The 57,671-nt window shown below is 45.1% G+C and carries 50 protein-coding genes (1 of these 50 running past the window's edge); 10 read left to right on the top strand and 40 right to left on the bottom strand.

The genetic code is table 11. The features are described 5' to 3' along the window. The 5 genes from AC1U9U_RS00250 to argC all read right to left on the bottom strand — a co-directional run. Window positions 1-656 carry the 5' end (the start) of a helix-turn-helix domain-containing protein gene (locus tag AC1U9U_RS00250; protein ID WP_479958534.1) on the bottom strand. It extends 1,171 nt beyond the left edge of the window, so only the first 656 of its 1,827 coding nucleotides appear in the window; it begins with the start codon at window positions 654-656; its stop codon lies beyond the left edge, outside the window. Window positions 657-1,517: 861 nt separating this feature from the next. Continuing rightward, window positions 1,518-2,717: an acetylornithine transaminase gene (locus AC1U9U_RS00245; RefSeq protein WP_479958533.1), complete on the bottom strand. Its 1,200-nt coding sequence runs from the start codon at window positions 2,715-2,717 to the stop codon at window positions 1,518-1,520. 210 nt (window positions 2,718-2,927) lie between these two features. Beyond that, on the bottom strand, window positions 2,928-3,824 hold the full coding sequence (gene argB / locus AC1U9U_RS00240; protein ID WP_479958532.1) for an acetylglutamate kinase: 897 nt from the start codon (window positions 3,822-3,824) through the stop codon (window positions 2,928-2,930). Between the two features lie 169 nt (window positions 3,825-3,993). Next, complete coding sequence (gene argJ, locus AC1U9U_RS00235) at window positions 3,994-5,262, bottom strand: bifunctional glutamate N-acetyltransferase/amino-acid acetyltransferase ArgJ (protein ID WP_479958531.1); 1,269 nt, start codon at window positions 5,260-5,262, stop codon at window positions 3,994-3,996. 50 nt (window positions 5,263-5,312) lie between these two features. Then, window positions 5,313-6,338: an N-acetyl-gamma-glutamyl-phosphate reductase gene (gene argC, locus AC1U9U_RS00230; protein WP_479958530.1), complete on the bottom strand. Its 1,026-nt coding sequence runs from the start codon at window positions 6,336-6,338 to the stop codon at window positions 5,313-5,315. A gap of 278 nt (window positions 6,339-6,616) precedes the next feature. On the opposite strand from argC, the gene AC1U9U_RS00225 reads away from it, so the two are divergent. Together AC1U9U_RS00225 and AC1U9U_RS00220 are read left to right on the top strand one after the other, a co-directional pair. Further along, window positions 6,617-7,378, top strand: coding sequence for a threonine/serine exporter family protein (locus AC1U9U_RS00225; RefSeq protein ID WP_479958529.1), 762 nt, complete (start codon window positions 6,617-6,619; stop codon window positions 7,376-7,378). Window positions 7,379-7,511: 133 nt separating this feature from the next. Beyond that, window positions 7,512-7,970, top strand: coding sequence for a threonine/serine exporter family protein (locus tag AC1U9U_RS00220; RefSeq protein ID WP_479958528.1), 459 nt, complete (start codon window positions 7,512-7,514; stop codon window positions 7,968-7,970). A 6-nt stretch (window positions 7,971-7,976) separates the two neighbouring features. On the opposite strand, the gene AC1U9U_RS00215 is transcribed toward AC1U9U_RS00220, so the two are convergent. From AC1U9U_RS00215 to AC1U9U_RS00170, 10 genes are all read right to left on the bottom strand, one after another. Continuing rightward, the gene (locus AC1U9U_RS00215) at window positions 7,977-11,471 is read right to left on the bottom strand and encodes an AAA family ATPase (RefSeq protein ID WP_479958527.1); all 3,495 of its coding nucleotides are present in this window, start codon (window positions 11,469-11,471) and stop codon (window positions 7,977-7,979) included. Next, window positions 11,458-12,681 (bottom strand): exonuclease SbcCD subunit D, encoded by a 1,224-nt coding sequence (locus AC1U9U_RS00210; protein ID WP_479958526.1) that lies wholly within the window; start codon window positions 12,679-12,681, stop codon window positions 11,458-11,460. Before AC1U9U_RS00210 ends, AC1U9U_RS00215 begins: the two co-directional genes overlap by 14 nt. 249 nt (window positions 12,682-12,930) lie before the next feature. Then, window positions 12,931-14,130, bottom strand: coding sequence for a M20 family metallopeptidase (locus tag AC1U9U_RS00205; protein ID WP_479958525.1), 1,200 nt, complete (start codon window positions 14,128-14,130; stop codon window positions 12,931-12,933). Between the two features lie 68 nt (window positions 14,131-14,198). Continuing rightward, window positions 14,199-14,666, bottom strand: coding sequence for a hypothetical protein (locus tag AC1U9U_RS00200; RefSeq protein WP_479958524.1), 468 nt, complete (start codon window positions 14,664-14,666; stop codon window positions 14,199-14,201). Then, window positions 14,650-15,198 carry an RNA polymerase sigma factor gene (locus AC1U9U_RS00195; RefSeq protein WP_479958523.1) on the bottom strand — a complete coding sequence of 183 codons (549 nt, stop codon included), beginning with the start codon at window positions 15,196-15,198 and terminating at the stop codon, window positions 14,650-14,652. The genes AC1U9U_RS00200 and AC1U9U_RS00195 overlap by 17 nt, the downstream gene beginning before the upstream one ends. Before the next feature lie 201 nt (window positions 15,199-15,399). Beyond that, window positions 15,400-16,302: an arginase gene (rocF, locus tag AC1U9U_RS00190; protein WP_479958522.1), complete on the bottom strand. Its 903-nt coding sequence runs from the start codon at window positions 16,300-16,302 to the stop codon at window positions 15,400-15,402. Window positions 16,303-16,546: 244 nt separating this feature from the next. Further along, a complete protein-coding gene (locus AC1U9U_RS00185) occupies window positions 16,547-18,634 on the bottom strand; it encodes a cell wall-binding repeat-containing protein (protein WP_479958521.1) in 2,088 nt (695 codons plus the stop codon). Between the two features lie 200 nt (window positions 18,635-18,834). Then, window positions 18,835-19,365 carry an ABC transporter substrate-binding protein gene (locus tag AC1U9U_RS00180; RefSeq protein ID WP_479958520.1) on the bottom strand — a complete coding sequence of 177 codons (531 nt, stop codon included), beginning with the start codon at window positions 19,363-19,365 and terminating at the stop codon, window positions 18,835-18,837. Continuing rightward, entirely contained in the window at window positions 19,362-19,949 is a 588-nt protein-coding gene (locus AC1U9U_RS00175) for a sigma-70 family RNA polymerase sigma factor (RefSeq protein WP_479958519.1), read from the bottom strand. The genes AC1U9U_RS00180 and AC1U9U_RS00175 overlap by 4 nt, the downstream gene beginning before the upstream one ends. 114 nt (window positions 19,950-20,063) lie before the next feature. Further along, window positions 20,064-20,741 (bottom strand): N-acetylmuramoyl-L-alanine amidase, encoded by a 678-nt coding sequence (locus AC1U9U_RS00170; RefSeq protein ID WP_479958596.1) that lies wholly within the window; start codon window positions 20,739-20,741, stop codon window positions 20,064-20,066. 466 nt (window positions 20,742-21,207) lie between these two features. Here AC1U9U_RS00170 and AC1U9U_RS00165 point away from each other — a divergent pair, with 466 nt between their 5' ends. Both AC1U9U_RS00165 and AC1U9U_RS00160 read left to right on the top strand, forming a co-directional pair. Continuing rightward, window positions 21,208-22,737: an SLC13 family permease gene (locus AC1U9U_RS00165; protein WP_479958518.1), complete on the top strand. Its 1,530-nt coding sequence runs from the start codon at window positions 21,208-21,210 to the stop codon at window positions 22,735-22,737. A 283-nt stretch (window positions 22,738-23,020) separates the two neighbouring features. After that, entirely contained in the window at window positions 23,021-23,602 is a 582-nt protein-coding gene (locus AC1U9U_RS00160) for a 50S ribosomal protein L25 (protein ID WP_479958517.1), read from the top strand. Window positions 23,603-23,742: 140 nt separating this feature from the next. On the opposite strand, the gene sdhB is transcribed toward AC1U9U_RS00160, so the two are convergent. The 6 genes from sdhB to hydE all read right to left on the bottom strand — a co-directional run bounded on the left by sdhB (window position 23,743) and on the right by hydE (window position 31,038). After that, a complete protein-coding gene (sdhB, locus tag AC1U9U_RS00155; protein ID WP_479958516.1) occupies window positions 23,743-24,495 on the bottom strand; it encodes a succinate dehydrogenase iron-sulfur subunit in 753 nt (250 codons plus the stop codon). 12 nt (window positions 24,496-24,507) lie between these two features. Continuing rightward, window positions 24,508-26,244: a succinate dehydrogenase flavoprotein subunit gene (gene sdhA / locus AC1U9U_RS00150; protein ID WP_479958515.1), complete on the bottom strand. Its 1,737-nt coding sequence runs from the start codon at window positions 26,242-26,244 to the stop codon at window positions 24,508-24,510. Between the two features lie 48 nt (window positions 26,245-26,292). Continuing rightward, a complete protein-coding gene (locus tag AC1U9U_RS00145) occupies window positions 26,293-26,913 on the bottom strand; it encodes a succinate dehydrogenase cytochrome b558 subunit (protein WP_479958514.1) in 621 nt (206 codons plus the stop codon). A gap of 374 nt (window positions 26,914-27,287) precedes the next feature. Then, window positions 27,288-28,610 (bottom strand): [FeFe] hydrogenase H-cluster maturation GTPase HydF, encoded by a 1,323-nt coding sequence (gene hydF / locus AC1U9U_RS00140; protein ID WP_479958595.1) that lies wholly within the window; start codon window positions 28,608-28,610, stop codon window positions 27,288-27,290. Window positions 28,611-28,612: 2 nt separating this feature from the next. Then, window positions 28,613-30,007, bottom strand: coding sequence for a [FeFe] hydrogenase H-cluster radical SAM maturase HydG (gene hydG, locus AC1U9U_RS00135; protein ID WP_479958513.1), 1,395 nt, complete (start codon window positions 30,005-30,007; stop codon window positions 28,613-28,615). Continuing rightward, a complete protein-coding gene (gene hydE, locus AC1U9U_RS00130; protein ID WP_479958594.1) occupies window positions 29,995-31,038 on the bottom strand; it encodes a [FeFe] hydrogenase H-cluster radical SAM maturase HydE in 1,044 nt (347 codons plus the stop codon). The genes hydG and hydE overlap by 13 nt, the downstream gene beginning before the upstream one ends. A 326-nt stretch (window positions 31,039-31,364) precedes the next feature. Here hydE and AC1U9U_RS00125 point away from each other — a divergent pair, with 326 nt between their 5' ends. Beyond that, window positions 31,365-31,973 (top strand): hypothetical protein, encoded by a 609-nt coding sequence (locus tag AC1U9U_RS00125; RefSeq protein ID WP_479958512.1) that lies wholly within the window; start codon window positions 31,365-31,367, stop codon window positions 31,971-31,973. An 80-nt stretch (window positions 31,974-32,053) separates the two neighbouring features. On the opposite strand, the gene AC1U9U_RS00120 is transcribed toward AC1U9U_RS00125, so the two are convergent. The 5 genes from AC1U9U_RS00120 to AC1U9U_RS00100 form a co-directional block, all read right to left on the bottom strand. Continuing rightward, a complete protein-coding gene (locus AC1U9U_RS00120; RefSeq protein WP_479958603.1) occupies window positions 32,054-32,191 on the bottom strand; it encodes a hypothetical protein in 138 nt (45 codons plus the stop codon). Window positions 32,192-32,347: 156 nt separating this feature from the next. Then, the gene (rpsI, locus tag AC1U9U_RS00115; protein ID WP_479958511.1) at window positions 32,348-32,743 is read right to left on the bottom strand and encodes a 30S ribosomal protein S9; all 396 of its coding nucleotides are present in this window, start codon (window positions 32,741-32,743) and stop codon (window positions 32,348-32,350) included. Between the two features lie 23 nt (window positions 32,744-32,766). Further along, window positions 32,767-33,198 carry a 50S ribosomal protein L13 gene (gene rplM, locus AC1U9U_RS00110; RefSeq protein WP_479958510.1) on the bottom strand — a complete coding sequence of 144 codons (432 nt, stop codon included), beginning with the start codon at window positions 33,196-33,198 and terminating at the stop codon, window positions 32,767-32,769. A gap of 248 nt (window positions 33,199-33,446) precedes the next feature. Then, the gene (gene recQ / locus AC1U9U_RS00105; protein WP_479958509.1) at window positions 33,447-35,360 is read right to left on the bottom strand and encodes a DNA helicase RecQ; all 1,914 of its coding nucleotides are present in this window, start codon (window positions 35,358-35,360) and stop codon (window positions 33,447-33,449) included. 276 nt (window positions 35,361-35,636) lie between these two features. After that, window positions 35,637-35,843 (bottom strand): hypothetical protein, encoded by a 207-nt coding sequence (locus AC1U9U_RS00100; RefSeq protein WP_479958508.1) that lies wholly within the window; start codon window positions 35,841-35,843, stop codon window positions 35,637-35,639. A gap of 465 nt (window positions 35,844-36,308) precedes the next feature. On the opposite strand from AC1U9U_RS00100, the gene AC1U9U_RS00095 reads away from it, so the two are divergent. Further along, on the top strand, window positions 36,309-37,196 hold the full coding sequence (locus tag AC1U9U_RS00095; RefSeq protein WP_479958507.1) for an AraC family transcriptional regulator: 888 nt from the start codon (window positions 36,309-36,311) through the stop codon (window positions 37,194-37,196). Between the two features lie 223 nt (window positions 37,197-37,419). Further along, window positions 37,420-38,163: a peroxide stress protein YaaA gene (yaaA, locus tag AC1U9U_RS00090; protein ID WP_479958506.1), complete on the top strand. Its 744-nt coding sequence runs from the start codon at window positions 37,420-37,422 to the stop codon at window positions 38,161-38,163. A gap of 169 nt (window positions 38,164-38,332) precedes the next feature. Here the strand turns inward: yaaA and AC1U9U_RS00085 are convergent, their stop codons facing one another. The 4 genes from AC1U9U_RS00085 to AC1U9U_RS00070 all read right to left on the bottom strand — a co-directional run bounded on the left by AC1U9U_RS00085 (window position 38,333) and on the right by AC1U9U_RS00070 (window position 41,256). Next, entirely contained in the window at window positions 38,333-38,524 is a 192-nt protein-coding gene (locus AC1U9U_RS00085) for a DUF4177 domain-containing protein (RefSeq protein ID WP_479958505.1), read from the bottom strand. A 973-nt stretch (window positions 38,525-39,497) separates the two neighbouring features. After that, on the bottom strand, window positions 39,498-40,595 hold the full coding sequence (locus AC1U9U_RS00080; protein ID WP_479958504.1) for a sulfite oxidase: 1,098 nt from the start codon (window positions 40,593-40,595) through the stop codon (window positions 39,498-39,500). Continuing rightward, window positions 40,547-40,903: an SPFH domain-containing protein gene (locus AC1U9U_RS00075; protein WP_479958503.1), complete on the bottom strand. Its 357-nt coding sequence runs from the start codon at window positions 40,901-40,903 to the stop codon at window positions 40,547-40,549. Before AC1U9U_RS00075 ends, AC1U9U_RS00080 begins: the two co-directional genes overlap by 49 nt. 236 nt (window positions 40,904-41,139) lie before the next feature. Continuing rightward, window positions 41,140-41,256 carry a Fic family protein gene (locus AC1U9U_RS00070; protein WP_479958502.1) on the bottom strand — a complete coding sequence of 39 codons (117 nt, stop codon included), beginning with the start codon at window positions 41,254-41,256 and terminating at the stop codon, window positions 41,140-41,142. A gap of 58 nt (window positions 41,257-41,314) precedes the next feature. On the opposite strand from AC1U9U_RS00070, the gene AC1U9U_RS00065 reads away from it, so the two are divergent. Beyond that, complete coding sequence (locus tag AC1U9U_RS00065) at window positions 41,315-42,043, top strand: ATP-binding protein (RefSeq protein ID WP_479958501.1); 729 nt, start codon at window positions 41,315-41,317, stop codon at window positions 42,041-42,043. Between the two features lie 162 nt (window positions 42,044-42,205). Here AC1U9U_RS00065 and AC1U9U_RS00060 read toward each other — a convergent pair whose 3' ends face one another. The 7 genes from AC1U9U_RS00060 to AC1U9U_RS00030 form a co-directional block, all read right to left on the bottom strand. Then, complete coding sequence (locus AC1U9U_RS00060; RefSeq protein ID WP_479958500.1) at window positions 42,206-43,906, bottom strand: SWIM zinc finger family protein; 1,701 nt, start codon at window positions 43,904-43,906, stop codon at window positions 42,206-42,208. 188 nt (window positions 43,907-44,094) lie between these two features. Next, complete coding sequence (locus AC1U9U_RS00055) at window positions 44,095-44,841, bottom strand: AAA family ATPase (RefSeq protein ID WP_479958499.1); 747 nt, start codon at window positions 44,839-44,841, stop codon at window positions 44,095-44,097. Between the two features lie 215 nt (window positions 44,842-45,056). Then, window positions 45,057-45,677, bottom strand: a complete 621-nt coding sequence (locus tag AC1U9U_RS00050) for a hypothetical protein (protein WP_479958498.1) — start codon at window positions 45,675-45,677, stop codon at window positions 45,057-45,059. A gap of 37 nt (window positions 45,678-45,714) precedes the next feature. Next, window positions 45,715-45,957: a hypothetical protein gene (locus AC1U9U_RS00045; protein WP_479958497.1), complete on the bottom strand. Its 243-nt coding sequence runs from the start codon at window positions 45,955-45,957 to the stop codon at window positions 45,715-45,717. A 27-nt stretch (window positions 45,958-45,984) separates the two neighbouring features. Next, the gene (locus AC1U9U_RS00040; protein ID WP_479958496.1) at window positions 45,985-46,152 is read right to left on the bottom strand and encodes a hypothetical protein; all 168 of its coding nucleotides are present in this window, start codon (window positions 46,150-46,152) and stop codon (window positions 45,985-45,987) included. 586 nt (window positions 46,153-46,738) lie between these two features. Beyond that, on the bottom strand, window positions 46,739-47,710 hold the full coding sequence (locus AC1U9U_RS00035; RefSeq protein WP_479958495.1) for an NERD domain-containing protein: 972 nt from the start codon (window positions 47,708-47,710) through the stop codon (window positions 46,739-46,741). A gap of 584 nt (window positions 47,711-48,294) precedes the next feature. After that, entirely contained in the window at window positions 48,295-48,591 is a 297-nt protein-coding gene (locus AC1U9U_RS00030; protein WP_479958593.1) for a DUF488 domain-containing protein, read from the bottom strand. 691 nt (window positions 48,592-49,282) lie between these two features. On the opposite strand from AC1U9U_RS00030, the gene AC1U9U_RS00025 reads away from it, so the two are divergent. Beyond that, window positions 49,283-50,581: a restriction endonuclease subunit S gene (locus tag AC1U9U_RS00025; protein WP_479958494.1), complete on the top strand. Its 1,299-nt coding sequence runs from the start codon at window positions 49,283-49,285 to the stop codon at window positions 50,579-50,581. Window positions 50,582-51,186: 605 nt separating this feature from the next. Then, window positions 51,187-51,996 carry a tyrosine-type recombinase/integrase gene (locus AC1U9U_RS00020; RefSeq protein WP_479958493.1) on the top strand — a complete coding sequence of 270 codons (810 nt, stop codon included), beginning with the start codon at window positions 51,187-51,189 and terminating at the stop codon, window positions 51,994-51,996. 40 nt (window positions 51,997-52,036) lie between these two features. Here the strand turns inward: AC1U9U_RS00020 and AC1U9U_RS00015 are convergent, their stop codons facing one another. The 3 genes from AC1U9U_RS00015 to AC1U9U_RS00005 all read right to left on the bottom strand — a co-directional run. After that, window positions 52,037-53,464: a restriction endonuclease subunit S gene (locus AC1U9U_RS00015; RefSeq protein WP_479958492.1), complete on the bottom strand. Its 1,428-nt coding sequence runs from the start codon at window positions 53,462-53,464 to the stop codon at window positions 52,037-52,039. Continuing rightward, window positions 53,461-54,990 (bottom strand): class I SAM-dependent DNA methyltransferase, encoded by a 1,530-nt coding sequence (locus tag AC1U9U_RS00010; RefSeq protein ID WP_479958491.1) that lies wholly within the window; start codon window positions 54,988-54,990, stop codon window positions 53,461-53,463. Before AC1U9U_RS00010 ends, AC1U9U_RS00015 begins: the two co-directional genes overlap by 4 nt. 19 nt (window positions 54,991-55,009) lie before the next feature. Beyond that, a partial coding sequence (locus tag AC1U9U_RS00005; protein WP_479958490.1) for a type I restriction endonuclease subunit R occupies window positions 55,010-57,671 on the bottom strand: 2,662 nt, incomplete at its 5' end.

Genomic DNA, 57,671 nt, shown 5'->3' with positions numbered 1-57,671 from the left:
AGGCCTAAAAACTCTTCAAAAACCGTCAAACAACATTGGGAATTACCGAAGTATTTTTTCTGAAAGGAACGCATAAATAATTCCACAAAGTTCCGGGCGTAAATATCGAACATTTGGTTGAAGCGTTCCGGAGCAGCATAACAAAGGGTTTTGGAATAAATTTTTGCCCAGGTGCGTTCCGGCATGCGAGCTTGAGTTCCAGTGCTAATTTCCCGGGACATAGCTTCCAAGGTCCAAGTAAGGGAGTTATTCCAATACCATTTCACGGCATCTTCCCAACCATTTTCACGATCCAGATAATCAATCATGAAATTACGCAAGTGTTGGTCAACATATTGGTTGACATCTGGGCTAAAAGAAAGATTGCGAATGTTCCCTCTTTCATCATTGCAGTAAATAAAATAGTATTTTTGCAGCAACAAATTATGATCGAATTCTTGGGGATGATTTTTAATCTTCTCCAAGCAAGAATTAAGAAGGGTTGGCTTTAGTTGGGCGACGATTTTATCAGTGATGCTGGAAAAACGCAAGCCTGCAGTCCAACTCTTTAAGTTATGAGAATTCAGGGCATATTGGGCTTTATCGAACCATTCCGGATTAAAACGGGTCTGACTTTGCTCATAGTAATTACTACTAGTATTTGTGAACTCTTTCATAATCTTCCCCCCTATGTAACCAGTTGTTTGTCAAATGTAGAAGGAAACTTTCCTAAGACGAATTGGCAAGCTCTCAGGAAAGTTTCTTACTTATTTAATAATCAAGATAAGAGGAATTAAATGCATAACCTGTAACAATAATAACAAACAACTATGAGGATTGAAAAGGGGTAGAACCTAATTATTTGGCAGTTGATACAATTACAAATTTAATTGCATTATGGCCTTAATAATTACCATGTTGTGGCAAGCTTTATAGACAAAGCATATTATAAACTATCTTAAAGTAAAGGAGGACATTCGAATGGCATTTGGAGCTGGCTATGAACGTCGTGAAGAAAGATTTGAAGGTATTGCAATTGTAGTTGTAATCATTCTTCTGCTCATCGCTATGGGCATCGTGTTCTAAGCTTAACTAAATTAAAGAATTGAAAGGAGGTAAGGTTATGTACGGAATGGGATACGGAATGGGCGGCTGCGGCGGCGGATTTGGTAGCTTTGTCGGAGTAGGGATCATTGCTATTGCGATTCTTATCCTAATTGCACTTGGAGTAATCTTCTAAAACAATAAAAGAAAGGCCGGGCGAATTGCCTGGCCTTTCTTTTATTGTCATAAGCGGCTAGTTTATATTTCAACTAGCCGCTTTAAGCGAAAAGGAGGAAATCAATAATACGATTGGGATTAAGGCAGACAGCTTGGATAGGGACCTGATATAATCTATGCATGTCACAAGGACAAGGTGATATTTTCCATAAAGAAAGGTATAAATAAGCGAACCAGGTTACAGCCCGATTCCCTAAGGAAATGATTGAAAAAACTCGCAAATTGCGGGTCTTATATGATGGGATGTTTTTGATCCCTCACCAAAGTTTGCTAAAGATCTGATCTAATATAGTAATGGCTTGATCCATCTCTTCATGGGATACATTTAGTGGCGGCAAAAACCTTAAAGCCTTCCCTCCAGCAAAGTTGATGAGTAATCCCTTGCCACGAGCAGCTTCCACAATCTCCGGCCCTAAGCGATCAAGAGGCCAGCCTAGAATAAAACCCTGGCCACGGATTTCTTCCCTAGTATGGTATTTGTCAGCAAGTTTTTGCAGTTCATTTTTAAAGTACCCTGCCCGTTTCCGGACCTCCGCCAAATATCCTTCTTCAGTGAGAACATTCATCACCGCGCAGCCCACGGCTGTAGACAAAGGATTCCCACCAAAAGTAGAAGCGTGATCTCCGGGTTTAAAGGTAGAAGCCACCTTGTCTGTGGCCAGCATGGCTCCGATGGGTACTCCGCCTCCCAGGGCCTTGGCCAGGGTCATGATATCGGGAGTGACACCGGTCCACTCATGAGCAAAGAGCTTGCCCGTTCTTCCTAATCCCACCTGGACTTCGTCGAAGATCAAGAGGGCACCATATTGATCACAAAGCTTGCGGACTTTTTGAATATACTCCTCATCGACGGGAAGTATTCCGCCTTCCCCTTGAATGGGCTCCAGCATTACAGCGGCTACTTTTTCACTCATTTTCTCATCCAATTGAGCTATATCATTGATGGGCAGATATGAGAAGCCTTCCGGTAAGGGAGCATAACCTTGTTGATATTTGGTTTGTCCTGTTGCGGTTAAGGTAGCTAAAGTCCGACCGTGGAAGGAATTGACCAGAGTCAGAATTTCATATTTATCCTCGCCGTAATGCTCTTTGGCGTACTTCCGGGCTAATTTAAGAGCAGCCTCATTAGCTTCCGCTCCACTGTTGCAGAAGAATACCTTATCCGCGAAAGAACTCTCTACTAATTTTTCCGCCAGAGCAATTTGGTTTGGAATCCAATAAAGATTGGAGGTATGCAAAATCTCGACCGCTTGCTTTTGAATGGCTTCTACAACGGCCGGGTGGCCATGCCCCAGGGAATTGACTGCTAACCCGGTCACAAAATCCAGATACTTATTTCCTTCTGCGTCCCAGACGTAGGTGCCTTTGCCTTTAACAATTGCCATAGGCAAACGGCCATAAGTATTCATTACCACATCCTGGCCCCGCTGAATCAGGTCTTGGGGTGTTTCGCTCAATTTTATCTCCTCCTTCGTATGGTTTTTCTTCAACTAAGTGAATAAAGGGGACAGGTCCCTTTATTCATTATAAAGGTTATTTATTTCGGGTCAGGATACTTCGCCATGCTCAGTTTGACAAAGACTAAGCGTACAAATATGACTAAGACAATCGCAACAAAAAGTGGCATCCCAGGCAAGTGCGAAGGATCTATGCTGCTTATATAAGGCTTAAGGCAAAAACATGGTGCCGATTCCGCCGTCGGTGAATAATTCTAAGAGTATGGCATGGGGGATGCGACCATCGAGAATATGGACGCTTCCCACTCCACCCTGTAGGGCCTCTTGGGCACATTCGACTTTGGGAATCATACCGCCGCTAATCACACCACCGTCAATGAGCTTGGGGATCTCCTCTTTTTTAATTACGGAGATTAGGGAGTCTTTGTCCTCAACATCTCGTAAAACACCCGGCACATCTGTCAGTAAAAGAAATTTATCTGCCTTCAGGGCCTTGGCGATTTCTCCGGCAGCAGTATCGGCATTGATATTGTAAGATTCCCCATCCTCTCCACCGGCCACCGGCGAGATCACCGGGATATAGCCTTGTTCAATCAAAGAAGTAATAATCCCCGGCCGGACTTGTTCAATCTCCCCTACAAAGCCTAAATCCACATCTTCCATTTCCCCAAGAGAGTTGGCGAGTTGCATGGGTTTTTTGACAGCTTGGAGCAGTTGGGCATCTTTTCCGGAAAGTCCCACAGCCTTGCCACCGAAGCGGTTCAGTAAGGAAACGATTTCCGTGTTTAGTTTCCCTACCAACACCATAGCGGCAATTTCCATAGTCTCCTTATCCGTAACCCTCAGCCCCCGGATAAAGTGGCTCTCTTTTCCCACCTTATTCAACATAGAATTGATCTCCGGTCCTCCCCCATGGACTACCACCGGGCGAATCCCCACTGAGTGCAGGAGCAAAAGGTCCAACATCACTTTCTCTTTAAGATCTTGCTCCAACATGGCGTGACCGCCATACTTTATAACTACCGTCTTGCCGGCGAATTTTTGTATATAAGGCAGGGCCTCAATGAGCACCCGGGCTTTATCTAACCCTTGATCTAAAGGAGTCATCTCCCTATCCCCCTTCTGGTGTCTTGATCTATTCTGACTTTCATGCCGGCGAAACGTCCGCCGCAACGTAGGTTCACATGCAGGGTGCCCAATAGGTTTCGGATGCGGCAGTGGAGCGGCCGAGTGAGTGGCACCGGCGCTTTGGCGTGTAGTGGCATTGCAGCCTCGCTTAAGTCCGATAATCTCCGTTAATAGTTACATATTCATGGGTAAGGTCGCAGCCCCAGGCTGTTGCTTGGGCATTCCCTTCCCCGAGAATAATTTGAATGATAATATCTTTTTTAGCCAAAACTTGTTTAGCTTCTTCCTCGGAAAAATTAACCCCTTGACCCCCTTTGGCGACGAGGACATGGCCGAGATAGATATCCACTTGATTGGGATCAAACTCTGCCCCGGAGTACCCTGCTGCAGCAAGGATTCTTCCCCAATTGGCATCCTCCCCATAGATGGCCGTCTTAACGAGGCTGGAACCACAAATACTTTTGGCAATCTTACGGGCGTCTGCAACTGTTTGCGCCCCTTGAACTTCTACTTCTAAAAATTTAGTAGCTCCTTCTCCATCCCGAGCGATATCTTGTGCTAACCCTTTGCACAGGGCGAAAAACATTTTACGAAACTCCGCCCATTCCTGTGGGTTTAAAGTTACTCCGGATTGACCATTGGCTAAAGCTAAAACCATATCATTGGTGCTTGTATCCCCATCCACCGTTACCATATTAAAGCTATCTTCCACGGCTTCGCTTAAAAGTGCTTGAAGGTCGGCGGCCGGAATGCGGGCATCGGTGGTGATAAAGCCCAGCATAGTGCCCATATTGGGGTGAATCATGCCTGACCCTTTAGCCATAGCTCCCAGGCGAATCACACCATACTCTGTAGGCATTTCAAAGGCCGCCTCTTTGACCATCGTGTCGGTGGTCATAATGGCCATGGCTGCTTGATGGGAATTTTGCAGAGCCTGTTCAGGGGAGGTTTCCTTTAAGACCTCTAATGCCGCCAGCTCTATTCCCTGACTTACCCGGTTCACGGGCAGTTCTACACCGATTACCCCGGTAGAAGCCACCAAAACATCTTCAGGGTTAATCCCCAGCATTTGCGCAGTTTTTTCGGCCATTGTCCAAGCGGCCTCATCACCCGGTTTGCCTACACAGGCATTGGCATTGCCGCTGTTGGCCACCATGGCTCGAGCAACCCCGTTTTCCAGATGCTTTTTCGTCAGGACCAAAGGATGGGCCTTCACCTTATTCCGAGTAAAGACCCCGGCAGCCTGAGCCGGCACCTCGGAATACACCAAAGCAACGTCATACTTGTCCGGGTATTTCACTTGGGCTTTAACCCCTGTCGCCCGAAACCCTTGAGGAGCGGCAATTCCTCCCGGTATTATGTACCATTTGGGTTGGTGCTTGGGTTTACCTTCTCTATTTCGAGTTAATTCATCCATCTGAATTCGCTCCCTTATATAATTAATTTGCACATAAGAAAGACTATTTCTTAGGGCCAAAGCCCTCTCATCTCCAGTCCCAGGTTCTCCGGCAACCCACAGATCAGATTCATATTCTGAATTGCTTGCCCTGAGGCTCCTTTGATCAAGTTATCAATGGCCGAGACTAGGATAGCTCTCCCTGTCCGGGGATCTACTTTCAACTGTAGGAATACATGATTACTCCCAGAGGCAAACTTCGTTTGGGGCCATGTTCCTTCCGGAAGTACATGGACGAACTCTTCTCCTTCATACCGCGCCAACCAGCAGGCTTTAAGATCTGCTTCTGTGACACCGGGAGTAACCTGAGCATAGATTGTCGCCAGGATTCCCCGAATCATGGGCACAAGATGAGGAGTAAAGTTAACAAAGAGTTCTGCTCCGGCAGCTTCCCCTAATTGCTGCTCAATCTCCGGAGTATGGCGATGGGTCGCTACTCCGTAAGCTTTAAAGTTCTCGTTTACTTCACTGAAATGGGTTCCAAGGCCGGCGCCCCGGCCTGCTCCGGAAACCCCGGATTTTGCATCGATAATCAGCCCATCCTTTTGCAATAGCCCCCTGCGGAGTAGTGGCACCAAGGCCAAAAGTGTGGCAGTAGGGTAACAGCCGGGATTAGCCACCAAGGTTTTGCCAACTATCTGCTGACGATAAAGCTCAGGTATGCCGTAGACTGCCTCCGCCAGTAGCTCCTTGGCTGGATGCCCAACCTTATACCATTCTTCATAAATAGCCGCATCCTTTAGGCGAAAGTCCGCACCTAAGTCGATGACTTTGATGCCTCGATTTAGCCATTGTGCTGTCCTACCCGCCGTCAGGCCATGAGGTAACGCGCAAAACAAAACATCTAGATCCGGCACATGTTCATCCTGTAATTCCCCAGTTCCTAAACCGGAAAACTGAGGAAACATTTCCTCATAAACTGCTCCACTATTACTGGAAGAACCTAAATAAGTCAGCTCTATTTCTGGGTGTCTTCGCAGTAAGCGCACCAGCTCTTGACCTGTATATCCTGTTGCACCGATAATTCCAACTTTCACACCCATTACCTCCTTGGATATTTTTTATAATTATACGCGTTAGTGCATAAACATTCAATACCTTTTTAAAATTTTCCTCCCCTAATTTACTTAATTGTAATTAATGAAAAACCTAAGGATAGTCGGGTTTTAGCTCGCTTAAGTTTTGTAGATACCTCTATATCTATGCTATCATTATTAGCAGCTACTTTGAAAAAGATCCTTTGCATATGTTAAGGTGACAAGGCGTTGTGGTCTTTGTCATAAATCTACCTTGTAGAATCATAGGGGGAAAAATCGTGAACGCACCCATTGGAGTAATAACGGAGGTCTGCCTCTTAGCCGGTAAAATCATGCTACAAAGCGGCGCAGAGATTTATCGGATTGAAGATACCATGAACCGCATTGCTAAGGCCTGTAATATTTCGGAGGCACACAGCTATGTCACACCCACGGGAATCTTTTTATCCCTTCAAGGCCAAGCACAAGATCAGGAGCAGACCAAGTTTTTAAGAATCTACGAGCGTCAAATCGACTTGAACAAAATCGTCAGTGTTAACGATATCTCCCGTAAACTGAGTGATGGAGAGCTTACTATTGAGCAAGCCCACACTACCCTCTTACAGATTGAAAAGTCAAAATTTCTGTATCCTTTTTGGCTTCAGCTCTTAGCGGCGGCTTTAGCCAGTGGGTTCTTCAGCCTAATGTTCGGTGGAACCATCATTGACTTTTTGCCGGCGTTGGCGGCCGGAGGATTGGGGTTCTTTCTCTATGCCGAAGCCACTCACCGCATTGCCGTAAAATTTTTCGCCGAAATCCTTGCCGCCTTTATCATCGGTGCTATTGCTTACTTTTTCTATTATCTTGGCATAGATATTCAGATTGACAAGGTTATCATCGGCTCGGTGATGCCCTTAGTACCTGGTGTGCTCATCACCAATGCCATTCGGGATCTGATGGCCGGTGATTTAGTTTCCGGACTGGCCCGAGGGACCGAAGCCTTTCTGACGGCTTTTGCTATTGGTGCCGGAGTAGCGGTAATCCTCGCCGTACTTATGTAGCCAAAGATCCTTCAGACATTCTTCCTTCAGGATGACAACAAACTTTCATTCATACTAAGCGCCTGCCAAGTATCTTGACCCGAAAAATTGAAACAGAGAACCTGTCCCTCTGTTTCAAGAAAGGAGTTTCTATATGAATTTGACCGCCCTTTATTCCAGCTTTTTAGCCACGATGGCTTTCGGGGTGTTGTTTAATGTGCCCCGCAAAACTCTGTTGAGCGGCGGCCTCGTGGGAATGATCGGCTGGACTATCTATGTGGTACTTACGGTGGAAATGAAGGTCAATCTAGTCCCGTCCACCTTATTAGCTGCCTTCAGCGTAGCCACTATCAGTCAATTTCTGGCGCGCAGACAAAAAATGCCGGTGACCGTCTTTAGCATCTCCGGAATCATTCCCCTGGTTCCTGGAGGCATGGCTTATAATACGATTCGGCATTTCATTGAAAATAACTATACGGAAGGAGCCCGTTTAGGCTCTATCACGCTCCTGCTGGCCGGTTCCATCGCCTTTGGGCTGATTTTCTCAGGAGTGATTACGGAAACTTTCAGTCGGCGCAAGGTATTGCAAAAATCAGGTCTGACCGGGAGGTAAGGTCGCTTAACTCACTTCTATTCTTACCTTACTGCCACCCATCCCGGATTCCGCCGGCTTGACAAGGAGCTTGACGGGAACGCGGTTTTTAATAGATTCCACGTGGCTGATGATGCCCACCGATAAGCGATCATTGTGGAGTTTTTCCAAAGAATCCATGACCACTTCCAAAAGGTTATCATCCAAAGTTCCAAAACCTTCATCTAGGAAAAACAATTCCAAGGGTGCTGTTCCCTTCAACTGAATTTGCGCAGATAAAGCTAAGGCTAGGGATAGGGAGGCCAGGAAGGTTTCTCCTCCGGATAGGGTGCTGGCATCCCGCTGGGCCCCGCCGTTTTTATAATCACGAATCAGGAACTTACCGTTTTCATCCACTTCCAGCCCGTAATTGCCGCTGGTAATTTCCTTCAAACGCTTACCCGCTTCAATGGAGACATATTTCAGTTGATGGGCGGCGACAAATTCAACGAAGCGTTTTCCTCTGAATAATTTTTCCAGCTCCCGCAAAAGGCCCAGTTGACGTTCCAGTTCAGCTTGTTCCTTAAGGAGGGCTTTTTTCTTGAGCAAATCTTCCGCCAAGGTCTTAACATTGGCCTCCAACTTGATCTTGCTTTCGACCAATTCTTTAAAGAGGGTAGTTGTTTCTTCCTTAATCTTTTGAATTTGGGTCCATTGCTCATCGGTCAAGCTGTTTTCCCCAAGTTTCTTTTTCAGGTTGCCGATAGCACCGAGGAGCTGAGTTAAGGAATCCCGGTAGTTCTTAATCTTCCCTTTAAGTTTCTCAATCTCGCCTTTATCCAGGAGATGGCTTTTTGCTTCTTCAATGTCGTTAAGCCGCTCCTCTAACAAAGCCTTAGCCAGAGACTCTTGATCCTTTTGACTTCTTTCCCGAAGACTAACCAGGGCAGTTTGGGCTGATTGCAAACCAGCATGACAATCGATGTACTGCTGTTCCACATCAGTTTTGGCTTTTTCCATTTGGGCATAATTCTCTTCGATTTGGGCGATACCTTTAAGAAGTTCCTTTCGATAACCCTCTAAGTCCTCCACCAGGCCAACCTTGACTTTGATAAAACTAAGCTTTTCTTGAATAGCATTCTCTTTCTCCTTTAAGGTGACAGTGTATTCCTTCGCGGATTCCTTCAAGGCCGACAATTCGGTGCCTAACTGTTCCTTTTTATCCAGGTATTTCTTTAAGGTTTCTCTTAAGCCTTTTAATTCACTTTCCAGCTTGGCCTTCTCTTTTTCTTTGCTGGTTATCTCATTATATTCCAGCTTGAAATCCAGGACACCCAGACCGGCTTGCAGTAGATTCAGTTCCTGTTCATACGCTTCATATTTAGCCTGCGTTTCCTTAAGCGAGTTCTCACGGTTCGCCAATAAAGTAAGGTTTTCTTTACCAATGGTATTTTGCTCATTCAGCTTCATCGCCAGCTGGTTTTGCGCTTGGCTCAACTCCTTAATTTCCTTTTCCCATTGGGTTTTCTGAGCAGTAAAGAGTGATATCCCTTCCCTTAAAGTCTCGAATTCTTTCCGGAGAGCTTCGGGGTCGTAAGTCTTATACCCATCTCCCAGGGCAGTTATTTTTTCTTGATAATCCTTAAGATTATTTTCGTGGGTCTTAATATTTTCTTGAGTCTTGATTATGTCCTGAACCAAGGCCTGAACTTGGGCCTTTTTCTCCTCCAAAAGGGCTTGAAGCTGCTCAAGATTGACCGTATCAAGGACTTCGACATCTTCAAGGCGGTGCTCCTTGGCGCCACAAACGGGACAAGCTTCGCCTTCTCTGAGAGCGACCCGTAAAGCATGGGCTAAATTTTCCCGTTCAAACTTATTTAGTTCCTTCTCCAGCTCCGTAATTTCCTGCTCTGTTTGAGTTTTTTGCAGTTGAGCAGCCTCCAGCTTTGGCAATCGGTCTTGGATACCTGCTTGGCTCTTCTGAATAAGGGCATCGTAGTCCTGATGCTTAGCCCATTGCTCCTTGACTTGGTTTAACCTTTCCTGAAGGGCAAGGAGGGTTTCCTGATCGCCCGGGCAAGCTTCCAGTAAAGTCTGATACTCGCCGGTACCGGCTTGCAGCTGCTTTTCCTTGGCCTCCAGCTCTTTAGAGTACGCCAAGCCTTTGGCTTGCGCTTCATTTATCTTCTCTTTGATAGCTTGGATCTCATGGGATAGGCTAACTACTTGCTGCTGGGTCGCTTCGGAACGACTAAGGATGAGTAAGGATTCACTGATCTTCTTCTTAAACTCGGGGTCAATGGCTAAACCTTCACTCTTTTCCTCTATACTCCGGATATCATTATTAACTTTGGCAATATACGCTTCGCCCTTTTGGATCCGATTCTGTGTATTCTCCAGATCCTTTTCGGCTTGAAGGAGCTTCTCTTTAATTTTTTCCTTTTCCAGGGTTAAAACAGTGCATTTCTTCTTTTCCTCAATGGCCTCTTGAGCATTCTGTTCCTTTAGTCTAAGGCCAGGCAGCACCTGATCCTTTTGCAAACGGGCCTGCTCCCATCTTGCTTGGGCTTCTTCTTTTCTTAATGCCAATGCCTGGAGATCCTTTTCCAGTACAGCAACCTGTCCCTGGGTTGTGACGTTTTTTCTTAAAGTATCTTCGTATTGATCCAGATATGGCTTAACCCTTAGGGAGCGTTCACCTAGGTCAACTTTACTTTCGTATTCCTTAATTTCAGCTTCCCCTTTTTCCAGGTGAGCTTTTTGAGCCTCCTGTTGGCTTAATTCCTTTTGCAGGTCCCATACTACTTTTCCGGCGTTAAAATTTTCTTCGGCTCTTTTCAGTTCTTTTTCAGATTGAGCCAACTTTTCGCTGAGGGAGGATAATTCCTTGTTCTTCTCCTCTACAATCTCCTCACTACAATCCTGAAAGGAGTTGAGCCGCCCCACCAGGATATTGGCTTGCTCCTGCTCTTTTTTAATTCTGGAACCTAATCGGGAGGTCAACTCATCCCCGTACTTTTGCAGGTTAAAGAGCCGCTCCAGCATTTCCCGCCGGTCTTTTCCCTCTAATCTTAAAAACTCGCTGAATTTACCCTGAGGCAGGACAACGGTCCGGGTGAAGTCCTCAAGCTTCAAACCGATGATTTCTTCACACCGTTTCGTGACTTCTCGGACTTGCTCCTCTAAAACCAACTCATGAGCATCAGTCAACTGTAAGATCTTAGCCGAATGAGTGCGGACATTGCCCGTCTTTTTATCTCTGCGGAATTCCCTATCCACGCGATATCTTTTAGTTTCTTTCTCTGAGATCAGAAACTCGTAGCTAACATGTAATGCTTCGCAGTTGGTGTTCAAATAATTGGTACTGCCCCGGGCCACCGCTCCATAAAGAGCAAGGGTAATGCCATCAAGGATAGTGGATTTACCGCTGCCGGTAGGGCCGAAAATACCGAATAAGCCTTTGCTGGTAAGCCTGGCAAAATCTATCTCTTGGGTTTCGATGAAGCTATTTAATCCTTTGAGTTTAAGCTTAACAGGTCTCATCGGCTTCTTCCCCCTCCCGAATAATGGACGATAATAAGTCGATAATCTCTTGCTGAGGCTCCATGGACTTTTCTTTGAGATAAAACTCTTTAAAAATATCCTCGATTTTCTTATCGGCAAAGCTGTCAAGGAAGCTATCCTCGTTTACAGTAGCGGTAATCACCGGCAAGATCTCCAGAATGTCTTTTTTGGTATTTTTCATGAGCTTGATTTCATCTTCCCGTATGTAGCGGTCAGTTTGAACCTCCAAGTAAACCCAACAATCCCTGTCTTTGTTCTCTTCGCATTGCTCCAGAGCCGCCTCGATGCTTTCGCATTTCCAGACTTCAATGGGCTTGTACACCTTAAAGCCTACCTCTTCAATAGCCAACTCCTGCTGAGGCTTAAGATCAACGATGAAACATTTTTTAGCAAAATTGACTTCCTTCTTATTGTAATGGATAGGTGAACCGGCATAGCGAGCTCTTTTCTCCGTGCCCTGCACAATTTGGGGCTTATGAATATGGCCTAGAGCGATGTATTGGGCTTTGGCGGGAAAACAGCTGCCGTCGACAATAAAGCTTCCCCCCAACTGGATACTGCGCTCTGAGCCGGATTCTTCACTTCCCGCAGCAAACAAATGGGAAACCACAAGATTGATGGTATCGTCACGAAATTTTTCACTTAAGCTATCGAAGAGGAGTTTGATTTTATCCCCATAGATTTTTAAGCGTTCCTCTTCCTCATCCATGGCATCATACAAGACTTCATTCAATCTCTTTTCACTGGGATAGGGAACGGTGAGGATTACAGCTTTTTCTCCGTTCATTTCAATTTCCACAAAACCTTCCCCCGCTGCGATAACCTGATGCTTACCATACTCCCCTTCGGGAACAATGGTTTTAGGGGTACCGACCATAATAATTCCATGGTCCCGAGCCAAGGGACCCGCAGCTACCAAACGTTCCGGGTTATCATGATTGCCGGCAATTACTAAGGTTATCCGCTCGCCATTAGCGGATAATTTTTTTAAGGTATCATAAAACAGCTTCTCGGCTTTGGCCGGAGGGTTCGGACTATCATAGACATCACCGGCAATGATAATAAGATCCACCTCATGTTCATTAACGATTTGGATAAAGTCCTCTAAAAAAGCTTCTTGTTCCTCCATGCGGCTATAGCCCTCTAAATTCTTACCCAAATGCCAATCCGAGGTATGCAAAATTCTCATGTTCTCCCTCATCCTTTCTCTATGGTAAATAAATATTTATCACGCAATTGCGTGCTGCTTCGCAGTTCGCACCTATAGACTAATTATAACTTAAGGTGAGGACAAAGACTTGTTTAAAATGCTTCCAGTCGCCCTATGTACCCGCAGATACTTTTGCGCACGAAAAAGATCCTTCGCATATGCTCAGGATTACAGGGCATAAACAAAATGCCGCTACTTATTTTTCCAAGTAACGGCAGGCTAATAAAATTAAACCCCTGCAGATTTTTGTCGAACCTTGAGGGGGGTAGACCCCCGAAATTCCCGCTTTATCCGACTTAAAAGCTGCGGATTATTTAAAACATCCCAACCGGTCAGGGCCAAGGATTGAATTGCTAATAGGAGTAAACGCTCTCCAGGGGATGAAATGCAGGCAAGGGTAAAGTCACGGGTATGGGGAATATTAAAGCCCCCTCCCAGGGTTAAATACGGGTGTATGGCGGGAACAACCCTACTGACATTGCCCATATCTACAGAACCCATAGCAGTTTGAGGGGGAGAAATATTGCGCACACCCAATTCCAGCAGATTCTCCTCAAAAGCCCCGGCTAGGGTGCGATTGGTTCGCATCTCATCGTAAGAATGCTCAAATTTGCCCCAATTAACTTTTGCGGAAAAGGCCGCCGCCGCCTCTTTTGCACAGCGAACAACCTGCCTGCGAAAATTATCCAGATCCTTTCGCCGGCGTGCCCGCAGGTAAAACTGAGCTACAGTGCGTTCCGGTACCACATTCGGCGAAGTCCCGCCCTCTTTGATGATCCCGTTGATATACACATCCGGGGGCAATATTTTCTTTAGCTCATTGATACGGTTAAAAAAATCGATTAATACATCCAGGGCATTGACCCCATAATGAGAGGCTGCCACCGCATGGGCGGGCTTACCTAAAAAAACAAACTCCAAAGCATCTAGGGCTAAGGAGGAAATCTCCGCTACATTCTGACTTCCCGGGTGAAACATCAGGGCAGCATCTACTTTTTCAAAGATACCCTTATCTACTAGGACGACTTTACCGCCGCTGGTTTCCTCAGCGGGACTGCCTACCACCCAGACCTCACCGGGAAGTTCCAGGCTCTTACTTAAGGTGATTGCCGCTCCCGCACCGGCGGCTCCAATTAAATTATGTCCACAAGCATGGCCGATCCCGGGCAAGGCATCGTATTCCGCCAAAAAGGCTATACAGGGGCCGGGCTTATAGCCTTTAAACCGGGCAATAAAGGCTGTTTCCAAAGCGGCGGCCGGCTGCTCGATCGCAAACCCATGTTTTTTCAACAGTTGGGTTAAGGTTTCAACCGCAAAAAACTCCTGATACCCCAGTTCCGGATTATTACCTATTTTATGTGCTGCCTCCCATGCCTCCCTCCAGATGACCTGAGCCTGATCTCTAAAGAACATCTTTACGGCATCCATTGAAACATCTCCATCTCTTTGCAAGCATAGATTATCTACTGCGTGGATAAATCAATCAGCAGATGGCATTAAAACTCCTTCTGATGTAAGTTTCCTTTATCTCGTATACCCTCAAAGAGAACCCAAACAAACAAAATTCCCACAATTGCCAAACCGTATTGACCCCAAAAGAATTGATAACCCACTCTAATATGCTTGAGAATTTCCCATTTATCTGAGAGCCAGCCCCACCTTCCCAAGACCCATTCTAAGGTCGGTATATGGGCTGTAAGCCAAACTATGCTATTGAATAGCCCCGTCTTTAGCCAAGGTCCCATAAACCAATTGAGCAGGAAGAAGCTTAGGGACAGGACCATAACGGCAGCAAGGAAAATAAAGCCCCATTTCCGCCGCTGAGCTAGTAAACGTTTTTCCTCAAAATCAATAGGGCTAGCAAGAATCTGCTCCATGATGACTGCATTCATTTTTTGCAAAGGCTCCTGAGCAATGGGTTTATCACGAAATAACTCTTTAAGCATTTCATCCATTTCCTTCATGGATCTTCCTCCTTTCCATGAGCTGACGGAGCCTTTCTTTGCCCCGATGAAGATGAGTCTTAACTGAGCTAACGGGAATATTTAAAACGGTGCTGATTTCCTCATAACTTAACTCCTGTTGGTAACGAAGATACAGGGCTTGTCGGTAATGCTCGGGTAATTCTTGAAGGATAGCTTGAAGTTCCAGTTCCCGCTCCTTATTAAGCCAAGTCTCCTCCGGTCCCGGCTGATGATCGGCAACGCTTTCATCGATAGTTAAAGGAACTTCCTTCTTTTTCTTACGAATTAAGTCTATGGCTTTATTCCGAGCGATAGCATAGAGCCAGGACCGAAAAGTATAGGCGGCGGAATAGCGCCAGAGATTCTTATAGGCCGCTAAAAAAGCCTCTTGGGCACAGTCAAAAACTTCATCCTCCGTGCCAAGAATTCCACGTAAAAAATGAATTAAAGGTTCCTGATAGCGCTGTACGAGCAAAGAATATTGCTCATGCTTTCCCATCAGAACTTGCTGAATTAATTCAGCATCTTCCATAATGACAAGCCGCTCCTATCTCTTTGATAGCTATTCGGATAGCACAATTTTCACGGCGCATAAGGGCGACCAAGACTTCCGCCTGCGCAGAGGCTTAGCGCAAGCCAAGTCTTCTTTACATCTCTCATTATGTTCTACGTGTTTTACATCAAAAAAGTTTCACTCCTCTTTTATTTTAAAACTTCTTGCGCGATTATGCTACTAATAAATCCTTTGACCAAAGGCCGACCCAATTAATCCTACGGCCAGTTCCGCAGTTTTATTCTGAATATCTAAAATTGGGTTGACTTCGACCACATCCATACTTAAGAGGCATTGACACTCGGCAACCATCTCCAAAGCCAAATGGGCCTCCCGATAAGTCATGCCGCCTTGGACCGGGGTGCCCACTCCAGGAGCCTCAGTCGGATCCAGCACATCCAGATCAAAGCTGATATGGACGCCCTCTGTTCCCTGATTGGCGATCTCCAGGCCTTTTCTTACTACCACTTCCATCCCCAGCCGATCAATATCACTCATGGTAAACACTGTGATCTGGGATTTCCGAATCGCTTCCCGTTCTTCATCATCAAAATCCCGGGCCCCGATAATCACCGTGTTTTCCTCCTTAATTTTTCGCTCCGAGCCACCGATCCCGATCAACTCCTTAGCACCTATGCCGTTAGCAATGGCTAGGGGCATGCCATGGATATTGCCGCTGGAGGTGGTATCCACGGAGTTATAATCCCCATGAGTATCGAACCAGATTACCCCGAACCGCTTACCGCTGGCCGCACACCCGGCCAAGGAACCGATTCCGAGGCTATGGTCCCCTCCGATTACCAGGGGAATAACTCCATCCTTAATGGCCTGGGCCACCAAGGGATAGAGTTTTTGATTAACTCCGGAGATCTCCGGCAGATATTTCAGCATGGGATCTTTAATTTCCCGAGTCTCCGCGATAGGAACATCAATATTACCTACATCCTCCACTTCCCAGCCCAGTTTCTTCAAGCGTCCATGAAGGCCCGCATAGCGAATGGCACTAGGGCCCATATCCACCCCGCGCCGATCTGCTCCTAAGTCGATAGGTACTCCGATAATACGTACGGTTCTTTTGTCCACCGGCAACCCCTTCTTTCGTTTTTAAATTCTCATTCTTTTACTGTTCTTCTTTTTAATTACCTTCTTTTTTCCATCTCCTCAAAATGCTCTTAACTCTCCTATTAAGCTTTTCAAAGAGGAGGGATTTATATACAAAAAAAGCAGCAAGAGCCTTCATCCTCTTACTGCAAAACTAAAGATATACTACAATAACCTCTTTCTGAATCCCTGTTTACATGGGTAACGCTTGTATTTCCAAAGAGTCTTAAGGCACCTCTTTATTCGCTGGGTCCGACCCATCAGCCTTGATCCTGAAGGTTTCGCTAACCCCTGATCTATTGTAGTTATAGCAGTTGTAATAAACATATCCATCAATATAACTAAGATTCATACTCATGCCGAGCTTGGAGGCATCACCGACCTCACTTAAGCCTCCTCCTGCACTGATCTTAGTTAATCCAGTTCCATCGGTTTTGATCTTATAAATTCCATTCGATCCAGTAAAGTAAAGATATGTCCCGGAAAGGTTAAGCCAAGTTCCGGAATACCCATCGTCATAGATAACAATTCTTTCCTCAAAATCATCCGGAATGTCGTTAGGTTTTATTTTATAAATTTGTGTATAATTAGTAAACAAATTATCCACGCAATAAAGCCAGTCTTTTGTCCCAAAGGCCAAATACATGGCTGCATCGATGACTTTAGATTTGTCTTTGCCGTCGAGGGTAATTCGCCAACCGGCATTACCATGTTCAAAAAATATATAACCATCGGCAATATTGATAATTCGGCCACCTTCATAGCCAGTTGGTCCAAAATCAAACAGTTTGACCTTTTGTGTCCCATCGGTCCTTACTTTATATATTCCAGGATCGGTGATTGCGTCAAGATTACTGTATTTGGCTGTATGATAGTAAATCCATCCATCAATGACATGAATATTAGAAGCGTTATCGTTGCTAATTTTGGTGTTTTGCGTACCATCGGTTCTCATTTTATAGATACTTCCGGAATATACGGTTATGGTTTCGGGCTTCGTGCTGTAATCGTTTTCCTTTAGAATTTGAACAGGGCTAGATTTACGATAATATATCCAGTCCCCTACCACATTAATATATGGATTAGGGGAAATGTCAGCCCCCGTTTCACCAAGTTTAACCTTATTCGTACCATCTTTTCGCATTCTATAAATTGCACCATTATTCCCTTCGCCTGTCTTTTGATAGAAATAGATATAATCCCCCTGTTCCGCTGCAAGGCCACCGGAAGCTAAATTTCCTGAAGCGTTCCCAATTTGATTAGTAACACCATAATCTAGAATCGATTTCACCCGCTGGAGGGCATAAGGGGTTAATGCTCCTTCGCCACCCAAAGCCCAGATTTGATCTATCTTTTCGTTGTAGAGTGATTGAGTTGAAATCCCCACTCCATACTCACTAGCTAATATGAGTGGAGAACCTGTTTTAGCAGCTAAAGCAGCCCCCGCAAGAGCATCTGGAAAATCCTTTCCAGTGGCTACGAAGATCTTCCTAAAATCGACGGTGTCATAGAATGCATTTAAAATCGATATATTTGTTTCATATCTATTAGATCCCCAAAGCCTTAGGGGATTAGGTAATTGTTGCAGAACATTATTACTGATTACTCCCGTTCCACCAATAACAAAGGCTTTTTCGATATTATGCTCTACGAGATACTCCTTTAACCCCTCTGGAAACGAGGTCTTCTTAGATAATATAATAGGCATACCTTGTTTAGCGGCGATCGGCGCAATGGCGAGTGCGTCTGGAAAGTTACTGCCTGTGGCTATAGCAATCTCATTACCTATATCAAAATTCTCCATGAGAAAAGTTGCAAGGTTTAATGAAGTTTCATAACGGTCATGCCCCCCAATACGCTTTACAACATACCCAAGGCCTTTAAGAGCGTTTTCCACTTTGACGGAAATCGCACCCTCTTCACCAACCAGATAGACGTTCTTCGCCTTTAGCCGTTGTAATTCCGTTTGGAGTGTCGTGCTTAGATCTTTACTGGATGTAAGCAATAGAGGAGCATCCAATTGCTTCGCCAAGGGAGCAGCACTAAGGGCATCAGGAAAATCCTCACCAGTTGTCAAAACCACATTCTCAGAGGTCCCCCAACCTTTTTGGGAAACGGCAAGTGCCGTACCATATCGATCCGCCCCAGAAATCCTAGGAAGCGTGGTGGCGGCATGTACATGTGACGGAAATATGAGACTCATTGTAGATAAGAAAAAGACACATAGCAAGGTAAGAGACGTTAAATACCTACTCGCTATAGCTTTTACTGGATATAAATCGTAAATTCTCCACAACTTAGCATAAACACTCAAGATTAATCCTCCTAAATTATATAAAAGTAAACAGATACTTTTTTAAACCACCTCTTTTATTCGTTTTTAAAAACTTGTTCCCTCTTAACTGTTTCTGGAAACCTTGTCATAATAAAGTCAAAAAGCAAAAACAGCCTGGCATTCTTTGAAAGAATGACAAGCTATTAATTCCTCTTGGCATTGCGTTAGATCGGAGGAGTTTAGGGAATAAGTTTCTCTAAAATCTCTTCGACACCCATCCCTTGAGTTAATTTAAAGCTACCAGCGCGGAAACGGCTGGCGAGGTTTCTTTCTTTAACAAGGTCAAGGAACTCCTCTTTCGAGGAAATCCAGCCTTCTGCCAAGAGTAGATCAGCAATTCTGTCGGCAGTTGATCCGTTGGGGATTGTGAAGACACCTTGGTTTTTCTCTGTTTCTTGAGTCCCCTTGTCTTTTTGATCAGTACTTACGCCTTGATTTCCTTTAGCACCCAAATTATTATCATTGGTTTGTCCACCCGGATTTTCATTATTGGTAATATTTCTATCCTGGTTACTTTCTTGGTTGCTTTTGGGATCGTTTTTGGGGTTTGGTCCTTTATTAGTTTCTTGATTAGCTCCTTGATCGGCCCCCTGATTGACCGCCGGGCCCCCGGCGATATTGATGCTCACCGGTGGGACCACCATAGCGATCAGAGCACTTAAGATGAGCCCAGAACCCAATCCTAATAAATAGGAGCGGGATATTTTCATAATCCCAGCCCCTTTCCTTGAGGGGCCGTTCTCAAGACCATATTAACGGCGTCCCGACTGATTGCCAGGTGACCGGCAATTTCCGCCACGGACCAACCTTGATTAGATAGTTCCAATACCCATTGATATTTTTCCGGGAGAGCTTGGGTAGGAGCTTCCTCAGGAGTGGGGAGCCCATTATACAAATTGTATGGGGATGAAGGCTCACACTTGCGAGAGTAAACATGGGGTTGTATCGGAATCTGTGCTTGAGAAATTGAATTAGATTGTGCCGGGGCCTGATCAAAATTGTGCATTGTGGACGAAGTTAATTGACTTAGATTGATCTTCTGGGCGTTGACCTCGGAGCGGAGATCGGCTTGAACATTTTCGTTACGAATCAGTCTCAGTTCATGATCTCCTAACTGGGCTTTTACTTCCCGCAAGCCTCTTTGAACCTGGCTGACTTCCTTTTTTACTCCGGCCAAACCTTGAAGAATAGTCAATATTTCCTGACTTGATTTTCCAGAGGAATTACCTATTTTCATTGCCCAAATGAGACAGGCCAAACCTAATATAAACAACAGGATGGGTAGTAGATTCATACCGCGATTCCCTCCTAAATACTTCTCCGCTACATTGAGCTTGAAGAGCATGAAGTAATTTATTCGGGATAATAACCCGCATTTCCTTCTTTTTAGAGAAAACCCGGCTTCTGCTTAATTTATCTCAATGGTTGGAACGACTTCGCTTTTTGCGGTAATTCCCTCTTTTTGTAACCTCCGGCAGTACTCGGACAATCCCTGATAAATGGCCACACTCAACTGATGTTGGTAATCCGTCTCATTGAGCCTCTGCTCCTCCCGGAGATTGGAAAGGAAGCCTACTTCCACTGTCACCGCGGCCTGTTCGGCTTTTTTTAATATGAAGAGGTCCTGATTGGATTTGGCTATCCGTTTGGTTCCGGCCAGCTTATTCAACTCCACTTGAATAGCCTCAGCCAGCATCTTTCCTTCCGGGGAATCCCCATGATAAAAAACCTGTGGTCCCGTTAAGGATTTATTGGGGGAACTATTCACATGAATGCTTAGATAGACATCTGCTTGTGAATCTTTGGCCAACTGGATTCGTTGAGCCAGATCCTCTCTTTTTCTCTTGGCCAAGCCTTCAGAAGTGCCCAAGTCCACATCCATTTCCCGAACCATGACGGGTTTGCCCCCAGCCTGATGGATAAGAAGTTGCAGACGTTTGGAAATATTCAAGGTAATGTCTTTTTCCAGACTGATCTTACCTACCGCCCCGGGGTCAACACCACCATGTCCGGCATCAATTAAGATTACCTGATTGCCAATAGTCCAGCTCCAACTTTTTTCTCCCTGTTGATTAGTCTTCCACATCAGGTTACCGGTAAAAAAAATAAACGCGAGCACAAAAACCCCAATTCCAAACTTGACTAAGCTTCTATGTTTCTTTATGCTACGTTTTTTTAACCACTTTTGCTTAATCTTCATGAATTTCCCCTCCTCACTTCACTAGGCTGGATACGACATCCCTTCAAAAATTTATGGGCGAGATGCTTGGCATTATTCCTCCCTGGAAAGGCCTCCCGAAAATTTTGAATATGAGTAAAGGCTATTCAGTTTCCGAGATTGTTCTAAAATATATTAAGATTTTTTAAATTTTATATATTCAAAATTTTCTTATAAAAGGTATAATAGACATATCCCGATTTTTTTCGAGACTACAGTCGGGACTATAGATAGAAGGGAAAGGAGGGCAGTATTATTTCGGATCGGGTAGAGGGAGAAAAACCTATATAAATGCCCAAGTAGAAAGAGGGCAAAATCGAGGGGAGGACAATCTATGTCTACAGAATTAAACCAACAGCCGTCCACAACGATCTCTGAAGCAGAAGAGAAATTTGAACGAGCGCGCAAGACTATTGGCTTTTTTCTCGCTCCAGCACTTTTCATTTTAATTTATTTTATGCCAATGCCGGGACTTACCCCAGAAGCTCATAAGCTTGCTGCAATTTTCGCCTTTACCATCACCTGTTGGGTTACCGAAGCGATTCCCATTCCCATTGCGGCCATTCTGGGTCCGGTTCTAACTGTTATTTTTGGTGTTACCACTGCCGCAAAGGTTTTTACGGCTTATTCTAATCCAACCATCATGCTGTTTCTGGGTGGTTTTATCCTAGCTGAAGCAATGGCCGTTCAAGGTCTGGATCGCCGTTTCGCCATCGGTATTCTGTCCATGAACACAGTCAAAGGGAACGCCTACCGAATTCTCTTTGCCTTCGGTGCCATTATTACCTTCCTTTCTATGTGGCTATCCAATACCGCCACCGCCGCTATGATGTACCCCATTGGTTTAGGGGTATTGGCAGCTATCATGAATCTTAAATCAGAAGCTGCAGGCAAGACCAAGTTCGGTACCGGTATGATGCTTATGGTTGCCTATACTGCCAGTATCGGAGGAATCGGTACACCCATCGGCAGCCCGCCGAACTTAATCACCCTCGCCAATATCGAGAATATTCTTGGGGTGAAAATTCCCTTTGTTTCCTGGATGATCATGACCGTTCCCATTATGCTCATAATGTTCATCTTCCTTTACTTCTATATTTCCAAGGTTTATCCCCCGCCGCAAAAGGATGCTTCATCAAGTTCCGCCTATATCGAGGAACAAAGGAGAACTCTTGGTTCTTGGACCCGTGGCCAAATCAATGCCTTAATCGCCTTCCTGGTAGCAGTTAGTCTATGGGTTTTCCCCGGAATTGTTGCGATTTTCCAAGGTACCAGCGGTCCCCTTTACAAGTCCTTCTCAGCCGTAATGCCCGAGTCCGTTGTTGCCCTCCTGGCAGCCTGTCTCCTCTTTGTTCTGCCTACTAACTGGCAAAAACGGGAGTTTACTTTAACAGTTAAGCAAGCCATGAACATTGACTGGGGAACCCTTCTTCTCTTCGGTGGTGGTATTGCTCTCGGGGATCTCATGTTTTCGACCGGTCTTGCCGAAGTAATCGGTAATGGATTGGTTGGCCTAACCGGAGCAAGCACACTGATCACTATTACTGCTTTAGCAATCTTTATCTCCATGCTCTTAACTGAAACCACCTCTAATACAGCTGCCGCCACCATGATCGTGCCTATTGTTATTGCCATCGCCACGCAAGCAGGTGTAAACCCCATTCCACCGGCTCTCGGTGCCGGCTTAGCCGCCTCCATGGCCTTTATGCTTCCTGTATCAACACCACCGAATGCCATCGTCTACGGCTCAGGTTTAGTTCCTATCACCAAGATGATCAGGACCGGTTTCTGGTTAGATTTCTTTGCTTACTTCGTCATCCTCGCCGGTGTTCTTACCCTGCCTAAACTGGTAGGATTAATGTAAAACTTAAAAGTAAAATTCTGCCCCTAACTATACCCTAAAATTGTGAGCTGGTGTTAAAACTACCGAATAAGTAGTAATAGCACCAGCTCATTGTCTTAGAGGAATAAGCAGGAAAGACAACTTCCCACGTCCTTTGAAGCCGTAAGTTGCTTTGTCCTTGGATTATGAAAGCCTTTGGACTTTGACTTTCTGGTTTAAAGGAGATAAAGTAAATATTGTTATGACTAACAAATATTGTTATGTTATATGTTGACGGCGTACCAAAGAATGGAGGGTAAAACAGATGAACGAAACTGCACTTCAAGCCATTGAAAGGAAAGAAAAACCTAAGAAAGCTAGGAATAACGGTTTTGTGCCTGGAGTACTCTACGGTAAAGGTATGGACTCCATCAGTGTGAAGTTTGATGAAAGAAAGCTGCAAAAAGTACTTCAGGGACGTTCCGAGAAGGCCAAAATCTCTGTGATATTAGGGGATGAGACCAAGCAATGCTTCGTCCAAGAGATTCAAAGGGACCCAAGGTTAGGAAAGCCTATTCATATTGCCATGCAAGTGGTTCGTGAAGACCAAGTTGTAAAAATGAAAGTTCCGCTTATCTTTGAGGGAAGTGAACAGCTCAATGAAAAGAGACTCATTCTCCAGCCCTATTTTTCTGAAATCGAGCTTTCCGGCCCCGGTATAGATATCCCTGAGTGTATCCTTGTCGATGTTGGAGATATGGCTTTAGGGGATAAGATCACGGTGGCAGATCTTAAGGTTATGCCTTCCGTAGAAATACTGGATGATCCTAAGAAAATTATTGCCGCTATTACCGCATCAAGGGTTAATCTGCCGATAAGCGATGAGGCTGATGCCATTGAAGCCTAAATACTAAAAAGTAATAGGGTCCGTACCGATATAACGATTCATTAGTAGTGGCGCTATGTCAGGCGTACACGCACAAAGAAACGCGGCTGTCTAATTCAGCCGCGTTCTTTATTCCTTCGATAAAACTATATCAATTCCTGCTAGCTATTTAACCACCGTTTGAGCGCAAATTTGTTGACCTCTTTATTCATATCGGCGAGGCTGGTGGTCAGCGGGATTTCCTTGGGGCAGGCCCGCACACAGTTCTGGGCATTGCCGCAGTCGGTGATGCCACCGTCACCCATTAAGGCGGATAAACGGATATGCTTATGCATCTCCCCAGAGGGATGAGTGTTAAAGAGACGGGCTTGGGAAATGGCTGCCGGCCCAATGAATTTGGAGCGGGAGTTAACCTGAGGACAGGACTCCATGCAGCAACCACAGGTCATACACTTGGAAAGCTCATAGGCCCATTGTCTTTTTACCTCAGCCATCCGAGGCCCAGGACCCAGATCATAGGTGCCGTCAATATCGATCCAAGCGTGAACCTTCTTCAAATTCTCAAACATAATAGTCCGATCGACCATTAAATCCCGGATAAGGGGGAACTTTGTTAATGGCTCGAGGACGATAGGCTGTTCTAATTGATCCACTAGAGCCGAGCAGGCTTGCCTGGCTTGGCCATTAATATTCATTGTACAAGCCCCGCAGACTTCCTCAAGACAGTTACACTCCCAGACCACTGGGTTAGTTTTTTGTCCCTGAGCATTGACAGGGTTCTTCTGAATCTCCATGAGGCAAGAGATGATGTTCATCTTAGGACTGTAAGGAACTTCAAACTCTTCCCAAAACATTTGTTGACCGGGTGCATTTTGACGACGTATTTTAAGTTTAACGACCTTTTGCCCTGACATAAACTCCACCTCCTATTTCTCTACATCATAACGCCGTGGTCTTGGCGGAATAAGCGACACATCTACCGGTTCATAGCTAAGCTCCGGACCGGTCTTGGTATAGGTAGCGATGGTGGTTTTCAGCCAGTTGGCATCATCCCGCTCCGGATAGTCGGGCTTATAATGGGCTCCACGGCTTTCGTTACGGTTCAGGGCTCCAAGGGTAATCACCCGGGCCAGCTCTAACATATTCCAAAGTTGACGAATAAATACGGCAGTCTGATTGCTCCAATTTACATTATCGATAAGCTTGATGTTCTCCCAGCGTTTCAGCAATTCTTGGATTTTACGGTCAGTCTCTGCTAGTTTGTCGTTGTAACGTATGACTGTGACATTTTGAGTCATGATATTGCCAAGTTCCTCATGAATACGATAAGGATTTTCTTCACCTTTCATATTAAGGATCTGTTTCCAAATCTCTTCCTGAAGTTTTTGTTCCCGGGCAAAAGCCTCCTCTTCCCCGGTCGGTGTCTTAAGTTTATTTTTCTTAATATATTCCACAGACTTAGGACCGGCAATCATTCCGCCGAAGATCGCTGAGAGCAAGGAATTAGCCCCCAGTCGATTGGCTCCGTGATATTGATATTCACATTCTCCAGCGGCAAAGAGACCTGGGATATTGGTCATTTGGTCAAAATCTACCCACAGTCCGCCCATGGAGTAATGGACTGCCGGGAAGATCCGCATGGGAACCTTCTTAGGGTCATCCCCAACAAATTTTTCGTAGATCTCCAGGATTCCACCCAGTTTGACCTGGAGCTCATGGGGATCTTTATGGGAAAGATCTAAATAGACCATGTTTTCTCCGTTAACCCCTAAACCTAAGTCAAAGACTACATGGTAGATAGCCCTTGTAGCAATATCCCGGGGAACAAGGTTACCATAAGCCGGATACATCTCCTCTAGGAAGTACCAAGGCTTACCATCCTTATAAGTCCAAACACGTCCACCCTCACCCCGAGCGGACTCGGACATCAGCCGCAGTTTATCCTCTCCCGGAATGGCTGTGGGGTGGATTTGAATAAATTCCCCATTAGCATATTTGACGCCCTGCTGGTAAAGGGCTGAGGCGACAGAGCCTGTATTAATGGTGGAATTGGTGCTTTTGCCAAAGATCATACCGCAGCCCCCAACGGCCACGATCACTGCATCGGCGGCAAAGCTGTGAATGCTCATATCTTTAAGGTCTTGGGCCACAATACCCTTACACACCCCGTCATCAATGACGGCGGACAGCATCTCCCAGCCCTCATATTTTTTAACCAAACCCTCCACTTCAAAGCGGCGAACTTGTTCATCCAAAGCATATAAAAGCTGTTGCCCGGTAGTTGCTCCGGCAAAAGCCGTCCGATGATGTTTGGTTCCGCCAAAGCGCCGAAAATCCAATAACCCTTCCGGGGTCCGGTTAAACATTACACCCATGCGGTCCATAAGATGAATGATTCCCGGGGCCGCATCACACATAGCTTTAACCGGTGGTTGGTTAGCTAGGAAGTCCCCTCCATAGACCGAATCATCAAAATGCTCCCAGGGTGAGTCTCCTTCCCCTTTGGTATTAACCGCTCCATTGATTCCACCTTGGGCACATACGGAATGGGAGCGTTTCACCGGTACTAAAGAGAATAAATCTACCGGCGTCCCTTCTTCTGCGATCTTACTGGTAGCCATGAGACCGGCTAGTCCACCGCCTACCACAATTACCTTACTCATCCTCTTCACCTCTTAATCTTTTTTATAGACTATGAACTATGGTTATTCTTACATAAAGGCGGCAAGATCTAAGAGCCCAACAAAAGTCATCACAACAAAAATGGCCGCACATACATAGGTCCATTTTTGTTGAGCCTTAGGGCCAATTGTAAGACCCCAGGTTATAGCAAAAGCCCAAAGGCCGTTGGTAAAGTGGAAGATAGCAAGAATAATTCCGAGAGCATAAAAAATAAGTCCCAAGGGATTCGCGATAGCACTCTGCATTCCAGCAAAGCTCGCTTCCCCGAAGCGGAGTGCAAATACATGGGCCGCAACGAAGACTACAGTATAGATTCCGGAAATACGTTGGATGATATAGAACCAGTTACGGGCGTATTTATAGCGCAGCACGTTGCTTTGGCCGGTATAAACCACCCAAGTGCCATAAATCGCATGAAGGATAATTGGAACAAAAATAATAATCATTTCGATCATGAAAATTCCCGGGATACTTTGCATAGTCCCAATTACCTTATCATATTGAGCGGGGCCAAAACGGGCCGCGAGGTTCAAACACATGTGGAATGTTAGGAAGATACCAATTGGTAATAATCCTAAGAGAGAATGAATACGGCGAATCAAGAAATGATATGAATTCTCTGAACTTCTCAAACCTACCTCATTACTCATGATCTAACCTCTTTTCTCTTTAAAATTTCCTCCGTTTTACTGTCTACCTTTTCCCTCCGGACGGGTGACTATGGTCACCCCAATAGCCCTTTTCACCTCCCCGAATTTGTATAAACTAATATCTGGTCACAATTCGAGCCAAAGATCATCTGCTTAAAATACTTTAACGGCTCAGACCAGATTTAACGACTGGGTTCTCTATATTAATATTTATTTGTTAGCTGGTCATATTTTTGATATGTTTAAATTTATCTTAATACGAATAAATAGGGGAGTCAATAAATTATTAAAATTTTCTCAATTTTATAATTAGTTATACTAGTCAAACAGTTGTTAAAATCTATAAATATAAATTCCCAGCTATGGGTTTCAAATTAGGCCCAATTTAAAAACGCGGTCTCTTCTTGGTTCGGTTTACTCTCAGGGTTCTCATCGAAGATCCCAACCGCCCTGTCCATAATCCCATTCAGGTAGGCCAAAACGATGCCATAGTTGGTGATGGGGATTCCTTTCGAGCGGCAGATTCGGATTCTGGAGTCCATGGTCTTTTTATTCAGCATACAGGAACCGCAGTGGATAACCATGTCATATTCTTCCAGGTTGTCCGGGAAGTCTTGACCCATTTTAAAATCAAAGTTCAAGGTATTCCCTAATTTTTTAGTGAGAAAATTAGGGATTTTGACGTGGCCGATATCCTCATGGGAATGGTTATGGGAGCAGCTTTCCATCATGAGGATTTTGGCTCCGGCCTTTAAACTTTGCAGTTGAGAAGCTCCGCGAATCAACTCAGTCAGATCTCCTTTAAGGCGTGCAAACAGGATAGAGAAAGAGGTTAACTTAATTGCAGCAGGAACCATCGCACTTACTTGTTGGAAGGCTTGGGAATCCGTGATCACTAAATCCACCTTCGGCAATTCACCCAGGGCCGACTCCAGTTCCGTATCTCTTACTACGTGACACTTTAGACCGTGATCCAAGCAATCCCGAATGATTTGAACCTGAGGCAGGATCAGTCTCCCTTGAGGAGCTTCGGAATCGATGGGAACCACAAGAACCACCGTACTATTATAGGGTAGTAAATCCCCCACGATAGCCGGATCCTTGGTCGAATCCTGTAGGATCTCAATCAATTGTTCCCGCAACTCCGGAATGCCTGTACCTTTAAGGGAGGATACATAAACTGGTTTATCCTGATCCCCGGAATCCTTTTTCTGTGTACTCGTATACCGGGTCTCTACCGCATCCTTATTTCCCCGGCTTTTATTTCCTTTGATCTCTTCCAGTTTCGACTGTGAAACGGTATCTATCTTATTAATAACCCTCAAGTAGGGCGTATTGAATTTGCGGAAGTTGGCCAGCGCTTGCTCACAAGATTCCGTTTCCGAGGCTGGATCCAGGTCATTAATGTTCGATACATAAATCGCTAAGTCGGTTTTTTGCAGCACCTTTAAGGATCTCTCCACCCGGAGTTCACCCAGCTCTCCCTCATCATCAAGGCCGGCCGTATCAATAAAGACTACCGGCCCAAAGGGAATCAACTCCATGGTCTTTTGCACCGGGTCGGTGGTTGTCCCTTTAACCGGGGACACCAAAGCGATTTCCTGACCGACCAGGGCATTTAACAAGGAGGATTTCCCGGCATTTCTATTGCCGAAAATGGCGATATGGGGCTGATTGGCTGTTGCGGTTCGGTTCATATTCATAGATACAGATCCCGCTCACCCTGATTGATGCGCTCCAGATTCTTGAGCACAAGGGCTTGGCGGTCGGGGCGGGCGATTTTCTCCACTTCCCTGGCGATGACCTTCTCCCCTAGTTTCCTGATTTCTTGATCACCGTAGTCTTGGATGAACTCCATAAGAGTCATCAGGGCGTTAGGTCCGCAGACGTTTTGGATCTGTCCCGTTCTTGCCAGCCGCATAAAACGATCCCCTGTCCGTCCCTGCCGATAACAGGCTGTGCAATAGCTGGGGAGAAAATCATCGTCCAGCAGGTCCTTGAGAACTTGGAGAGGCGTTCGATGATCTCCCACTTCAAACTGGTCTGTGGCTCTGTTCTCCTCCAGCTCTTTATATCCCCCCACGCCCACCGCCGAACCGGCACTGACTTGAGAGACCCCATAATGGATAACTTCTTTTCTCAGTTCGGCAGTTTCCCGAGTGGAAAGGATAAGGCCTGTATAGGGTACGGCCACACGCATGATGGCCACAATCTTTTTGAAGGTGGCATCGTCCACGAGATGAGGAAATTGGGTCAAATCCATTCCGACCGCTTTCTTCAGCCGGGGTACGGATATAGTGTGGAAACCTACCTTGTATTTTTCTTCTAAATGGTCGTTATGTAGAAGGAGTCCCAGCACTTCGAATCTATAATCGGCGAGGCCGAAAAGAACACCGCCGCCTACATCTTCAATCCCCGCCGCCATGGCGCGGTCGAAAGCGGTTGTGTGGTAATCATAATCCCCTTTGATACTCTGGGGATGAACTTGCTCATAGGTCGGTCGGTGATAGGTCTCTTGAAAGAGAATGTAAGTTCCGATATTCTTTTCCTTAAGTTTGCGGTAATTTTCCACGGTGGTTGCCGCAATATTCACATTGATACGGCGAATCCTGCCGTTTTCATTTTCTGTATCATAAATGGCATCGATAGCCCCGAGCACATAGTTGAGGTCACAATGAATCGGGTCCTCACCGGCTTCTAAGGCAATCCGTTTATGCCCCATCTTCTCCAGCAATTTTACCTCTTGTTGAATCTCAGACAGGGTAAGCCGATGACGGTGAAATGAATTATCCCTGCGATACCCGCAATAGATACAGTTATTGACACAGTAATCACTGATATACAAAGGGGCAAACATCACGATCCGGTTGCCGTAGATTTTCTTTTTGATTTCTCCGGCTACATGAAAAAGTTTTTGCAGAGTGTCACTATCCTCGACCCGGAGCAGCTTGGCAACTTCTTGATGGGTTAAGCCTTGGGCAGCTTGAGCCTTGACCAAGATGGCGTCAGTTTCTTCAGGATTGGGGGATTTTGCCTCTGCTAATAATGTCTCAATATATTCCTGATCGATGAAATCGGCCTTTAGCTTCGCCATGATGGATGATCACCCCTTCCCATATTGACTTCAAAACCTGCACTTTTAATCCGGTTTTCAATACAGATACGACAATGTGCCGATTCATCCCCGCTGCAGATTTTGCCTTCGTAGAGTTCGTATTTTTCCCTGACCCCAACCGGTGAAAGGTTGGGCATGACAACGTTCGCTCCCACCTTTATCGCCTTTTCCCGGCCCAATGGACCCAGGGTTCCCATAGCGGTGGTCGAGGGAAGCAAGACTTGGGGTAAAAGCAACCGGGCTAGGGCGAGCATGATCAGGGTCTTCTCAACGGTCCCCCCCTTAGATTCGCCCAGAGGGGTTTCCTTGTGAGGAATAAAGGGCCCGATTCCTACCATTTCCGGCCCTAACTCTTTAATAAACAACAAATCCTTGACCAGATCTTCGTTGGTCTGCCCTGGCAAACCCACCATAAATCCTGCTCCCACCTGGTAACCGATGGCTTTTAAGTTCTTCAGGCATTGACGCCGGTTATGAAAGTCCGAATCCGGGTGTAAGCGTTGATACAAAGCTTCGGAGGCTGTTTCGTGCCGTAATAAATAGCGATCGGCACCGGCCTCAAAAAGCCTTTGATAGCTTTCCATGGACCTTTCCCCAACTGATAAGGTAACCGCTGCCTCGGGAAACTCTTTCTTGATGGAAGTAATAATATCCACCAATTGTTCATCCGTATAGTAGGGATCTTCCCCGCTTTGCAGGACATAGGTCCGGTAACCAAGACTATGTCCTGCGCGACAGCAGGCCAAAATCTCTTCACGGTTAAGTCGATAGCGGTCCACGTGCGGGTTATCCCTGCGGATTCCGCAGTAACTGCAATTGCGACCACAGATGTTGGAAAACTCGATGAGTCCCCTTAGATAGACTTGTCGTCCATAATGCTTAAGACGGGTTTGGTTGCTGTAGAAAAACAGCAGGTCCTGAGTTTCATAATCTAAGTTGTCCAGTAGATAGAGGAGTTTCTCCGGCGAACTCTGGTTATTTAAGAAAAGTTCTTCCAGGATAGGCTTCAGAGTGGGAGTGACTTGGGTTGATGTCTTGTTAGCCATAGCAAAGCCCCCCTTAGAACTCGTTGCCCGCCACCATTAATACAGCCTCGGGGCAATAGCAACTTTAACATCCAATCCATTAATATTCACAGCGGCCTCTTTTATTCCCTCAAGCCCATGACAGCCTTATATTCGATCGCTTGAGTAATACTTGAGTAATATATGAAGTTTAAAATTTCAGATTTAACCCAACCCTTCACATAATGCTCCCCAATCTATCTCTACATTTTTTACTCAATCTTGGGCAATCTAAATTAGGTTAAAAAAATTCTAATAATAGGAGGCCAATTATGACTACAAACAAAAACTCTTCAGGGTTAAGCAGCCTAGCCGGACTTAAAGCCGAAATGGAGGTAGCAGAAGAGTTAAGTACTCTAAGATCCCAATACGAACAAATGCAACAATCTATTTCCAGCTTGCAGTCCAGCCTTAGTTCACAAAGCGGCGGTATGGGGCAAAACCAAAACCAAAACCAACAATTGACCCAGCTATTCGACCAAATGAATCAGTTCAAAAATCAATCCAAGCAGGAGCAATCCCAAAGCCTGGATCAATTACAGAAAGCCCTCCAATCGGCAACACAATCTTTAAACCAAGCCAGTCAAGCGATCCAATCTTCTAAGGCCTTATCCCAGATGAACGACTTTATCGAGCAAGCCCAAACCCAACTCCAGAGCATGTCTCAAGGTTCTCAGCAAATGGGACAGGGTTCATCTATGCAAATGGGACAAGGCTCCGGCACGCAGGCGGGGCAAAGCTCCAACATGCAGATGGGTCAAAGTTCCAACATGCAGATGGGTCAAAGCTCTAACATGGGGCAAGGTACTGCAGCAGGAGGCATGGAACAAAAAATCCAGCAAAACGGGCAGGATTCCCAGATGGGGCAAGGCCTCCGGTAAAGAAAACCCGGCTTCGCCGAGCTTTAGCGAAAGCGAAGTCGCTGGCTGCCCTTATGCGCCCGCAGACTTGCACTTTCTGACTAGCTAAAGAAAATCCCCCAGCCGTTACGGCGGGGGATTAACACTTTTTCAATGCCATTGACGATTCTATTAAGAGCACCAGCCGTATCCCTGGCAATCTTTGGTTCCGCCCTCAGCCTTTTTAATGGATCCTTCAATCATATCTGTGGTCTCTTTTGCGGCATTTGCCGAACGGGCGGCACCTTTGATGTATGCATAATACGAAAAATCTCATTAATCGCTGCTTCTGTATAAATGAAAAAACCGCCGAGGGACGAATCCCTTGACGGTTGTGGATTTGATGCAATAAGATCTTAACGTTTGGAGAATTGTGGAGCCTTACGGGCTTTCTTCAAGCCGTATTTACGACGCTCCTTCATCCGTGGGTCACGGGTGAGGAACCCTGCACGCTTAAGAGCGGGGCGTAGGCTAACATCAGCTTTCAGAAGAGCGCGAGCAATTCCGAGGCGCAGAGCACCGGCTTGTCCGGTAGTACCGCCACCATGAGCAAGGGCGATAACATCATATTTACCAAGGGTATCGGTTACCCCGAACGGTTGTTGAACGATCATTTCCAGAGTTTTCTTGCCGAAGTATTCGCCAAGTTCTCTTTTGTTAACTGTGATTTTTCCTTCTCCAGGAATAAGACGAACACGAGCTACCGCATTTTTACGGCGTCCGGTTCCTTGATATTGTAATTGTGCAGCCATGATTTAATCTTCCTCCTTCCCGTTTATTGAATGGTCCAAATTTCGGGTTTTTGCGCTTGATGCGGATGGTTTTCGGTACGATAAACTTTTAGCTTCGTATACATCTGAGCACCCAGCTTATTATGAGGAAGCATTCCTTTGACGGCATGCTCAACTGCTCTTTCAGGCATGTTTTGCATCAGCCTTCTGTAGGGGGTTTCTTTCAAACCACCGGGATAACCTGAGTGACGGCGATACATTTTTTGGTCCAGTTTTTTACCGGTTAAAATAACTTTATCAGCGTTGATGATGATCACATGATCCCCTGCATCAACGTTGGGAGTAAAGGTCGGTTTATGTTTACCTCTAAGGATGCGAGCAGCTTCAGTAGCTAAACGACCCAAAGGGAGACCTGCAGCGTCAATGACATACCATTTACGCTCCACCGCATTCGCTTTCGCAAAGAACGTGGACATAAGTTTTCCCTCCATCAATTCCGAATTTAATTGAATTTCCGAATTCAGTCCAATCTGCTTCGTGGGGCTCAGACACTCGGCAGTTATGCAGCTTTATGGGGCTCAGGCATAAATAACAGCATAAAGACTCATAATGGTATTTTATAAAACGTGTTAGAAAATGTCAAGAAGATCAACGAATTTTGTATGATGAATTTTTAGTTATCACCAAATACTATGCTGAGCGGCATGGCGGCCACCTGGAAGTTCTAAGTAGAATGGAGATCGGTACCAGAATTTCCATCATCCTGCCCATTGCCCCGGAGGGGATGGGATAGGCTTCTCCCCGTTTGGATTTCCGGATGGTCGGCCAGGTAATTCTTAATCACTTGGGTAAACCCTTCCCCATATTTCTCCATTTTGACCATTCCCACACCCGACACCTCCAGGAATTCTTCTTTGGTCCGGGGGAGTTTTTGACACATATCTCTGAGGGTGGCATCGGAGAATATAACAAAAGCAGGAACGTGAGCTTCCACAGCCAATTGCTTCCGCAATTCTTTGAGGGCGGCCAACAAACCATTATCCACATAGTAAAAGGCCGGTGATTGCGGTTTTTCCGGCTGAATTTCTTTGGGTAGTTTCATCGTAATCTGTTGCTTGTCTCTAATGATTTCGGCAGAGCGTTCCACGAGTTTAACCACCGGGTACTCATCTGCTGTCAGCAAGAGGTATTCCTTTTCGATAAGATAATCAAGAATGCTGCGAATTCTATTTACAGGCATGTCGGCCATAATTCCATAGGTGGACAGAGTGTTCAGTTGCATACGCTTGATTTTTTCATTCTGGCTGCCATGGAGGATGTCGGCGATCATTTTTTTGCCAAAACTCCGGCGCTGTTGGGCAACCCGGTAGACACAGGAAATGATCTTTTGGGCTTCGATGGTAATGTCCACCGTCTCAAAATGGGTGTTGCAATTGGAACAGTTACCACAGTAATTGGCGGAGGTTTCCCCGAAATATTTCAGGATATATTGGCGCAGGCAATCACTGGTCGCACAATAAAAGGTCATCATTTTGAGCCGTTCCCGGTCTCTTTTCTTAACTTCTTCCTGCATCTCTGCCGGAAGGTCGGGATTATCTTCGGCATGATCAATGAGAAACTGATTGGTCCTCACATCCTGACCACTATAAAGCAGGATACAATCCGCAGGCTCTCCGTCCCGACCGGCCCTACCTGCTTCCTGGTAATAGCTTTCCGGGTTTTTCGGCATATTGAAATGAATGACAAAGGCCACATTGGACTTATCTATGCCCATGCCAAAAGCATTAGTGGCTACCATGAGGGGACGGCGGTCATAGAGGAAATCATCCTGATTACGATGGCGTTCGTTATCACTTAGCCAGGCATGATAACGGGTAGCCGGGAAGCCCAATTGGTTTAAATCCTGACAGACAGTCTCCACCGTATTTCTCGTAGCACAATAGATGATGCCGCTTTTCTCCTTATTCTGTCTCAATATTTTAAGCAAAGCGCTGAATTTATCCTGGGGCTTCTGTACCTCGAAATAAAGATTCTCCCGATTAAAACCTGTGGTCAGGATAAGCGGATCCTGAAGCCTTAAGATACCGATGATATCATCCCGTACTTCTTTGGTGGCGGTAGCGGTAAAGGCACTAACAACCGGGCGGTAAGAAAGGAGTTCAATGAATTCCACTATCTTGAGGTAATTCGGACGAAAATCCTGTCCCCATTGGGAAACACAGTGGGCCTCATCCACAGTTACCATAGCTATCCTGGTCTGTTCCGCAAAGCGGATAAACTCATCCACCACCAGTCTTTCCGGCGCTACATAGATAATTTTATATACTCCATTCTGAGCCCGGCGAAGTACCTCGGCATACTGATTAGGAGTAAGGGAACTGTTAAGGTAAGCCGCTTTCACCCCGGCTTGAACCAAGGCGTTGACCTGATCTTTCATAAGGGAGATCAGGGGGGAGATCACCAGAGTTATTCCCTCCAGGATTAAGGCAGGAACCTGATAGCAAAGGGATTTCCCTGCCCCGGTAGGCATAATGCCCAGCACATCCCTTTTAGCCAGGATGCTGTCGATCAGCTCAGACTGTCCAGAGCGAAACCCGGTATGACCGAAGTGTTTTTTTAAAATATCATACTTGTCCATTGGTTATCTAAAAACTCCCTATAATTTCTACTAATCCAGCTCCCCCGGGATTAGATATTAGATTTTGCCTCAAAGGATTCGCTCTCATTTATCTGTTACACACAATTTGATCTTTATTTCAATAACTTTCATGGCAATTCCAATACATTCTTCCGCATCTTCCCTACTAAACTAATAGAGGGCCTCGGCGGGGTATCTTGTCTCGTTGTAAAATCACCAATTCTTACATAAAATAACAAGTTAATTATAACATATAAAACCATGATGGATATCATTCTATACCGCCCAATCCGATACACAATGATACCCATCGTAAAACTCTTTTTGTTTCATTTTCTTCCGATTATACTTGGTTTTATCCCGGTGAACCCCTACACCCTGTCTTATGATTTCCATGGAAGAATTCATTTTATTTGGCGATTTTTTAATCAGGTCTAATTGATTAATAACACCGATTGTTTGCTTTTTCTTTTTTGCTGCCATATTGCACTCTCCTCGTAGTAGTACTTTTATAGTAAGAGTATAGCATTTTCTAAGGATTTTTTATATATTAAACAGGATAAATATGTAAAGACTCAAGTAAGATGACCCGTTAATATTTGTAGCCTGGCAACTATAGCTGGACAAAGTGCATACCCGTTGACCATCTGGATAGCCCAAATTTCCAAACGCTTGGGAATTTGAAGCTCTTTCAGCCTCCGTAGATTACGATCAAGCCAAGTTCCAATGCCGGACACAAATTCCCCAAGACCACCATCAGGTGTTCAACTTGTTCGGTAACTTGCTCGCGTACTTGTTCGGTTCGGAATAAGCTCTCGCAAAGCATCGCCAGTATTTTACTAAGGCGTAAGCTATAATTAAATCACTACCAGTGAATACCTGCACCTGAATTGACGGGTATTCATCCTGCAAATTTGCTATTATCCTCTTTGAAAGGAGGTCACGGAAATGAATGGACTTGTGCAGCTGAATCTGGCGATGCAATATATCGAAGACAATCTGCTGGGCGAAATCGATGATAAAGAGCTGTCCCGAATTGCCTATTGTTCAGAATATCATTTTCGGCGAATGTTCTCATTTCTTACCGGAATGCCTTTAAGCGAATATATTCGCCGCAGGCGATTGACTTTAGCTGCCACTATCTTAAAAAACAGCGAAGAAAAAATCATCGACCTGGCCTTACGGATGGGCTATAACTCCCCGGACGCATTTGCTAAAGCCTTTCAAAACATGCATGGCGTTTCACCCTCCCAAGCAAGAAAAAGCAATGTTATGTTGAAAGCATTTCCGCCCATGACCTTCCGCTTAACCATTCAAGGAGGGAACGAAATGAATTATCGAATTGTTGAAAAAGAAGCCTTTTTTATCGCCGGGATCAAAAAGCGCATACCCCTGATTTACGAAGGCAAGAACCCGCATATGGACTCCATGTGGGCGAGCCTGACCATGGATGATTTTACAGAACTCAAGCAACTTTCCAATGTTGAGCCAACAGGGATTCTCTGCGTATCGGCAAACTTTTCCGAAGGGCGGCTCATAGCCGAAGGGGATTACCTCGACCAATATATCGGGGTCGCTACCACCAAGACTGTGCCGGAGCGCTGGGAAACATTAGCTGTTGAAGCAGGTACCTGGGCGGTCTTTACCGTAGTGGGGGAATTCCCCAAGACCTTACAAGATACTTGGGCAAGGGTTTTTGCGGAATGGTTCCCGACATCCGGTTATGAATCCACAGGAGGACCGGAAATCCTCTGGAATGAAAGTCCCGATACCTCGAAGCCCGATTACAAAAGCGAGCTGTGGATTCCGATAAGGAAGGCACAAACACCCAGCTAAGGGGTACCCGTTTTATTGGGATTCATTTTTGCCAAACTACGCTGGCTATTCAACTGAGTCTTGCTCAAATGCATGTAAAACAACCCATTTATATTGTACTACTTTCCCGCCCCACTCCTCTACCCCCCGATACTCCGCCACCCGGTTCATGTGCCTTTACCCTGTACGCAAAACAGCAAACATGCTAAACTGTGGTCAACTAATCTGAAAAGGACGGTAATCTGTGCGCATTATCATCTCTCCGGCCAAGAAAATGAATATCACCGATGATCTGCCTTATGAGAGCCTGCCCGCCTTTATAAATGAAGCGGAAAAACTCCTGGGCCTTATGCGGGGTATGGACTATACCGTACTCAAAACCCTGTGGTGTTGCAATGATTCTATCGCCACCCTCAACTATGAGCGTCTGCAGAACATGGATCTGCGCCGCCACCTCTCCCCTGCCATCCTGTCCTATGAAGGCATCCAATTTCAATATATGGCACCCGGAGTGTTCGAACATGGGCAATTCACTTACCTCAACGAGCATCTGCGCATCCTCTCCGGCTTCTATGGTCTTTTGCGCCCCTACGATGGGGTACGGCCCTATCGTCTGGAGATGCAGGCAAAGCTGTCTTGTGAACAGTCCAAAGACCTCTACACCTTTTGGGGGGATAAGCTGGCTCAGCGCCTCTGCACGGAAACGGACTTCATCCTCAACCTAGCGTCCAGGGAATACAGTAAAACCGTCTCATCCCATCTGCCCCGATCAGTCCGCTTTCTCACCTGCACCTTCGGAGAGCTGAAAGACCGCAAAGTCGTGGAAAAAGGCACCCTGTGCAAAATGGCCCGGGGCGAAATGGTCCGTTGGCTGGCGGAAAATGCCATAACAGACCCTAAAGGCATCAAAAGCTTTGACCGCCAGGGCTATGCCTACCGGAAAGCGCTTTCTTCGGACACCCATTATGTGTTTATCAAATCGACATAGGGAAAGGCACGGTCACAGAGGGATCATTCCTCTATGAAACGTGCCTTTTGTTGTTCTTAGCTCAAATTTAGTCGTCTGTAAATATCCCTTCCCAGTTCGAAAGCTTCAGATTGGTTGTAATCACAATTGTAATCACAAGGCTCCTGCGTGAACGAAGATCATGCTTACACTATTCGTCTATTTCTTTTTCAAATACTAAGCTAAGAACCGAAATCCATCCATTTCCTCTACTTTCTACCGGTATTGCCGTAACGAAACGCCAACCTTCCAAGGCTTGTTCCTCAATAATTTCCTTAAATCCTTCAAAACGGAAGGCAATTGAGGTCTTTACCGTTGTTTCTATAAATTTGTATTTATACATATAACAAACCTCCCTACAATATTTTATTATTTTCTTTGAATCTCTCGCTTTTTCATAGAATTCCTAACTAACCAAACTCCTCAAATTATAATATTTGTCCGTTGAGCTTCCTCTTCCAACAAGCCGTTTGGGGTTTCTTCTACGCTATTACGCACCAACTCCTTCATTTAGTTGCATAATCTTCTTGGACATGGTTACGGTCTCCTTTATAGCAATCAATCCAATAAATAAAACATATAAGTACCGCCATAAATTAGAATTATAAGTCCAGTTCCATAAAGCGATTAGGTTATAAGACGCTTTATTCCAACACCTCCACTATACAAGCAATGATATACCAAAGAATTCCCCTTCATCGGATTTCCTATTATGTCAAATTATAGTTTTCGGTAACCTGCCTTTTTTCCCTTTTTTAAATAAAAATTAGACAGTGTCTAATTGCTACTTGATTGGTTCTTGGCATTTCTAATACACGATGTAGTTTGACGTTTCCCCCTGTTCCAGGGCTTCCTGGAGAAGATCAATCGCATCAGCAACCCTTGCAGCCAGTTGAAAGTACATCTTCATATAATCGGGCATGGAAAAACACTCCTTTACGCCATCAGTGTTATATCACTAATAATCATAGCCGGAAAAAAGCGTTTTGTTAGTGATATGTGACTAATAGGGTGAAAGAAGACGTATTGGAGCGGATTAGTGAAGCCGGACTAAAAACATGATGGATATCATTCTATACCGCCCAATGCGATACACAATGATACCCATCATAAAATTTCTCCTGCTTCGCTTTTTTCCGATTATACTTGGTTTTGTCCCGATGAACCCCTACAGTCAAGTAAAATGATCCGCCAATATCTATGTCGGCCATCACGACAGCTCAAATTCCCAAACGTTTGGAAATTTGGGTGGAATTTTGCTTATGCTAACCAATTGTTTCCCAGCTGCCTTGTTACACCGTAAAAACAAATAAGCCTCAATGAACCATTGGGGTACCGGGAACGAAAGCCGGCACCTGATGCATCATATTATTGCCGTATCCTTTAACATTCCACGCAGAAACCCGCGGCTGCTGATTACCCAGGGAATCTTCTGCTTTGACCATAAGGGAATAGTGCCCCGGTGAGGAAATCGTCCAGGTATATTCCCAGAAGGTCCAGGTGAATTGCTGGTGCTCCGGACTAGCCAGGATAGCATCCGTCCAGCTCATTCCATCATCGGTACTCACACTGACCTTGGTGATCACACCCTTACCCGTCCAGGCCAGGCCGCGCAGGACATGGGTGCCGGGCTTCAGGACTTCCCCTTTCGACGGCCAGGTTATAACCGAATTCACCTTCATCTCGGTAACCGGAACCGCCTGCTGATAGTCGTCCTCTCGCTGCAGATACAGATAGTCCACCGCTTGAAAGGGGCCTTTAAAGGGGGTGGCGGAAGCCGTAATCCCGGTCAGCCATTTTACATTTGCCATGCCATACCACCCGGGAACAATCAGCCGTACAGGGGCACCATGTTTAAAAGGCAGCGGCTGATCATTCATTTCATAAGCCAGCAGGCATTCGGTCAGCAGTTCCTTCTGAAAAGGCAGGCTCCGCTGATAGTTGAACTCCCCCGGCATGTCCGGACGCTGACCGGAATCACAGCCGGTAAAGATAATCTCCTGTACCCCGGCATCGATCTGAGCCAGATCCAAGAGATAGCTTAAGGGCACACCGGTCCATTTCGCATTGCCGACCGCGCCAATACCATATTGTTCACCGGCAGCAGGCGGTGTGAGGAAAGAACGCTTATTGCCTGCGCATTCAAAGGTCACACTCTTAGTGACCCGCGGCATCTTCAGTAATTCATCATAATGAAAAGCAACCGGACGCTGGCATTGCCCGCCAATGCTCAGGGACCAGGTTGCCATGTCGATCTGCGGATAGGGAAAATGATTGCGGATATAAAAAAGCTCATTGGGAACCAGCCAGGTTGTCACCAGCCCCAAAGGACACTCCAGATTTTCCGGCTCCGTTTTGGCCGGGATTAAGCCCGCTTTGCCTTCATGAGGCGCAGTAACCGATAGGTTCGGCATGTAAAGTTCCTCCCGGAAATTTTCCCATAGTATTCCGGGTTTCCGCAAAAATTATGTAAAACCTGTGCTTCCCACCTGCTTCCAGTATCAATTCGAATTGACTTGAATTTTAATACTGGAATATTAGCTGTTTCCAGCATATGTATGCCGCTGGTAAACAGGTCTAATGCTTTCCCCCCTTTAAATAAGATTGCTTCTTGCGACTCGTTGACGATTAATTGTGTCCATGTACCCAGTTCCTCGTTCGGATATTTCCAGGCCAATACATTCGGATCGCCGTTATATTTTATGACCTCAACAATTGCCACAATAAGTCACTCTCCATGTTTTTTATCTATATCGCCGCAGGGAATAACTTCCCCGGATACTCCGGCAGGCTGGAGCTTAAGAAAGGAGAAATTTGAACTTGAGTAAAGGTAGATGGATGTCTTTTTTCGGCCGGGGGAAAAGGATAAGGAAACACAGGAATATCGAGATCATACCGAACAAAGCTCAGTTAAAGAATCAATAGTAATTGAATGTTCCAGTTGCGGAGCCAAGAATTTTATAACCCATTCATTCGACCCGTGCGCCCGTTGCCATCGGCAAAGGAATGTATGAACTCAAACCCATAATGAAATCTACAACTTTTGAAGGGTTGTGATAACGTGATTTTGCGCACATCTTCTCTTCCTGCATCATGTTAAAATGCAAGAAGTATCTCGAAGGAGGGTCCAACAATGATCAGAAAGATTATCAGAATCGATGAACAGGCGTGCGACGGCTGCGGATTATGCATTACCGCCTGTCACGAAGGGGCGCTCGTGCTGGTAAATGGAAAAGCCGGCCTGCTCCGCGACGATTATTGCGACGGGCTTGGCAACTGTCTTCCTGCCTGCCCGAATGATGCGATCTTTTTTGAAGAAAGAGAAGCGGTTGAATTTGATGAGGAAGCCGTCAAAAAACATCTGGAAGGCCACCATCACCATCATGGCCATCATGACCACCATGAACATACCTTGGCTTGCGGCTGTCCAGGCAATCATGCTGAGCTGCTGAGCCGTCCCGAATCCACCTATAAACCCGAAACCCAACCGGAGGCTAAATCTCAGCTGAAGCAATGGCCGGTGCAAATAAAACTGGCTCCCCTAAACGCTCCCTATTTCGATAATGCCCATCTCTTGATCGCAGCCGACTGTAGTGGTTACGTCTATGGGAATTTCCACAACGAGTTTATGCGTAATAAAATCACCCTGATCGGCTGTCCGAAACTTGATTCAGTGGACTACAGCGAAAAACTGACGGCCATCCTGCAGCAAAACTCACTTAAATCCCTGACCCTTGTCCGGATGGAAGTTCCCTGCTGCGGTGGTTTGGAAAGCGCGGTGAAAACCGCTCTCAAAAACAGCGGCCAAGTACCCTGGCAGGTCGTCACGATCACAACCAATGGCCGGATCCTGGAGGATTAGATTTATAAATAAACTCAGCCCCTCTATGATAGATTTTTTCTCTGCCATAGAGGGGCTGAGTTATCAGAAAGATAATTCGTAGAGCTTTCTTCCAGTTATTATTCACTTGGGTTCAAATCCCCACTGTTAATAGATCAGACTCGCTTCCTCACTTCGATAATGTTACAGCTTAAGCTTACCCAGCTCATCCCGGAATGCCGGCCTTCTGGGATACTTGAGGATCAGGCTTTGCACCACTTGTTTGGCTTCTTCTTTCCCGCCTGCTTTCTGCAACGTGCGGATGATGGCGCAAACTCTCCGGTAATGACTACGGGTATTGGCCCTAACTGCTGCCTGCTCAATATTTTGCCTAAAGATCCTGTACACCTCTTCCCGGTAGTCGGCTAGCAGATGCTTATAATACAATTCAATGATTGTCGGATTGGCACGGACATACTGCATTAATTGATCCCACCGCCCCTCTTCCACGAGAATCTGGGAATATATCCCCAGAAAACGGTTCTTGCTGCGGCGTGAGCTCTCCATGATATCCGGGTAGACATTGGACCATTCCTCTGGGGAGTAAGTGCTCTTAAGCTCCTGGTAATGCCGAAAACTCCCATCTTGAACAAACTCTAAGGCCAAACTACGCCGATTATCCAATTGACCGGTACGAATGTAAGATTGGTAACGATATTCTCTCCAACGGTCGACCAGTCCCGGCAAGTTCCTGCTCTTATCCTTTTCTTCTCCCTCCAGGCAGAGACGGATGACCTTTTCCTCATCTCCCTTTTCCGCCGCCTGACGGAGCGCCATTTCCCTGAATTCACTATAGTCAAGGCATTGATTCAGAAACACCTCAGCCTGTGCTTCCCCTTCAAAGCGATACAGAAGTTCATATTGAAACAGCAATATCCTCTCGGTCAAATATTCCGAAGGCCAGGTATTCTTTTGGTTTGCCTTCATAAGACTATCCAGATAATTCTCCAGACAGGCCCTTTCCGCCGGCTTAACAGTCAGGGAAGCACAGCAATGAAGGAGGTCCATTTGCCAATCCCTCCACTCCCGATAGCGGGGATTTTTGGCCTCCTCCATGATGAGCGCGAAAATCCCTTCCTGGATGGACTCCGGAAGCTCCTCCAGATTACTCACTTCATCCAGTATCGTAAATCCTTCTGCCACCACCTCGCCGATTCCTCCGGCGGAGTCGTCACCGTATTGAATCATCTCGACGGCTTCCCCAATGACCAGCAACGCTAATCGAACAGCCTGCAGAGTCCTCCCCTTGCTCAGGGCTTCCCTGCTCTTTTCCAAGACAATCTCTGTTCCTACCAGGGCCTCTTCCATCTGATGGTATCCTATAAAGCCATACCGGTCCGAATTTTTATGGATATAGCTGTGAATCAGTTTGAGGCAACGCTTGACTTCTTCCTGATCGTTTTCGCCCCCGAAAGCCAGCTCGATTCTGGTCTCCATCTCTTCTGATTCTTCGGCCAAGGTCATCAGAAAACTCACCAAGGCTTCTTGCGAGGCATTATCTAGTAGTTTCTTGATTCCTTTCTTTTGGGGATTCTTCAATTCATCCTGTGTGACACCATGCCCCGGAATAATATTTTTGTTCCTTTCGTGCAGAGCAAAATAAGCCGCTACCTCATGCTTGCAGGTTTCACCTAAGTCATAAGGGCAGTCGCATTCACTGGCCAGGATATTGTTTTTATCATCCAATTCTACAAAAACGTGATATAGATCGCTGCCTTCTACCTTGGCCAGAAAATTATAAGGAGCCGTCTCCTCAAGAGAAACGACACAGCCGTCCTGATAGTATTCATAGCCTCTCTCGAGGATGCGCCCCTCGATCATGCTTTCAAAGTCGTCAAGTTTCATGGTTTTCCAACTTTCTTACAGTTTGTCGGTTCATCGGGCTTTTTCTTTATAACCTATCGTCATTGTACCACTTTCCCGCCCAACTCCTCTACCCTCCCGAGCCTCCATCACCGGGTTTATGCCCCTTTTGATCAGCCTTAGGGATCAGGAATTTCGAGAGCGATACAACCGCCTCAACATGGCTTGAGTTATTCAAACTCTTTCTTACGTCTTTTAAAAAAATCATAGAAGTACTTCACATTTTCAAGCTCTGCCCATTTCGTTACCTCTAATTCCCTCGAATCAAGATTGTAAATCTTCGCCCTTAATGTCCCCAGCATAAATGGTGAATGCGTAGAAATAATAAACTGACATCCCAAAAGCCTAGACATTTCATTGATCTTCTCAGCCAACAGAGTTTGATTTGCCGGTGACAGGGATACTTCCGGTTCGTCCAGCAGATATAGTGCATCTGATTCTAAGTAATCATCCAACATTTGCAAAGTAGTTTCTCCATTCGAGTACTTTTCCTGGGCGAATTTTAAAATCTCCATTTGTTTTCGCATCTTATCGGAGTTTTTTAATTGTTCTATTTGTTCCATTTTCATCCCTCGCCTAATGTGCTCATATATGTATCCATCGGCTAAAATTTGTTCCTGTTGAATTTTCTTTATTTCATATAAAATATCTTCGCTTTTAATATACCTGCTTCCCCGGGGGAGTCTGCTAATCTGCCGGCCGTTTTCATCTTCACCTAAAATATATCTGCATTCATCAACGAATTTCGCAAAATAAGGTACACTCCCATACTGGTTGCTGGCAGCATACTCTTGTCCTTCAATCTGCAGCTTATTTGCAATAATGTTCAGCAGCGTAGATTTTCCGGAGGCATTATTACCATATAAAACTGTAATTGGCTTGAATAATAATGATTTGTCTACTTTATCAGCAAACACATTATAAGGATAAATATTCGGATTACTTACCGTCTCCTTAGATAATGAAAAGCAACTTAAATATATTATGGATTACACCTTCTATCATATTAGGATATATTCTTTAGTCTTAATCCTTTGCAAACACTTAGTCTTTTCACGAGACTTGACTATTTCTTTTTGAAACTCAACGATAATGCCTGCCTCTAAATCTGATAAACCAGAGTATCTATGTCTCATAATTTTATTTTCAACGAGCCAATTCCGCTAAGTGGTCTGTGGTCTAAGGCCAACTTATGCGGTTCTATCTGATCATGCTGAACAATTTTCTGTTCATAGTCATGAATCGGAAGCTCTCCTAATAAAATTATTTTGTCAATTTCCTCTTTGGCATCAAAGAGGTACTTATCTTCGGCTAAAATAATCTTTGCACCGTATGCGTCATGTTGCAAAGATTTCATAAAATTGTCCCAGCCACCGATAAAAATTTCTATAAATTCTTCAGTGTTTCCTCTTTGCATATATCTTTTTCTGTATGCTTCTTTTGCCTTGCATTCAGGAAAACATAGAATATATGGTATGTGTTTATCTTCTAAGCATGCAAGGACGCGACTGTCGGATGGAATAACAAGATATTTGTATTTATCCATATTTTCCAGTATCGCATTTATGTAGTTGCTTGGATATTCAGGATTCATTTCAAGGCAAAAGTCGGCTTTTATCTTTTCGTGCTCCACCTTGGCGTCATCTATTTCAGGCAAAAAGTATTTATAAGGCATGCAAACAAAATCCTTTGCTCCCTTAACATGGTCGCAAAAATAGGTTTTACCGGTGCCGGCAAAAGCTGCGATTATCATTATACTTCCCTCCATTATCTGGTTTATATGACCCTGATTAATAATCCTTTTCTATGACGATTTGTTTGCCGCACTTAGGACAAAATAATGCTCCGTGGGCGGCTGAAAAGGCATAGTATTCATGAACACAACCTTCTTTCCAGTTATTTATGAATCCTTCTTCTGTTACTTCCACCATGATCTGCTTTTTCCTGCCTTCGCAAGCGGACTTTACAACCGGCACAAACATGTCCCAAAACACGACAGCGTTATCGCGTTTTGGGACAAATCCGATTTCCACGTTTTTTTAATCAGGTCTAAAACTTTCTTATTCATAATCACTGCCTTCATCCTGAATGACCAGGGCTTTGCTTTCAGGAAACGGCTCTCCATCCATAAATTCCGCTTCTCCCTCCTGCTGTGCTTTTAAAAGGATATCCATGGCATCAGCAACTTTAGCCGCCAGTTGAAAATACATCTTCTTATAATCCGTCATTCCAGTCTCTACCCCCTATTTCAAGCAGCGGCAAGGCTCCGGGTCCTGACCCGGTCCTGCCGTCTGCTTTGATAGGGGAAATTAAAAAGCGCATGCGAGGTTTTTTCACCCTACACATGCGCTATGCTTCGTTATCTGCTGAATCCTAGCACCTAACCCCAATCAACCGGAAACAAACCGGCCGTGAACAGAAAAACGGTCCGCATAACCGGTATGCGAACAATTCCTTTCCGCTGCCTGGGTCAGGAATAGGCTGAATCTCCTGCTGCGTGAAGCCGCACAGTCTGCTCCCTGCCGAGACCTCCTATCACACTCACTTCACCCGCGGGCACAGGCACCTTGCTTGTGCATGAACGGGCAGCATTGTATAATAAGAATGTCGTCGTGGACAGCTGGACTGTTACGTGTAGGTGCTTGCTCACCTGCTCGTGCCTGGAAGTGCGCCAACACTTTCAGGTCACGGCGACTTTTTAATTTCCACCTATTACTAGGTATAGCTTTTTTGAAGGGAAATGCAAGGTGTGGAGGAGCATTATAAACATCCTTTGCTTTAATGCACAATTCATAACCATTGCGAAAAATCTCATCACTTAATATTTACAATTCCCCGGCATTTAGGAAAACCAGAGCAGCCCCAGAATTCATTTCCTGCATTACTCCCTTTCTTCGCTGTGCGTTTAACCATGGCGGAACCACATTGGGGACATATCAGGGTCGATTCGCCCTTCTCTTCCTGCTCTTTCCCCTTGTTATTATCTTTTGCATTATTCACTTCTTCCTTTATACTTCCATTAAGATCCTTTGGGGCGGTCGCGGGAGCTGTTAATTCTGCTCCATCCTCCTTTTGATTTTCTATTAACTTACGGTATTTTTCCACATAATCGGAGGGGTTTTGTTGATGCAGCTTTAGAAAAAAATGAGCGAGCTGCTCCATATCTTTTTCACTCGATTCTACGCCCGGCTCTCCATTGACCCTACGAATATATTCAATAAGCCGGTCAGCCCGAATCACTTGATTCTTCACTTCTTTTTTAGCGTATTTGGCATTCAGAACCGTCTTAGGATTAGCCAGCACGACGACTGATCGGTAATAATCATAAAAGTTTTTTTCAAATAACCCTCTAAAAATAGGATTATTATGTTCCAGCCTTATCTGCTTGATCAGCTCCAGATGTCTTTTATTTTGCGTAATCGGGGAATAGATTCCTTCCTTCATATACTTGCCTTTATGGTTTACAGTACGGATAAAATCACCGTTACTGTTAATCTCCAAATTTCCAAACAAGTTTTTGCATTCGACAACAAAATACCGTTTCCTCGTAATGATCAAATAATCAATCTGAGCAGATAACTCACCGTGCTTCAAATACAAATCATGCAAAATGAACATAGGTATGTGGCTGTTTCTCAATTCAAACGCAATATTTTCCTCACCAGCGATCCCAGCATTTAATAAGCGCATCTCCTGCTCTATCTGTTCCTTAACATCCGGAGATGCCTCAGACAGCAATAAATTCAATTGCTCCAGCTGCTCCTTGGCACTGCTGCCTTCTTTCAAGAAAATTGGTTCTTTAATCTTGTCGAAAAAGCCCATGTTGAAACCACCTCTACATGCATATTTCTTCTTGTATCCCTAATATATAAGGAATATCCTTCCTATTTTTATTAAATTCGCCATATTTGCTATTGTTCCTTTACAATTGACTAATTTAATAACCGATTTTAAGGCTTCCCCGAGAGGTTCAATTCTTAGGGAAGCTTTCCTTTTGTGATTGATAAAAACAAGGAATGACTGAATATGCTTGTAGGAAAGTGGTTATTTGCAGGATAAGCGACAAAAGAAAAAACCATCAAGGTATTAGCAATTCGCCTCCATCTGACGGTTTTTAGTTTTTATTTTGTCACCTAACGGTTGCGTATAAATAATTATTTTTGTTATCTTCCATAGGAGTCCTTTCAATGGGCAGAAATTTTAATCCTATTTTCATCTGAAATACCAACCATCATTTCCATCGTGAATATTAGGTTCCACCAACAAATCGAACAAACTCATCTACAGATTCGGTGAGGGCATTGGCGAGCAGAAAACGCCGATGATAATAAACGGGTTGACCAAGATGTAAATGCGCCTCTTTTCAAGCATCATAGGTCTTGGCTCCTTACTTGGTATGTTTTAGCTATATAGTCTCTGATAACGTGCCGATGGCACATTTCCGGCTGGCGTTCAAAGTACATCAGAGCAATGCGAGTGTTTGTACGCAACAGCGTATAGACCTCTTCAAGAAACACACTACGGCGTGGGAGGGTTTTAGCGTAATCATCAAACAAGGACTCCGCCGTTTCAAGGGAGCTACGCTTATCGGGCTCAATGCCGAGGTCGGGAATATGAACATACTTTATTCCGACTGTCCGTGTAATGTGTTCGAGTTTCCTATCCATCCCGCTGGAGAATATCCAAATCTCATTCAGCTGAAACGAATACGGGCCAAACCTATACGGAACGAACTCGAAAAAATCCGAACCCTCGGTCATCACGTGGAGGAACACAATTCCTGCAAATCGGTAGCTGTCACACCGTCATTAAGTTGGCAAAGGAACGCCAATAGAAAGCGTTGGCGCTTATATGTAGGCTGATTGCCTAACCGGCTCATCTTTCACACCTTCTTTTAATTATCGTCTCCTGATTTAAATACTTCTGGTCACTACATCTATTTCAGTACTGCCGAATCATGTTCAAGAGCACGAGCAAAATCCAGTTCAGGCAAGCTGTCGTACTTATCCAGCGCAGCTTGTAGCCCGCAGTTTTTTAGAGAACGTATGTTCTGCTATTGTTTAAATCAAAATGCATCTTTTTAGCAATCAACAAAAGTTTAAACTAATCAGTCCATGTGGAAACGAAAAGGCATTTCGGACGATTAATATAACTCAGTTTTACCATAATTTATTTCTCAAAACGCTAAAACCACCTAAACTTGCTTTTTAAGCGGTCCCTTTCTGGCGAGGGCCAGCCTCTTTCTTCACCCTAAATAGAGAGTAACCCTAATCATTCTTAGAAATTGAACTCTGGGCTGTTCGCTTTATCGAGAAAGGTCACAACCGGAAATGTTTTAATAAATCACACTATGAGCAGTTGCCGTTTGATGTGCCAGATAGTTGGTGTTGGGTAAGGCTTGGCGATATAGCCGAGAAGATAGGTTCTGGTAGTACACCACGAGGAGGAAAAGCAGTATATCAATCCAAAGGTGTTGTTTTTATCCGCTCTCAAAATGTTTACAATGAAGGTTTGCGTTTAGATGACGTTGTCTATATCACCGATGAAATAAATGAGCATATGGCGGGCACTAAAGTCCAACCAAATGACATCTTGCTGAACATTACAGGCGCTTCTATTGGAAGAAGCACAATCGTGCCAGTTGACATGGGCAAAGCTAATGTCAATCAACACGTTTCAATTATTAGACTTTGTGAGAAACAGTTACACCCTTTTGTCCATAAAGTCATTATTTCTGACTATATCCAATCAATTATCAAGAATGTTCAAGTCGGTGCGGCTCAGGAAGGACTGCCTGCTGAAAAGCAAAAAGAAATGCTGATTCCCATACCACCACTCTTTGAGCAGTCCCGTATAATCAATGCAATTGAATCAGCGTTCGCTGTTATCGATGAAATCGAGCGTAGCAGAACAGATTTGCTGGCTGCTGTCGCCACAATAAAATCGAAGATTCTCTCTCTCGCAATACGCGGCAAGCTCGTGCCTCAAGACCCGAATGAAGAGCCTGCTTCCGTCCTTCTTAAGCGCATTCGCACAGAGCGGGATGGGTTTGTTAAAGCGGGTAAAATAAATCGTAGTAGGAGTGAAACAGCCATCTTCCGAGGTGATGATAACTCTTATTATGAGAACTTGCCTGACGGGTGGACAGTGATCCCGATAGAAAAACTATTTACTGCAGTCGGTGGAGGAACACCGGCGACCAACGAAGTTGGATACTGGGGTGACGGGATACCGTGGTTTTCAAGTGCCGACATTGATGAAAACGGGAATATCATACCAAGACGTTATGTTACGCAACTTGGCATTGACAACTCAGCAACAAACGCCGTGCCAGCGGGCAGTGTTGTAGTTGTAACCCGTGTTGGGCTTGGAAAAGTAGCTATTCTGGATTGCGAGATGTGTTTCAGTCAGGACAATCAGGCACTTATGCCACTCTATCCAGAAGTGATTTATAACCGATATTTATTCCACTTTTTACTTCACAAAATGCAATCACTAAAACACTTAGGGCGCGGAACCACAATCTCCGGTATCACCAAAAAGCAACTGATGGATATAGGCTTATGGCTTCCTCCTATTGCCGAACAACATTATATAGTCGCTGCTATCGAATCAGCTTATGGACAACTGGACAAAATTGTAGAGAGTCTCAGCTAAGGTTCCTGGTGGTTTTGGACAATTTAATATCAGCTTCACTGACAGTTTTCACAATCCGTGTTTGTTCACGTAGGGGTGGGCAAGGGATTAGCGTATCCAACAAGTCCTTGCGACTAATTACGGGGATAATGCCTTTTACTGCCGAAGTGATTTGATAACAAACGACCCCATTGCAATTCGCAAAAACTTCACATTCAAGCCTTTACGGTAATCTGCCTTGCAATGTGTATTTCGCCCTAAGTGTTAATTATCATTGCTCCTACAGTACCTTTGCAGGGTAATGAGCAAATCACCATCTTTGGCAACAATCTTTGGAGAAGCCGTCCAACGATTAATAATCAGTGAGTTATCGGTAAAATTGCTCGCTCCCGTGATATATGGTATCGTCTGAGTATTCAGACGGAGTTAAATCTCGCCCAGAAAGTAAATCCCAAAAGCTCGACAAACAATACCACTCCCAAGATTTCGGCACATTAAATGGAATCTGCTCGTCGACACAGACAACTTTGCAACCAATCGAAGTCATACGCTTAAAGCGTTAATATGTTATCCTTTCCAGGTAGTGATTTTCACTGCGAAAATTCATATCTGGAGGAATTCATACAATGGAAAAACAAGAACAGTTCGCGACACATCTCCGAAAGTTGAATCTCTCGGAGAACACTATCACATCGTATTTGTGGACAGTAAACTATTTTTTTGATCATTATGACGATGTGAATAAAGAAAATCTATTGGCGTATAAGGGGTATTTGTTGGAGTTTTTTAAACCAAAGACGGTGAACTTACGTATTCAGGCAATAAACAAGTATCTAGAATTCCAAAAAAGAGAAAGTTTGCAATTGAAATTCGTAAAGGTTCAGCAGAAAAATTTTTTGGAGAATGTCATTAGCAATGCCGACTACACATTCCTCAAGAACTCTCTCAAAAAAGATGGCAATATGGAATGGTACTTTGTTGTCTGGTATCTGGCGGCAACCGGGGCGCGGGTCAGCGAACTGGTGCAAATCAAGGCCGAGCACGTACAAGTAGGATATTTTGACTTGTATTCAAAAGGTGGGAAACTGCGACGATTGTATATTCCCAAAAAATTAAGAACGGAAACAATAGAGTGGCTGGAAGTAATGAGGAGGACTTCTGGTTTTCTTTTTCTGAACCGTTTCGGCGAGCCTATAACGACGCGCGGTATCTCTCAGCAGTTGAAGAACTATGCCAAAAAGTATCGGCTGAACACAAAAGTTGTATATCCGCATTCGTTCCGCCACCGTTACGCTAAGAATTTCTTGGAAAAGTACAACGATATCGCTCTGCTCGCCGATTTAATGGGCCATGAAAGTATTGAAACGACGCGGATTTATCTACGCCGTACAGCAAGCGAGCAACAGGCTTTGGTGGACAAAATTGTAACGTGGTAAGCAAAAGAAGCACTCCCAATGGGGTGGAGTGCTTCGACTTTTACGCGAGCGTTGCGGCTATACTGTCTAATTTCTCAAACGCCGCTTCTATTGCCGCTACAATTCTCCGCTGTTCTGCGAGGGGCGGTAAAGGAATAATCGTTTGTCTTATCATAGCCTGAGTAAGTTGGTTTATTTGGGTAGAAATGCCCTCGCTCTGAAATATTGAGCGAAAGTTATCTGTATGGAGAAAATAATAAATATAACTATTGCTTATAAAACTCCGGTACACAGCCATAAACGCACCAAAAGTCACCCGTTCTGATAAACCATGCACTAAAGCGCATTTCCCAACTAAATTTCGACTTCCATTCCGTGCGCAGATTAGAATATCGCCTTCATTCAATTCCAAGTTTTCGCTTAAAGAAGTGTTCACTCTAACTAAATCGGAAAAATCCAACCCCCCGTCTTTTATATTGTTTGAACGCAAAACGGGCACACCATTATTGCAAATATCCTTAGGCTTGTATGTTAGTCCAATATTTGTTGATCCAATATCATCCAATCGGCAGACAGTCCACGATTTCGGCAACCCTGCATAATAAGAGTTATCATCACCTCGGAAGATGACAAAATCATTTTTATCACGCTTGATTTTGCTGGTTTTGACAAGCAGCTCTCGCTCCTCTTTGATACGTTCCAGCAAGACTCTTGCTGGTTCATCGTTTGGGTCTTGCGATACGAGTTTTCCGCGAATGGCGAGGGAGAGAATTTTGGACTTCGCTACAGTGACGGCAGCTTGGAGAGTTGCCTTTTCGCGTTCAATTTCGTCAATAACGGCAAACGCTGATTCGATAGCGGTGACAATGCGCTGTTGTTCGGAAAGTGGCGGAAGGGGTATCGGAACATCGTTGATTGTTTTAACCGACAAACCAGGCTGTGCTGTAGCGGTTGCGTACTGATTAAGATTCAACTTGTCCAAAAAGTAAAATGCCCAACGAGGACTCGTATTTGCGAAACATTCTACAACAATTGCATGTTCGGTCGCATAGAATTGGCCTATCGCATAATTTATATTCCCGCATAAAGCGCCTTGCCGTCCAATTAGTGGAAACTCACCATCACGGTTATGCTTATTCACATATCCACGCAACCCATTGCCACCATAGCAAGGGTATTTATTAATAGCATTATCATTTGCAATGTCAGCTGCTTGTACGAACTTGCCTGCTTGCAAATTGAAAAGCTCACCTAAGCATGTCCAAACCCATCCCCGTGGCAACTGCTCATAGTGTGATTTATCATCACCACGGAAAATGATGCTGTTGCTCTTGTCACGCTTGATTTTACCTCCTTTGATTAATCTTTCCTTCTCTGCTCGAACCCTTTCCAAAAGAACGGATGCCGGTTCATCATTAGGGTCTTGAGGTACGAGTTTTCCACGGATGGCCAGGTCGAGGATCTTTTGCCGAAGCTGTTTAGTATTCATTCATCCACCTCGCCGATTAGTTCTTCGAGATTACTTACAGCTGTAACAATCGCCGCCGACTTTTCTTTAATTAGGTTAAGAAGCTCAACGAGAGTATAATCGTCAGCACTATTCCCTGATTTAATCCAAGTGAGGTCAAGGCTTGTCTTGTCACGAGCGATGATTTCGTCATAAGTAAATCTGCGCCAGCGCCCATTCGGATTATCTACGCTATAGGTTTCCTTCCTGATATGTCGATTTTCGGGGTTATAACAAGCCACGAAGTCGTCAAGGTCACTCTCGCGGAGTGGCTTTTGCTTTAGTGTGTGGTGTATGCCGGTGCGGTAGTCGTAGATCCAGACTTCCCTAGTCTGATGCGATGGAGCGGCAACACGGTTATCAAAAAAGATAACATTTGCTTTTACACCCTGTGCATAGAAAATGCCGGTTGGTAAGCGAAGGATCGTATGCAAGTCGGTGGTCTCAAGAAGTTTTTTACGGACGGTCTCACCAGCACCGCCTTCAAAGAGGACATTATCAGGCACAACAACCGCCGCCGAGCCTGTCGTCTTCAAGATCGTATGAATATGCTGTACAAAGTTGAGCTGCTTATTTGAAGTTGTAACCCAGAAGTCTTGTCGGTTATAAACCAAATCTTCCTGCTCTTGTTCGCCCTCCTCATTTGTGAACGTCATTGAAGACTTCTTGCCGAACGGTGGATTGGTGAGGATGTAGTCGAACCTGTCACTGGGATCGCTTAAGAGAGAGTCCGCACGAGTGATTGGAGGTGTCCCTTCAAAGTCACTAATATTGTGAAGGAAAAGGTTCATTAAACAGAGCCGATATGTGCTCTGAACTATCTCCCAACCCCTGAATGTATGAAACTTCAAAAATTCCTTTAACTTACGGTCAAGTCGTGATCCGTATTCATGCTCAATGTACGACTTAACTGCTAAAAGAAACCCGCCGCTTCCGGCAGCTGGATCTGCCACCGTCTTACCCGGCTCGGGGCGTATGCATTTCACCATCGTATTGATAAGGGCGCGCGGTGTGAAATATTGCCCTGCACCGCTTTTGGTATCGGCGGCTATTTTTTCAAGCAGGTCTTCGTAGATATCACCCTTCACATCACTTGACATAGATGACCAGTTCTCACTGTCCACCATGTTGATGATCCTGGCGAGTTGAGCAGGGTTGCTGATCTTATTCTGTGCCCCAGTGTATATTTGTTGCAGGGTACCTGCTTGTCCTGAGAGGGTTTTGAGTACTTTTTCGTAGTGGGTAAAGAGCTCGCTTCCGCTCTTGCTCTTGAGAGTATTCCATCTGCAATCAGCCTCTTGGGCAACGTTACCATTCTCATCCTTTATCTTTCGGGTTCCATCCGGAATACCAATGTTACGATTATATGGCGGTCTTGAGTACTCATCCGCCATCTTAACGAACAACAGATACGTAAGCTGCTCAAGGTAGTCACTTTTGCCAATGCCGTCATCCCGTAGGGTGTTCGCCATCGACCATATCTTTTGTCCGATGTTTGGCTCTGCCATTGATTTTATCCCCCAATTTTTATGCCGCAACAAGCGCATCGTTCATTTCATTTAGAATTTCTTCATACTTATTACCAAATAGCTGATAGAATTTACCTCGACCACCCTTGCCGTCAAACGGGGTGTAGTCCAAGTCATCGGGCGTGATCTGCATTGATGTGGCAATATGGTCACGTATCATACGGAGCCAATCCGTCTGCTCCTCAGTAAACTGTATATATCCGGCATTCTTTTTTAACATCCAGTCACGAAAACGGAGATTAACCTCGGCCGAAAACAGGCGTAGCTCTGGTGTCTGCCCCAGTTCAAACCTTATTAGTGATACGATATCTACAAGCTTGTTTACCACATTTTTAGCTTGAACCTTGTCCGGTCTCAGTATCGAAAACGCCATCCAGACTTTTTCAGTTGTAAGATGATATGGTGCCTTCCTCATTGCTTCATAAAGCTCTTCAATCTTTTTGAGTGTCAGAGGTCTCCTGCGATAGCTCTGTGTATAAATAATCTCCAACGCATCAATAACGTTTTTATTATCTTCGATAAATCGTGCAAATGTTTCAACAGTCTCCTTAGCCTTATCGGCATATGCTGCATCCCATCCGCTAAATGTCACTTCATCGATATTAACATTGTCGATGACCTGATCGTGGTTCTTTCGGACATTTTCAAGAAAGTCTCGCAACTTTGGATTATTAAATGGCGAAGAAGCCGTGGCGACCATCTGCTTGCTGACAGTATTGTACTGTTCATCGGTTATCTTCTCCGGATCATCAACACCATACTTTTGTTGCGCTACTCCCGTGATAACATCCTCATCAAAGGCATTGAGTAATGTCTCAGCTATCGTAATCGGAGTGATCTCGTCTTCGTGGCATGGGATTTTAATCCCCCCCTCAATAATGTTGCCAAGGGAGATGCCTTCATCTTTGCAGAGCGATATGAACTTTTCTTTTTCTGAGGGCGTCATTACCTTATCAAGGCGCTCCATGCGACTTGCAAGAGAGGTAAGCGTGTCGTCATCACGCGCACCCATTGCAACGCTCATCATCAAGTTTTTTAGAGAAACAGTCGGCTTACGCTCCAACTGACGCGATGTGGTCTTTTGAGACTTGGTGACGCCAACCGCGTCCACGACTATATAACCAAGCTTCCGTTGCGTAGCTGTAGGAGAAACTCTGTGCAAATCCTCGTAATTGAGAGTCCTCGTGGCTCGCCCGAGCATTTGTTCGAAGTAGTTTTTACTCCTAACGTCCCGCATGAATACTAAGCATTCAATCGGTTTTACATCTGTGCCTGTGGCGATCATATCTACCGTTACGGCTATCCTTGGATGGAAGTCATTACGGAATGAATTGAGTACGCTCTTGGGGTCATCTGTTGAAGTGTAAGTTATCTTCTTGCAGAACTCATTGCCCTCACCAAACTCTTCACGGACAATACCTATGATGTCATCAGCGTGACTGTCTGTCTTGGCGAAAATAAGCGTCTTTGGGATTTCCGTCTCTCCCGGCTTCATATTTACTCTGCCGGGAAACATCGTTGGTAATGCTTCCTTAAATGCCCTGATGACACTTCGGATTTGCGTCGGATTAATGACATCGCGATCCAATTTAATTGGAGCATACTCAAGATCCTCGTCGAGCTGTTCCCACCTCTTTTTGCGAGAGAGACGGTCACGTTTCTCAATAGTCTGTTTGAGTATAGTCGCTCCCTGGCTGCCGACCTTTGTTTCAATAAGGTATGTACCTTCGCGGCCGACATTAACATCGTCGAGCACTGCCTGCTCATGAGTGTATTCACTTACAACATTCTGCTTAAAAAAGGCATATGTTCGATTTTCCGGTGTTGCCGTAAGACCGATAAGAAAGGCATCAAAGTAGTCAAGCACTTGCTGCCAGATGTTGTATATCGACCTGTGACATTCATCGATGATAATAATATCGAAGAACTCAGGCGGGTATTTAGGATTATAGGCCACCTCGCGGGGTCTGCCCGTAATCGGCTGTTCATTCATCGAAGTTCCCTCGACCGGCTCGTCAAGTTCTTCTCCACGAAGAATTGAGTACATGCGCTGGATGGTGCTGATGCAGACCCTGGTATCCTTCGGAATGTGCGACGAATTAAGGCGCTTCACACCATAAAGTTCGGGGAACAAGCGCCCCTCATCAGACGGCTTATAGCTAAGGAACTCACTCTCGGCTTGCTCACCAAGGTTCTTCGTATCTACCAGAAATAAGATGCGCTTAGCCTTTGCAAACTTCAGAAGGCGATAGGATGCAGTTATCGCAGTGAAGGTCTTACCAGCGCCGGTCGCCATTTGTATGAGGGCTCGCGGCTTATTGTCTGCGAATGATTTTTCAAGGTTTATAATCGCCTTAACCTGACAATCACGGAATCCTTTTGTGTCAAAGTCCGGAAAGGCCTTCATGCGGTTGCGTAAAGTGTTTGTATCTTTCATCCACCCAAGTAGAGTTTCAGGCTGGTGGAAGGTGAAGACCTCACGCGAACGGGCTTTCTCATCCTTATAATCACAGAAGTTTGTTATAACGCCTGTTGATTCATATGCAAAACGAATTTCCGGAGTGGCTGAAATGTACTTTAATCCGCTCGTCGCATAACGAGCAGACTGGTCGGCGACGGCTAAAATACTCTCCCCTTTTTCTTCTGCTTTTGCTTCGATA

Source organism: Desulfitobacterium sp., assembly GCF_982384815.1.
This window is presented reverse-complemented; position numbering and strand designations above follow the sequence as displayed.

Bases quoted from the DNA above. Each gene is read 5' to 3' on its own strand.
- argB (WP_479958532.1), bottom strand. From the start codon at position 3,824: ATGACTCCTTTAGATCAAGGGTTAGATAAAGCCCGGGTGCTCATTGAG.
- argJ (WP_479958531.1), bottom strand. From the start codon at position 5,262: ATGGATGAATTAACTCGAAATAGAGAAGGTAAACCCAAGCACCAACCC.
- AC1U9U_RS00220 (WP_479958528.1), top strand. From the start codon at position 7,512: ATGAATTTGACCGCCCTTTATTCCAGCTTTTTAGCCACGATGGCTTTC.
- AC1U9U_RS00215 (WP_479958527.1), bottom strand. From the start codon at position 11,471: ATGAGACCTGTTAAGCTTAAACTCAAAGGATTAAATAGCTTCATCGAA.
- AC1U9U_RS00210 (WP_479958526.1), bottom strand. From the start codon at position 12,681: ATGAGAATTTTGCATACCTCGGATTGGCATTTGGGTAAGAATTTAGAG.
- AC1U9U_RS00205 (WP_479958525.1), bottom strand. From the start codon at position 14,130: ATGGATGCCGTAAAGATGTTCTTTAGAGATCAGGCTCAGGTCATCTGG.
- AC1U9U_RS00200 (WP_479958524.1), bottom strand. From the start codon at position 14,666: ATGAAGGAAATGGATGAAATGCTTAAAGAGTTATTTCGTGATAAACCC.
- AC1U9U_RS00195 (WP_479958523.1), bottom strand. From the start codon at position 15,198: ATGGAAGATGCTGAATTAATTCAGCAAGTTCTGATGGGAAAGCATGAG.
- AC1U9U_RS00180 (WP_479958520.1), bottom strand. From the start codon at position 19,365: ATGAAAATATCCCGCTCCTATTTATTAGGATTGGGTTCTGGGCTCATC.
- AC1U9U_RS00175 (WP_479958519.1), bottom strand. From the start codon at position 19,949: ATGAATCTACTACCCATCCTGTTGTTTATATTAGGTTTGGCCTGTCTC.
- AC1U9U_RS00170 (WP_479958596.1), bottom strand. From the start codon at position 20,741: ATGTGGAAGACTAATCAACAGGGAGAAAAAAGTTGGAGCTGGACTATT.
- AC1U9U_RS00165 (WP_479958518.1), top strand. From the start codon at position 21,208: ATGTCTACAGAATTAAACCAACAGCCGTCCACAACGATCTCTGAAGCA.
- AC1U9U_RS00160 (WP_479958517.1), top strand. From the start codon at position 23,021: ATGAACGAAACTGCACTTCAAGCCATTGAAAGGAAAGAAAAACCTAAG.
- sdhB (WP_479958516.1), bottom strand. From the start codon at position 24,495: ATGTCAGGGCAAAAGGTCGTTAAACTTAAAATACGTCGTCAAAATGCA.
- sdhA (WP_479958515.1), bottom strand. From the start codon at position 26,244: ATGAGTAAGGTAATTGTGGTAGGCGGTGGACTAGCCGGTCTCATGGCT.
- AC1U9U_RS00145 (WP_479958514.1), bottom strand. From the start codon at position 26,913: ATGAGTAATGAGGTAGGTTTGAGAAGTTCAGAGAATTCATATCATTTC.
- hydF (WP_479958595.1), bottom strand. From the start codon at position 28,610: ATGAACCGAACCGCAACAGCCAATCAGCCCCATATCGCCATTTTCGGC.
- hydG (WP_479958513.1), bottom strand. From the start codon at position 30,007: ATGGCGAAGCTAAAGGCCGATTTCATCGATCAGGAATATATTGAGACA.
- AC1U9U_RS00125 (WP_479958512.1), top strand. From the start codon at position 31,365: ATGACTACAAACAAAAACTCTTCAGGGTTAAGCAGCCTAGCCGGACTT.
- rpsI (WP_479958511.1), bottom strand. From the start codon at position 32,743: ATGGCTGCACAATTACAATATCAAGGAACCGGACGCCGTAAAAATGCG.
- rplM (WP_479958510.1), bottom strand. From the start codon at position 33,198: ATGTCCACGTTCTTTGCGAAAGCGAATGCGGTGGAGCGTAAATGGTAT.
- recQ (WP_479958509.1), bottom strand. From the start codon at position 35,360: ATGGACAAGTATGATATTTTAAAAAAACACTTCGGTCATACCGGGTTT.
- AC1U9U_RS00100 (WP_479958508.1), bottom strand. From the start codon at position 35,843: ATGGCAGCAAAAAAGAAAAAGCAAACAATCGGTGTTATTAATCAATTA.
- AC1U9U_RS00095 (WP_479958507.1), top strand. From the start codon at position 36,309: ATGAATGGACTTGTGCAGCTGAATCTGGCGATGCAATATATCGAAGAC.
- AC1U9U_RS00085 (WP_479958505.1), bottom strand. From the start codon at position 38,524: ATGTATAAATACAAATTTATAGAAACAACGGTAAAGACCTCAATTGCC.
- AC1U9U_RS00080 (WP_479958504.1), bottom strand. From the start codon at position 40,595: ATGCCGAACCTATCGGTTACTGCGCCTCATGAAGGCAAAGCGGGCTTA.
- AC1U9U_RS00065 (WP_479958501.1), top strand. From the start codon at position 41,315: ATGATCAGAAAGATTATCAGAATCGATGAACAGGCGTGCGACGGCTGC.
- AC1U9U_RS00060 (WP_479958500.1), bottom strand. From the start codon at position 43,906: ATGAAACTTGACGACTTTGAAAGCATGATCGAGGGGCGCATCCTCGAG.
- AC1U9U_RS00050 (WP_479958498.1), bottom strand. From the start codon at position 45,677: ATGATAATCGCAGCTTTTGCCGGCACCGGTAAAACCTATTTTTGCGAC.
- AC1U9U_RS00040 (WP_479958496.1), bottom strand. From the start codon at position 46,152: ATGACGGATTATAAGAAGATGTATTTTCAACTGGCGGCTAAAGTTGCT.
- AC1U9U_RS00030 (WP_479958593.1), bottom strand. From the start codon at position 48,591: ATGGATAGGAAACTCGAACACATTACACGGACAGTCGGAATAAAGTAT.
- AC1U9U_RS00020 (WP_479958493.1), top strand. From the start codon at position 51,187: ATGGAAAAACAAGAACAGTTCGCGACACATCTCCGAAAGTTGAATCTC.
- AC1U9U_RS00015 (WP_479958492.1), bottom strand. From the start codon at position 53,464: ATGAATACTAAACAGCTTCGGCAAAAGATCCTCGACCTGGCCATCCGT.
- AC1U9U_RS00010 (WP_479958491.1), bottom strand. From the start codon at position 54,990: ATGGCAGAGCCAAACATCGGACAAAAGATATGGTCGATGGCGAACACC.